Below are 57,671 nucleotides of genomic sequence, written 5' to 3' on the forward strand. Positions count from 1 at the left end.
CAGTTCCATCCGGAGTTTACATCGACACCAAGAGATGGACATCCGTTGTTTGGTGGATTTGTAAAAGCTGCTGGTGAATTTCAGAAAAGAAATCTAAACTAGCTTGCGTGATTCGCGGTTGTGGCCTGGTGTCGCAGCCGCTTTTTCGTTTTAGGTCATACATTTTTTACTTCAAAGAGGGAAACCTTATGTCCAAAATCGTAAAAATCATCGGTCGTGAAATCATTGACTCACGTGGAAATCCAACTGTAGAAGCAGAAGTTCACCTGGAAGGTGGCTTTGTTGGTATGGCGGCTGCGCCATCTGGTGCTTCTACCGGTTCTCGTGAAGCTCTGGAACTGCGTGACGGTGACAAGAGTCGTTTTCTGGGTAAGGGTGTTTTAAAAGCAGTTGCTGCGGTTAACGGTCCAATCGCACAAGCTCTGCTGGGTAAAGATGCCAAAGAGCAGGCTGCAATCGACCAGATCATGATCGATCTGGACGGAACTGAAAACAAGTCTCAGTTCGGTGCAAATGCGATCCTGGCTGTGTCTCTGGCGAACGCTAAGGCGGCTGCGGCAGCTAAAGGTATGCCTCTTTATGAGCATATCGCTGAGCTGAATGGGACTGCAGGTCAGTTCTCTATGCCTCTGCCGATGATGAACATCATCAACGGTGGTGAGCACGCGGATAACAACGTTGATATCCAGGAGTTCATGATCCAGCCTGTTGGCGCTAAGACTCTGAAAGAAGCGGTTCGCATCGGTTCTGAAGTGTTCCACAACCTGGCTAAGGTTCTTAAGGGCAAGGGTCTGAGCACTGCTGTTGGTGATGAGGGTGGTTTCGCTCCTAACCTGGAGTCTAACGCTATGGCTCTGGCGACCATCAAGGAAGCTGTTGAGCAAGCGGGCTATGTTCTGGGTAAAGACGTGACTCTGGCTCTGGACTGTGCTGCTTCTGAGTTCTATGACAAGGACGCAGGCATCTACAACATGAAGGGCGAAGGCAAGACCTTCACTTCTGAAGAGTTCAACCATTACCTGAAGGGTCTGGCTGAGACTTACCCAATCGTTTCTATCGAAGACGGCCTGGACGAGTCTGACTGGACTGGCTTCAAGCACCAGACCGAGCTGCTGGGCGACAAGCTGCAACTGGTAGGTGATGACCTGTTCGTAACCAACACCAAGATCCTTAAAGAAGGTATCGACAAGGGTGTTGCTAACTCTATCCTGATCAAGTTCAACCAGATCGGTTCTCTGACCGAGACTCTGGCGGCGATCAAGATGGCTAAAGACGCGGGCTACACTGCAGTTATCTCTCACCGCTCTGGTGAAACCGAAGATGCAACTATCGCTGATCTGGCGGTAGGTACTGCTGCAGGCCAGATCAAGACCGGTTCTATGAGCCGCTCTGACCGCGTTGCTAAGTACAACCAGCTGATCCGTATCGAAGAAGCTCTGGGTTCCAAGGCTCCTTTCAACGGTCTGAAAGAGGTTAAAGGTCAGGCGTAATCCCGCCTCACTTTTCTTCTGAGAAAGCCCTCCGCATAGCGGGGGGCTTTTTTATGGGGCCTTCAACAAAGAGATCGGCTTATTGCTGTCAAAGATCTGCTGCAGGGCGCCATTTTCCTTGAGCTGTTGCAGGCCATGGTTGAAGTCTTCAATGATTTTGCGGGCATCTTGCGCTTTTTTCGAGATCACTAGGTGTTGGGGAGAGACACTCACCGCAGGTGTCATAGATTCAAATAGTTCGGCTTGCAGAGGATGCTGGGTTTTTAACAGGTACTCACCCTGAAGTTTATCGATGAGTGCCAGCTGAATCTTTCCGGCGACCAGCGCATCGATGAGCTCAGGATCACTATGAAAAACCTGCTTGTCGATGTTGGCTTCTTTGAACTCCCAGGGGTAGCTGTATCCCAGGACCGAGCCGATTGAGTAGGGCTTTAGATCTTTGAAGCTACTGAACTTCACCTTTAGTCCTCTCATCTTGAAAAAAACCAGAATATTTGATGGAGGAAGTGGATCCGAGTAATAGAACCATTTTTTCCGCTCTTCGGTTTCCCACAGGGTAAACATCCCATCGGCCATGCCATTTTGCGCGACTCTGAAGGCGCGCCTCCAGGGATAAAGCTCCAGGCGTACCTGATATCCCATGACCTTAAATGCTGCCTTCACCTGCTGGGTGATGAAGCCCTGCTGCGGCAGCTTCTTGCTGAAATAAGGCGGGTAATCGGCTGAGGTCAGATAGATCTCCCGGGCAAGGCTGACACCGGGCAGGGCGATCAGCAGGGAGCACAGAAGCAGAATAAGCTGTTTTAGTCGCATATCCATTGAGTGATCAGTCTCCGATTGAGCTTGTTGTGAGTATAGACCCGTGGATCGTGATGGATGTTATTTCAGCTGACAGAGCCCGGCGGACTCTAATCTGCTTTTTTTCTGAGATGGCTTTGGGCAAGATAGAGAAAATCTTGATCAACAGGGAACAGCCCATGCAACAACTCGCCATCAGCGCCTTTGGTGAACCAGAAACTCTTCAGCTACAGGAGGCGGATCGCCCTGATCCCGGGCAGGGGCAGTGTCTGGTTCGGGTGCACTTTGCCGGGGTGAATCCGGTGGATTGTAAAACCCGGGCGGGCCTTGGCTGGGCAGCAAAGCAGCTTAAAGACGCTCTTCCCTGGGTTCCCGGCTATGATATGGCAGGTGAGATCGTAAGCTGTGGGCCCGGAGTCACGGGGTTTGAGGTTGGGCAAAGGGTGTTCGGCCTGGTGGGCTTTCCGCACCAGGGAGGCTGTTATAGCCAGTACCTGGTGGCGGATGCAAGTGAGCTGTGCCCGGCTCCCGATGAACTGGTTCTGAGTAAGGCTGCGGCCCTGCCGGTGGTAGGGCTGACCGCCTGGCAGGGATTGTTTGAGCATGGCAGATTGCAAGCCGGTGAGCGGGTATTGATCCTGGGAGCTGGCGGTGCCGTGGGTCAGTTGGCGGTGCAGCTGGCGGCAGATTGCGGTGCCGAGGTGAGTGCAGTCGCCCGGGTCAACTACAAGATGCCGCTGATGATGCTCGGGGCGCAAGAGATCTATCAGGTGGCTCGGTTGCCGGATGGGATCGAAGTGGATCTGGTATTGGATCTCATCGGAGGTGATACCGCCTGTGAGATCCTTGGGAAGCTCGGGGCCTTTAAGCGAGTCGTCACCATCCCAAGCGTCAGTGTTGAACAGGTGACGGAGTGTGCAAGGACACGGGGGGCAGAGGCTTGCGGGATGATGCTGCACCCGGATGCAGATCAGCTGGCTGAGCTTGCCGACAAGTTGGCGTCTGAGCGAGTTAAGCTTGCGATCTCAGATATCTATCTCCTGAGTCAGGGAGTGAGAGCTCATCAACGGCTGGAGCGTGGCGGTGTGGGTGGCAAGCTATTGTTAAGGATGTTTGATGAGTGCTGAGGCCACTGAGGTGGGCCGTTCGACTCCTAAGCTGACAGATAGCCACTGTCACCTCGATTTTGAGTGCTTTGACGCTGATCGGGATACCTTGATCAGGGAGAGCAAACAGCTGCTGTCGGCGATCATTATTCCCGGCGTCGCATCGAGCAACTGGCGGAGGGTTCAGGCCCTTTGTGCCTCTGAGGGGGCTATCTGTATGCCGCTTATGGTATTCATCCCTTGTGGCTTGCCGGGGAGGGATTAAGCGCCTGTCAGGCCCTGGCACAGTTTCTTAAGCTGGGGGGAGAGGAATTAGTGGCTGTGGGTGAGTGTGGCTTGGATCCGAAGGCGCACGCCTCGGCTGAGCTGCAAACAGAGTCTCTGCTGACTCAGCTCAAACTGGCTGAGGATTTTTGTCTGCCGCTGATCTTGCATGGGCGGCGTCCGGTTCACGATGAAACTCTTAAGTTGCTGCGCCGGGTAAGGCCCTCCAGAGGCGGGGTGATCCATGGTTTTTCCGGCTCGCTGCAGCAGGCCCGTCACTATATTGAGCTTGGATTTAAGCTCGGGGTCGGCGGGGTCATTACCTATCCCAGAGCCAACAAGACCCGAACGGTTTTTCGCGAGCTGGAGCTGGAGCACCTGTTGCTGGAGACCGACTCTCCGGATATGCCGCTGGCGGGCTATCAGGGGCAACGTAACGAACCACTGAGAGTGGTTGAGGTGTTCGCTGAACTGTGTCGGATTCGGGGAGAAACTCAGCAAACAGTTGGCGGGCAGCTTGAGCAAAACGTGCAGGATCTGTTCGGGATCTAGGTAATTTTTAGTTACAGAGGGCAAACACTTTGTTGATCCAGGTTCAGATCCATTATCAATTCTCTTCCTAAACTTCGATCTATCTCCCACTCTTTCATATTTGGCTTTACCTTTGGTTTTTCTTCAAATAGAGTCCATTTTCCGAAAGAATTAGCCTTAAATTTAATCCGCAAAGGACCCTGTTTTTCGGGCTACACTGGTAGGGCTGCTCAGAGGATAAAAAAAATACAGCCTAAAAAAACAGCGGTTTACGTGTATTTTATGTAAGCTAATTTTTCCATTGTTGTTAAACTTGAAGCAGGATTAGCCGAAAAGTGTGAGCCCTGGCCGATTTTGAAAGCAAGGAGGCAAAATGAGCCAGGCTAGAGTGCGTAAAAGCTCTTTATTTGGGCTATTACTGTATGGAAGGTTAACCGAGAGGAAATAAAAACTATGAGTCTAATCATGGGCATCGTGGGTGCTCTCTTTCTTATCGGAGTGGCGATACTATTTTCCGATAATAGACGAGCGATCCGCTTTCGAACCGTATTTGGAGCGTTTGTAATCCAGGCGTGTATTGGAGCCTTTGTCCTCTACATCCCTATCGGCAAGGATATTCTGAAAGCGATCTCAGACGCTGTATCCCAGGTGGTGAACTACGCACAGGATGGTATCAACTTCCTGTTTGGCGGCCTGGTCAGTGGCAAGATGTTTGAGGTATTTGGCGGAGGCGGCTTTGTATTCGCTTTGCGGGTCCTGCCGGTCATCGTCTTCTTCTCCTCATTGATCGCGGTGCTCTATTACCTGGGGATCATGCAGTGGGTGATCAAGCTTCTTGGTGGCGCCCTGCAAAAAATTCTGGGAACCTCTCGTACCGAATCCCTTTCCGCAACGGCGAATATCTTCGTCGGGCAAACAGAAGCTCCGCTGGTGGTGCGCCCTTATATCAATCGCATGACTCAATCTGAGCTGTTTGCGGTGATGTGTGGTGGTCTGGCTTCGATTGCCGGTTCCGTTCTGGCGGGCTACGCGGCGATGGGGGTCAAGATGGAGTATCTGGTGGCGGCATCCTTCATGGCTGCGCCCGGGGGACTCTTGTTTGCTAAGCTCCTCAAGCCCGAGACCGAGACCCCGGACTATGACGAGTCGGCGGCTGAGCCTGAGGTAGATGATAAACCTGCCAATGTCATTGATGCTGCGGCTGCGGGTGCCTCCTCAGGGATGCACCTGGCGCTCAACGTTGGCGCTATGTTGCTGGCCTTTATCGGTCTGATTGCCTTGTGTAACGGCATCATAGGTGGTGTTGCTGGTTGGTTTGATTATGGAAGTGGTGCGATTGATGCCGCTTATCAGCACCTTGAAACCCTGGCCGCTGCTGCGACTCTGTCTCCCGAACTACATGGGTTGATGCAGGTGCTCGCTAAGTCGGTTGGTGATATGGCACGACCGGAGATCGCAGCGACAGCTAAGCAGATTGCTGCCTCGGCAAGCTCCGATGATATTAAGAATGCAGCCATGTCTCTGGCGAAGGCGACCGATATCAAGCTTGGCCTGGAGACCATCCTCGGCTGGATCTTTGCTCCGGTTGCCTTCCTGATCGGGGTGCCCTGGGGTGAAGCGACAACGGCAGGCTCCTTCATCGGGCAAAAGGTCATCCTGAATGAATTTGTTGCCTATGCCAACTTTGTCCCTTACCTGCATGGTAGTGAGATAGTGGCAACCACTCAGCAGGTGATGAGTGAGCATACCAAGGCGATCATCTCCTTCGCTCTGTGTGGATTCGCAAACCTTGCATCTGTAGCCATCCTGTTGGGTGGTCTGGGTGGAATGGCTCCGAGTCGCCGTGGTGAGATCGCTAAATTTGGTCTCAAGGCGGTGTTGGCCGGAACCTTGTCTAACCTGATGTCTGCTTCCATTGCCGGGTTCTTCCTGGCCCTTGGCTAAAGCGTTAGTATGTGACGAAAGGGAGCGCCAGGCGCTCCCTTTTTTATTGCCGACTCTCACCCTGGCTACTCTTGCGGCTTGCTGATTTAGCCATCGGGATAGCCCCTTCAAGGGGGTTATTTACTGGTCTGAAGAGCTCAAAATAACTCTGTAATTTGTGAGCTGCCTCTAAAAAAATATCAAATGATCGGTTTGGCCTTGCATCTTGTGGGCAAAGCGGGTTGAATAGTCGCTCGTAGGATTTTGCGTAGACAGACCAACCGGATTTGTCTCCGATGTCGGTTTTCAGCAACGGATGCTGAGGGACACGGAACCAGGCAATGGTTGAATGAACTGTTTACTTCACTAACACTCCAAAGAGTGTTGGCGGTCAAAAGGATTTGAGTTGGGAGCCCAGGCTATTGCCCTGGTGTTTTCAAACCTTCACGGAACTAAGTCCGCAATGTTTCTAGTGGATATCTGCCTGTGGGAAACAGGGTAGATCCCTATTGGGAATTATTGCTGGGCTCTTGTCTGAACTAGTCGAGTTATATCCCAGATTTTTATTTCCTTTGGCCCGAAGTGGTGATGAGTGCCGTTTGTGTACTTAATGAACCTTTGGTAGGGTCAATGGCGCGTATTTTTCAATTTTTGACTTGGAGATAGCTATGACCGATCTGAAAAAAACAGCACAACTGGCGCTGAATTTGATGGATCTGACGACTTTGAATGATGACGATACGGATGCCAAGGTCATTGACCTGTGTCATAAGGCCAAATCTCCAGCGGGCAAGACTGCTGCGGTCTGTATCTATCCTCGTTTTATCCCGATTGCACGCAAGACGCTGCGTGAGATGGGTGCTGAAGATGTAAAAATCGCGACCGTCACCAACTTCCCTCACGGCAATGATGATGTTGAGATCGCTGTGGCTGAAACCCGTGCGGCCGTCGCCTATGGCGCCGATGAGGTGGATGTTGTCTTCCCGTTCCGCGCCCTGATGGCTGGCAACGAGCAGGTTGGTTTTGAGCTGGTTAAGGCTTGTAAAGAGGCCTGTGGTGATGTTCTGCTGAAGGTAATCATCGAGTCAGGTGTCCTCGAGACTCCGGCGCTGATCCGCAAGGCTTCCGAGATCTCGATTGCGGCGGGAGCTGATTTCATCAAGACCTCTACCGGTAAGGTGCCTGTGAATGCTACGCCTGAGGCTGCTCAAATCATGCTGGAAGTGATCAAAGAGAAGAACCCTAAGGTTGGCTTTAAGGCAGCTGGCGGCGTAAAAAATGCTGAACAGGCAGCTGTATACTTTGAATTAGCAGAGGGGCTGCTGGGCAGTGACTGGATCGCGCCGGATACCTTCCGCTTTGGCGCATCCAGCCTGCTGAACAACCTGTTGCACACCCTGGGGTGTGGCGACAAGCCAGCGGATAGTGCCGGCTACTAATCGAATACTATAAAAATAAAAAAACCAAAGGGGGGGAACACTCCCCCAGCTACGGAAAACCAAAGAACACACGGACCCTACAACTCGGTGGAGAAGAACTAAGATGTATTTGCCTCAGGAAGTGATTCGCAGAAAAAGAGATGGCCAGAAGCTGACTGCCCAAGAGATCCGTTTTTTCATTAACGGCGTTGCAGACAACAGCATCGGAGAGGGGCAGATTGCTGCCTTTGCGATGGCGGTCTATTTTCAGGGAATGTCGATGGATGAGAGCACTGCATTGGTGATGGCGATGCGGGATTCTGGCATGGTGCTAGACTGGAAGCCGCTGGGACTGGATGGTCCGATCGTCGATAAACACTCCACCGGTGGGGTTGGTGATGTTGTATCACTCATGCTGGGACCAATGGTTGCAGCGTGTGGGGGTATGTCCCGATGATCTCTGGCCGCGGCCTGGGTCATACGGGAGGGACTCTGGATAAGCTGGATGCGATTCCTGGTTACCAGACGGCTCCGGATGAAGAGCTGTTCCGAAAGGTGGTAAAAGAAGTGGGGGTTGCCATCATCGGACAAACCGGAAATCTGGCGCCTGCTGATAAGCGGATCTATGCAACGCGGGATATAACCGCGACCGTGGATTCTATCAGCATGATCACAGGGTCCATTTTATCTAAAAAACTGGCTGCGGGACTTGATGCCCTGGCTATGGATGTTAAGGTCGGTTCTGGAGCCTTTATGCCGAGCTATGATGCCTCCGAAGAGTTGGCGCGTAGTATTGTTGGTGTGGCGAACGGAGCTGGCTGTAAGACAACGGCACTTCTGACCGATATGAATCAGGTGCTGGCATCCAGTGCAGGGAATGCCGTTGAGGTTCGTGAGGCAGTGCGCTATCTGACAGGGGAGTATCGTAATCCTCGCCTGCATGCGATCACCATGGCTCTGGCAACAGAGATGTTGATTGCGGGCGGATTGGCGCAAGATGGTTTACAGGCACAGCAAAAACTGGAAGCGGTTCTGGCCAATGGCCAGGCAGCGGAAGTTTTTGGGCGAATGGTACATGGCCTGGGGGGCCTGTCGATTTCGTTGAAAAATACGATGGCTATCTGCCAAAAGCAGATCTGATCCAGCCAGTGTATGCGGATCTATCCGGTTATGTGACCGCGATGGATACCCGTGAACTGGGGATGGCTGTGGTCAGTATGGGAGGTGGCCGTCGTTGTGCCTCTGATTTAATTGATTACCGCGTGGGGCTGACCGATATTATCCGTCTAGGAGCATCGGTTGATCCGCAAACACCGCTGGCATATGTGCATGTCAATGATGAACAGACGTTTGCTGAGGCTGAGCGTGCGGTTCGGGCCGCTATCAGTATCACTGATGAGAAGCCTCAGGAAACGCCAGACGTCTACGCATGCATCCGCGCCGATGATGTGAAGTGACCGGAGACAATATCATGAAACGCGTATTTATTTTGATGATGGATTCTTTCGGCATTGGTGCCAGTGCCGATGCAGACAAGTTCGGTGATGTCGGTGCCAACACCATGGGACATATTGCTGAGCGGTGTGCTGCCGGAAAAGCCGACGAGCAGGGCCGTCAGGGGCCACTGACACTGCCAAATCTGAATAAGCTGGGCATGGGCCATGCTTGTGAACTGAGTTCGGGCTACTTCCCCGAAGGGCTGGATCAGGCACTGCAGCCTGTTGGTGCCTATGGCTACGCCAAGGAGCTTTCCAGCGGTAAGGATACGCCGAGCGGTCACTGGGAGCTGGCTGGGGCACCTGTCTTGTTTGACTGGGGCTATTTCACCGACAAACAGAACAGCTTCCCGCAGGAGCTGCTGGATGAGCTGGTTGAGCAGGGAGACCTGCCGGGATATCTTGGAAACTGCCACTCCTCCGGGACCGTGGTACTGGATGAGCTGGGCGAGGAGCATATGAAGACGGGTAAGCCTATCTTCTACACCTCGGCAGACTCTGTATTCCAGATCGCCTGTCACGAAGAGACCTTTGGTCTGGAGCGTCTCTACGACCTGTGTAAGCTGGCGCGTAAGCTGCTGGATAAGTACAACATCGGCCGGGTGATCGCCCGTCCCTTTATCGGCACTAAGCCCGGCGAGTTCCGCCGTACCGGTAACCGTCACGACTATTCGGTACCACCTCACATGCCGACCCTGCTGGATCGCATGGTTGAAGCGGGTGGTGAAGTGGTCTCAGTGGGTAAGATTGCCGATATTTATGCTCATCGCGGCATCACCCAGAAGTACAAGGGAACCGGCCTGGAGCAGCTGTGGGATGTGACCCTTGAGCAACAGCAAAAGGCACCGGATAACAGCATCGTATTCACTAACTTTGTGGATTTCGACTCTGAATATGGCCACCGCCGCAATGTCGCGGGCTATGCAAAGGGCCTTGAGTATTTCGATGCCCGTCTTGCGGAGTTTATTGAGAATATGCAGCCGGGCGACCTGGTTGTACTAACTGCGGATCATGGTTGTGATCCAACCTGGTCCGGTACCGACCACACTCGTGAGCATGTTCCTGTTCTCTTCTATGGCAGTGAAGTAAAGGCGGGCGCGGTTGGTGAGCGTGACACTTTTGCCGATATCGGGCAAAGTATAGCGTCGTACCTGAATTTACCGGCTCTGGAATATGGAAAGAGCTTTCTTTAACGGTTTACAAGATAGAACTGAAAGAGGAATTTTAAATGGCAACTCCACATATTAATGCCAAAGAAGGTGCATTTGCTGATGTAGTTCTGATGCCGGGTGATCCACTGCGCGCTAAGTATATCGCGGAGACTTTCCTGCAGGATATCGAGCAGGTGAATGACGTGCGTGGCATGCTGGGCTTTACCGGTACTTACAAGGGCCGTCGCATCTCTGTTATGGGTCATGGTATGGGGATCCCATCGTGCTCTATCTATGCGAAAGAGCTGATCACCGAGTATGGCGTGAAGAAGCTGATCCGTGTGGGTAGCTGTGGCGCGGTTCGCGAAGATATCAAGGTTCGCGACGTAGTGATCGGTATGGGTGCTTCTACCGATTCCAAGGTAAACCGTATCCGTTTCAAGGATCATGATTTCTCTGCAATTGCAGATTACGATCTGGTTCACAACGCGGTTGAGGCTGCCAAAGCCAAGAAGATCGACGTTCGCGTGGGCAACATCTTCTCTGCGGATCTGTTCTACTCTCCGGATCCAGAGATGTTCGACGTGATGGAGAAGTACGGCATCCTGGGTGTTGAGATGGAAGCTGCCGGCATCTATGGTGTTGCTGCAGAGTTTGGCGCGAAGGCCCTGACCATCTGTACCGTTTCTGATCATATCCGTACCGGTGAGCAGGTTTCTGCTGCAGACCGTCAGACCACCTTCAACGAGATGATCGAGATCGCGCTGGAGTCTGTACTGCTGGGTGATGCGAAGTAACCTCTGAGCCGAACTCTAAGTTCACTCGATGATTGAAATCCGGAGCCTTAGGGCTCCGGATTTTTTTTGCCTTCAGCACAGGCTTCAAGGTCCGTTCAGCTTGTTAGCCAATTGGTTTCACCTTGGTAATCGATTGTGGTGCCGGATGTTCGTAGCTGGTAGGTTTTTTATCTCAGATTGGTAAATGATAACCATTTCCTTTGTGTGTTTATTACGAATGTTTGATAATTCATTGTCAAGATGACACTTTTCCTACGTGAAGCCACAGATCTAGACTGGTTTTGAAAGTTTTCCGTGGTAAAATTACGCGATTTTGGCAGGGGAACAGCTTGTTACGCTTTCGACAAGTTGCTTGCTAGCGCATATTTTTTAACTGGTTGAAGCCGATGAAAACAGTAAATAACGAAAACCCCGTAGATTGCCTGAGCCCTGAGGCGATCGCCGCCCTGGCCGAGGAAACAACGATCGCTAAGGCGACGAAGCCGATTGGTAAGTCATTTATGCTGGCGATTACCGCCGGGGTCTTTATCTCGATCGCCTTTGTGTTTTATGTCACGGTGACCACAGGTTCAGCTGGTATGCCCTGGGGAATGTCTCACTTTGTCGGTGCATTGGCGTTCTCCCTGGGACTTATTCTGGTGGTGCTTTTGGGCGCAGAGCTCTTTACCTCCTCAACTCTGACTATCCTGGCGAGAGCTTCAAACCGGATCACGACCAGACAGGTGTTGGGGAACTGGGTTCTGGTGTACCTGGGGAATTTTGTCGGTGCCATGGTGATGGTGGCGCTGATCTTCTTCTCGGCGCAGTTTATGGCGGATAAGGGGCAATGGGGATTGACGGCGCTTAAGCTTGCTCAGCATAAGATCCATCACACCTTTGTGCAGGCGGTGTGCCTTGGGATCCTGTGTAACCTGTTGGTTTGCCTGGCGGTATGGATGGCGTTTGGTGCCCGTAGTGCCACTGATAAGGTGATGGTGCTGATACTCCCCGTGGCCATGTTTGTCGCCTCTGGTTTTGAACACAGCATTGCCAATATGTTTATGATACCGACCGGCATCATCATCCATGCCTTTGCCGGGCCTGAGTTCTGGCAGGCGATCGGCCACTCACCGAGTGATTTTGCCGATCTCACTGTGCATAACTTTGTGCTGAAGAACCTGATTCCTGTGACCCTGGGGAATATCATCGGGGGTGGGGTGATGGTTGGCCTGGTTTACTGGGGGATCTTCCGTCGTAAGTACGCTCAGTGAGTTAGTGCAGCGAAGCGCTATTATCTATACCACTTCTCTGTGTATTATGATTTGCAGCTGCGCTGCAAGTGCCGGTGCTGACCGGCGGCAGGCAAGGCCGTTCTCAGGCATCCTGCCCTTCACGGCATTGATATATCCCTATATGGCAAAGGTGCTCCGCGCTTCTGATACACAGGGAAGTGTGAATGTCGCGTTAAACATGGATGTTGTTAGCGGCATGCATCTCCCGGGGCGCCCCGAACCTCACTTCCTCCTGGGCTCATCTAAGAGTTAAGGCATCACTTAGACATCACATCCATGTGGTGACTAAGCTCTCGCGATATCCCTATCGCTCAGCCTCAATACTTAACGGTTCGCCTCGGCGTTCGCTCACGGGGAGTTAGTCCCCGTCTATTTGCGCCGAAAGTTTCAAATAGGAAGCAGAGGGTGAGCGGCATGGACACCGCGAAAGGGCAACCAGTACATGGACGTACTGTTGGCCTGATCTGATATGCTATCCCTCTTCGGTGACCTTGACTTCGTAACTGTAGGTCTGTCCATTAGCCAAAATTAGCGGGTAGATAGCGGTTTGTCCAAGTTTGAGATTTAGCGTACCAAGATCGAGGTTGAGCATAGGGGAAGGTGCCATTGCACTTGATGTGGGTAGAGCAAGCTGGCTAGCGAGCTTAATGTGTGATATGTCCAGAGGTTTAACCAATACATCCAGCTTCAATTTATTATCGAGTAACATTTTAGCATTTATATTTTGCTTCACGATGATCGTGGGCTGAGCGTAAGCTGCACCGTTATACAGAATACGGGCTTTAACCTGGTAGTTGGGGTGGGCCATAACTGAGGTTGTGGCTGTGATTAAGCTCAGCCCTAAAACCAATAGGCTTTTCATGTGCAATCCTTATTAGTTTGCTGCGATTTATTATACGTTCAATAGATCGCAGTGTGTGGCCCCTTCTCGCTGAGCCGGCCTAATTGCTTTGAACGACTGAGTTTGAGCAGTGTAGCTTTGTTGAGTGTCCACTATTTCTGGTTCAGATCACAGCTCTATTACTACTTCACAGGGAAAATGATCGATTAAACTTCCTTTATTTTCCCTTTAGAGAAGCTCAGAAAGCTCTGAGCGAGGAACCTTAAGCGTGATACTTCTGGGCTTTCTGGGGATCCGCTTAAGTAAGGCTTTTTTCTGGCTCTGTTGCAAAAATTTAGATGAGCACAACTTTATTAATTTCTTTGACATCAATTTCTACAGAATTCCAATCTTTATCAATGTCACCTTTAATTTCGACCTTATCATAAGGCGTAACCACCTGTCCTTTCCAGTGTTTGCGATCAATATCTACGTTAATGCTACCTGTACTATCTCGAAAAATATATTCATCATTACCTACTTGCTTTTCGATATGGCCCTGGAGGGTTACCCAGGTGTCATCACTTTGCTCTTTTGCTTTTTCGACTGTGGTCAGTTCGTTTTTTGAGCCGACAAAGCCACCGGATGCGGCTGCTTCTATTTTAGATGACCCGTTAAAATCAGCGAAGGCGGCAGTACTGCTTAGAGCAAGCGAAGCAGCAATGATCGTCATTTTCTTCATGTGTACCCCTGATTAGATGAGATGTGCTCGAAATTGCAAGTCTATTAAATCATCAAAACCTTAAGAGATTATTAACAGGCGTTAAAAATAAAGCTATTCATCAAGCAAACTGCTCATGGATAACCGAGTAGGAGGCATGATTGCTCCTGCCGTCCTCTCACACCACCGGGCATACTGATCCGTACCACGGCGGTTCTCTCTTGGCCGACGACATTACAGGTGCGTGGATTGAAACAAGTTTCACTTTTTCGCTTGACCTCAAATGATTGAGTTATTGTTCAGCGCTCGCTGACGGGGTGGCAACCCCTCACGAGACAGGGCCAGTCATAGACTGGCCCTGTCTGTATCCGGCGGCCGGGGCAGACCCGGCCTGTGGGCAAGGATTACTCAGGGTTAGCCATCCACAGTATTTTTGATCACTCGCAGATCGAGCTCTTCGAGCTCAGCAACCAGGGAGTCGAGATCAATGTCGGCCGGGGTCATCAGATCAAAGTCTCCTTTAAAAACGCTTTGTCCAATCTCTGCGACGGCAAAGCGGTGACATTCTAAGTTAGTCACACTGACATCATAGCCATCAAAGATATTTGAGATATCTTTGATGAGCCCGGGTCTGTCCCTGGACTCAATGGTCAGCTGAAGCTCTTTGCTCTGTGAAGGGGCTGAATCCTCTGCCACGGGGTAGACAACCTGTAACCCCGCAACCGCCTTTAGCTCCTGCTGTAAGGCTTCAACTTGCTGTTCATCCGTTTCAATTTTTATGATCCCCGCGCACTGACCCTCGAGGTGACTGATTTTGCTTTTTAGCCAAATGCCCTGACGGGCATGGGTTTTTTCGGCAAGGATCCGCATTAATCCCGGAGTTTCTGGTCCCATGAGAGTCATTATGAATTGTTTTTTCATCGTCTATATCCTGCTATCGAGCCCGGGGTGCACAAGAGACCCCGGGCTTGGTGAGTTAACGAAATGCAGCAACGAGTGCGGGGATCCCCGGTAGCATCCCGACCACAGCCATCGCGATAAAGCAGATACAAAAAGAAAGCCCTGGAATTACTACTTTATCCACAAAACTGAGTGTTTTGGAGCGCTCTTTATCGCCGATTAATCCATTGTTATCCAATAGCATGGTTAATGACCAGCCAAAGACGGGATTAACTACCGCAGAGGCAAAGATGCAGATCCCGGCGGACTGAGTGTCTTTTGCTGATTTAACCATCAGCATACCCGCTTCCAGCAAGGGTAAAAATACCCCGACCAGCAGAGCGATACTCATCACAGGCCGCCACACCGTAATATCCATGGGATAGCCTATCAGTGCAACCAGCGCACAGAGCACCCCAAGTAAGATAGCGCCTCCGGGGATAGGACGTTTGGCGATCGCCGCCGGTATCATGTAGGTTCCCCAGGATGAGGTGATGTTACCTCCTCCAAGAAAGCCCCAATAATTTGACGGACCGAGCAGGCTGTCATGGTGTCGTCCACATCCATCAAAACTTTTTTGGCTTTTTTCGGGTAGTTCAGCTCCTGGAAAACCCTGTGTCCCAGGAAGTCGGGAGACCACATGGCGACGGCAAGAATGGCAAAAGGCAAAGATGCGATAAAGTGCTGCATCGTTGGCAAGCCTAGCTTCCAACCGGTTTCTGTGGATCCCCACCAATACACGGGGTTCAGGTTTGGTAAGCCGGGTTCGGTTTTAAATTCAAAGGGTGCCCCAAGCCCTAAGGCGATCACTACTGCGATCACTGAGCATAAGGGGATCGAGAGCCAGCGCTTGCCGATGCGAGCCAGGTAGGCATAAACCACAACATTGACCAGTAGCACAATGAAGGCGATATAGCTGAGATCCATTTCTCCGGCCCACTCGACCAGTGAGCCGATCTGAGAGATGGTTCCGGTGAGGCCCAGATAAGCAAGTAACCCTCCGGCAACGCCTTCACCGGTCAGTTTTACCAGCCTGGAGCCGCCCTTGGTAATACTCAGAATCAAACCAAAGACCCCGAGCATGATGGCCAGCGCCAGAGGGTGTCCCCCCGCGAGAGCTATCATGCCGATCAGTGGGATCATAGGTCCATGGGTTCCCGCCAAATTGGCCCGGGGGTTGAAAAGTCCTGAGGTCAGGATCACAAACAGTGAGGCGGATACCAGCATCTCAGCCCGGACATTCTCAATCACAAAGTCATCACTCAGGCCATAACTTGCTGCATAGGATGACATGATCGCTGAAAACATCACCGTAATACCGATAGTTCCTGCAATGGCGGGAACCAGATCCTCCCACTCAATACGAAAGTCTCTGCCGGGAAGGTTTAGCCGCCAGCGGCGGGGCTTCATTATGATGAGTTCATGATCAAGGTAATCTGAGCGCTTGGCAAACTCACTGCTTGGACGGTGCAATTCACGATAACTCTTTTCTTGATCAAGATCCTTGTTACTCGTATCCGTTTCGTGGGAATTATTGTTTTGCATAATTGCGTACCTTCTCAATAGCAGCTGCTATCTTTGCGATTGTTAGGGTCCCGGAGTAGGGTTTCACCCAGGGCCGGCAGTTGATCTTCGGGTTCATGAGCTTCAATGGGTGGGGTGCTACCCTCAGCGGTTGCAGGCGGAACTCATCTTGTATGTGCATCCGTGCCACCGAGCTGCCAAAAGTCCCTGTTCATCGCCTCATCTCTTGTGGATGACCAGCTCTCTTTTCTGGTTCTGTTCAGGCTTAAACAGGACTCATGAATGTCCGTGCTTTCTATTAACGTAGCTGCCGATAGGCGATTTTCAAGTGAAGGGAGGAATCGGTAGTCCATCCGGGAGTGGCTTGGATGGCAACATGGGAACGGTGGTGCTTCAGCTAAAATCGAGTCTTCTTAAGGAGCTTTAAAGGGGGGAGGTCAGGCCAGGAGGCTGGCCTTATTTGGATTAGGGGGCCGGAGAGTAGACCCTTGGCTGGCTGCGCTGGGGCAGGTGAAGCAGGTTTAAGCCATGTTTACGCGCCAGCTCGACCGCCAGGGTGGTCGGGGAGGCCATGGTCACCAGACACTCCAGGCCGCTACGAATCGATTTTTGCACCAACTCGATGCTGCAGCGGCTGGTCATCAGGACCACACCGGCACGGGTGTCGATCTGTTGTTGTTGCAATTGACCGATCAGCTTATCCAGGGCGTTATGACGGCCAACATCTTCTGAGCAGAACAAGAGCTCACCGGCACTGTCCATATAGAGGGCTGCATGCATGGCACCGCCCTGACTCTGGAAATCACGTACCCGGTCGCGAAGACCTTCGAACAGCTTGGGTTGTGGCAGGCGGGCAGGCTCCAGCTCGGGAAGATCGGGAAAGGCGGCACTCAGTGAATCTATGCCACACAGGCCGCAGCCGGTGCGTCCAGCCAGGGCGCGGCGATGAGCGCGAACCCGATAGTCTGCCCTATGGCTCAGGGTGATATCTGCGACTATGGCTCCTCCCTCCCACTGCCACTCGATATCCTGGACTTCGAGGCGGTTTTTGACGATTCCCTCGCTGATAATGAAACCCAGCAGGAAGGGCTCAATTTCGGTGGGAGAGATCATCATCACGGCATGGTTTACCCCATTGAGGCTGATGGCGATGGGCACCTCATTGACCAGTTCAACCGGCTGAGCCTTGTCGTCCTCCAAGGATGTATAGTTCATGGCAAGGTGGTTGAGCTCACAAGGCTCGGTGCTGGAGCGACACGACATAGAGAGTCCTTTTCTTAAGCATGGATTTTAATGATGGGCAAGTGTATCAAAAGATCAGGAATTCTCATGCTACAATTGGTCTGCTCTTTGTGATTTATCCTGAGTGACTTGGGGGAGAGCCTGGGGAATTTATGTGATAAAATGATTTGCATCAATAAATTTACCCTCTGTTTCCCTTAGTATTCAGGGCGATTATGGAATGAGATAGGGTCTGGTGGCCCTCTCGGTCTTCAAAACCGATGTGAGCTGTATCGGCTTAGGCAGGTTCGATTCCTGCCTCTTCCGCCACTTCCAGGATGCTTTTTCGCCTCTTTCAGTTTAAAATTCCGCTGAAATTCTGCTCGATCTCTGAATCGTGTCATAAAGATGTCTGAAATCAGTTCAAGGAATGTTGCCGTGTCCGCCAAAACAGCAGTCAATTACCGTCTTCCCCAGGTTGAGCAGCTTCTGCAGCACAACATACTAGTTCCTTATATCCGGATCCTCAGTCGACCCGTAGTGACCGAGATTATTCGCGCCCAGTTTGCCAAGATCCGTCAATCGCCGCTGTTTAAGGAGAAGGGAGTCGATGGAATTGATGTGCTGCAGCTTTTGGTGAAAGCCTGCGAGGAGCAACAACTGCGCCGTCAGACCCGGGTGATCAATGCTACCGGCATCGCGGTTCATACCAATCTTGGACGCTCTCCTCTATGTCCTGAGCTGTGGGACAGTGTGCGTCATATCAATACCGGCTATAGCAACCTGGAGCTAGAACTGAGCAGTGGTAAGCGTGGTGGACGCAACGGGCTGCTTTCTACTCTGGTCAATGCCTGGCTGGGCGCCGAAGATTGTGTACTGGTCAATAATAATGCCGCTTCTATGTACCTCATCCTGCATGCACTGGCTGCGGGCAAAGAGGTGATCGTTTCCCGGGGTGAGCAGATCCAGATTGGTGGCGGTTTTCGGATCCCGGATATTTTAGCTCTGTCCGGCTGTAAGCTGGTGGAGGTGGGGACGACCAATATCACCACCAGTGATGATTACATCGATGCGATCACCGAAAATACCGCCATGGTGTTGATGGTCCATCAATCCAACTTTTCGATTCAGGGGTTCACCGAATCACCCGATATCCAGGATGTGGCGCGTCGCCTGCCGGAGCATGTTCAGCTGGTGGTGGATCAGGGATCGGGACTGTCAACGGAGCAGTATGCGGACAGTGAAACCTCACTGGCGCGTTATCTGCAAATGGGGGCCGATCTGGTGTGTTTCTCCGGTGATAAGATCATCGGGGGCCCTCAGGCAGGATTTATCGCAGGGCGCAGTGAGCTCACCAAGATCCTGGCTAAAAATCCTATGATGCGCGCCTTCAGGCCGGGACGAATTGTGCTGTCACTGCTTGAGGAGCTGCTGGTTCGTAAGCTCAACCAGCTGGATTCAGGGGAGGGGGTTGCCCAGCACGCCCTGAATCGTGCACAGCAGACCCGGGAGCTTGCCGATGAGCTGGCTGCTCGCTGGCCTGGCTACGCCCAGGCAACACCGATGCAGATGCAGGTGGGCGGCGGCTCGATTCCCAGTGAAACCTATGACTGTTTTGGGCTCACTCTATCTTTGCCGGGTAAGGCGCAGCAGCACCTGGATGCCCTACGGGCTCTTGCGACCCCGATTATCGGCTATCTTCAGTCAGAGCGGGTACTCCTGAACCTGGCAACCTTGCTCCCTGAGGATATGGCACTGTTCCTGTCTCAGCTTGATTCCTATTTTGAGGCCCTTGGCGCACAGGCTTAATCAGATGATCTATCAGAATAACTCAGAGTCGGCCTATCAGGCTGTTGTTGGTTTGGCCGGACATGTTGATCATGGTAAGACGGCGCTGATTGAGGCGCTGACCGGCATGATGACGGCTCGCCCTCATGAGCAGGCGCTGGGGATGACCCAGGATCTGGGGTTTGCCCATTTTGCGGATGATGCAGGTAATACCATAGGGGTGGTTGATGTACCGGGCCATGAGCGCTACCTGCGTAACATGGTAGCCGGAGTCTGGCATCTCAATGCGTTGATACTGGTGATCGCCGCCGATGAGGGATGGATGCCTATGACCACCTCCCACCTGCAGGTGGCTCATGCGATGGGGATCAGCAATATCATCGTCTGTATCAACAAGAGTGATAAGGTTTCCTCCGAAGAGCTGGCCGAGGTTGAGGAGCAGGCTCTGGAGCATGTGATGGATATGTCCGGTCTGGTGCCTGAGCTCGTGAGTGTCTCGGCACTGAGCGGCGATAATATCCCTGAGCTTAGGGAGCTAATCATTGAGACCCTGACCCAAGATCTTTGTGTGCCTTGTGTAGATTCTGATCAGCCAAAGATAGAGGCTGAGCCTTTACTCTATGTGGATCGGGCATTTGTGGTTAATGGGATTGGGACCGTGGTTACAGGCACCCTGGCCCAGGGAATACTCTCTATTGGTGATAAGGTGCGCTGTTACCCATCAGGCCTTTTGGGAACTGTGCGCTCACTGCAGGCCTATCACCGCCAGCTTGAAAGCGTCTCCGGAACCTGCCGGGTCGCAGTGAATATCAAGGGGCTGACCCGTAAAGAGGTTGAGCGGGGTCACCTGGTGACCGGGCGTGAGCAGAAGATAGCTCAGTGTGAACAGTGCCTGGTACGACTCAATCCCTCGGAGGATGAGCCATCGGCGAAACGACAGCGGGAGGTTGAGGTTGCGATTGGTACCTGGCATGGCTTTGCAAAGCTCTGCTATATCCCCAACACCAACCTGGCGCGGTTGATATTTAAAAAGCCGGTCTCGCTGCAGTTTGCCCAACGGCTGGCGATGATTCAAAAAGGCGGGAGCCGCCTGTTGCACGGTGCTCAGGTGGTATGGACCGACTTTATTCCCTCCTATCAGAAGCGCCGTATCTACACAGCTCTTAATGAATTGCCAGAGAGCCTGACGGCGGAAGCTCTGCCACAGCTGCTGCTTAGCCTGCAAGGATATTTTGATGTCGAGCAGATCGCAGGAGATAGCGACTGTCAGGGCGTGACCCTTGGTCCTTATCTGTTTGAATCTGACTGGCTAGCCAGGGCTCAGGAAAATATTTTGCAGCGCCTTGATAAGGGGTTGTCGCTCAGTAGCGTCGAGCTCAGCGATCAGCTGGAGATCGAAGAGCCGGTGTTGAATGTCATCATGCAGGAGCTCAAGCAGCGGCAGATCGTACACCTCAGTTATGGCAAATGGCGTCATGGGGAGGGGGATAATGAGGATGAACTTCCCACAGAGGCGCTAACCCTGTTGCAGCAAACCCGCGATTGCGGCAAGGCGGGGCTTGAGCTTTCCAAGATAAAACTGGCTCCGGGCTCCAAGAAGTGGCTGCGCCAGCTATGCCACCAGAAATATATTACCGCACTGGATGAAAGCATCTATTACGACATGGGGATCTACCGGGAGATGATCCAGGCGGTGGTCGCCGATCACCAGAGTCAGGATCGGATCTCGATGGGGGATATCAAGGATCGCACCGGGCTGAGCCGTAAGTATGCGATCCCCCTGGCCAACCGGATGGAAAAAGATGGCTGGGTGCGGCGGGATGGGGATGAGCGAATCATCCTGAAATCCTGGGAAGAGGTTTCGTCTTAACCTGCGGTTGGCTGGTTTGTGCCTGCGGCACACTAATGCCGCTGCCGAGCGGCAGCGGGAAGAGGGTATTGCTTGTCCAATACCCTCTTCACTCCCAAGGACACCCCGGAATTTGCTTCATCCCCATGCTCCATCAGATTCACTAACGGACAGACAGAACGTCCCTGTTCTGACTGTCCTTCAATCACATCCATGTGATTGATACGTTCATCAACAATGAAGCATTCGGCGCAAATAAACGGGGCCCAACATCCCAGTCAGTTAGCTCGGTGGTGATATCTAAATTTTTTCTCTGTTCTGGTTTCAGCGCTGAAACAAAAAACTCCAGGAGAAACTGAAAGTACCTCGGATATCAAATCGAAGAGAGGAAGTTATATCCCTGATCTCGCTTACCCCTCGAAGAGCCTGAGGAAAAAAGTTCCGATCAGACAGTAATCCCTATATTGACTGCTCTCTCGAAACATCCTGTTTCTCGACTTTAAGCCTCCACGGCTCTCCTCGGAGCTTGCTCATGGGGAGCAAACTTAATATTCACTTCGATTATTATTTTCAGTGAGGTGATTGCTACAAAAACAATATCATCAATTCCTAGTAGGAATTAACAGTTATGATGCTCTTTAGATGGTAACTTTCGAAAATCAGTGATTATTTAATATTTATTCTGTGTATCTTTTCCTGTTTGAAAAAGACTGCGGCGACGCTTTGATTCAGTGTGGATCGGTCTGATAATGTACTGATATGAAGAGCTATTGAAACCCTGCTTTTCCATTGCTTTCAAACAGTTTTCTTCACCTAGCTCAGCGACGACAGCCTCTAAAACTTTTATGGCATCTTTTCTCGCTGTTTGCTCAGTCCTCCATTTTCCTGTTTACACCTTCTGCTGGATTATTTCGTCTAACACTGAGGGTAAATGATTTTTACCACGGAATGACATTGAGGGAGCTCCTTTGTTTCAAAAGGGCCATATTGCTCCTTTGAAAACTGGATTTCAATAAGACTAGCCATTGTTGGGGTATTTCGACATCTCTTGTAGCGAAGTCACTAATCCTATCTGCAGGATCGACAGGGATTCATTAAACTTACTTTTAGATCCCCTGGTGAGACCGTCCATGTGATACGACTCGGGTCAGCTGGCTTCATACTACTACTCTCCATGACCTTTGTCGGAGGTTGCTACTCGGTGCGCTCGGTAGCCAGCACAGCTGAAGCGACGATGACGGTAGCTGTTTCCCATTGGCCTCCACGAAAAATGACCACGAAAGATGGCAAGGTCTCTGGTATTGACGTCGACATTATGCGCGAGCTTGCCCGGCGCATGCAGATGCGGGTGATCTTCTATACCTGCACCTGGATCCGCTGCCAGACCATGGTTCGCTTAGGCTCTGCCGACTTTATCACCAGTGCATCCCGTACCCCGGATCGTGAGCCTTACTTTCACTTCATCGAGCCCAGCTATGCACCGAATGGGGGCTATGCCTTTTATGTTCGTGCCGACTCCGGGGTGCGGATCGAAAAATATGACGATCTTCATAAGCACATCATAGGGACCACCATGGGAGCCAAATATATGGAGGTTGGGGCTGATCCAAAGATCTACTGGGTGAGAACCACGGGAACCAGGGAGCTACTGCGTAAACTCAAGAGCAAGGAGCTGGATGTCATCATCGATTCTGCGGAGCTGATGGACTATTTTCTGAAAAATAATCCAGATGAGAAATTAGCCATTGCCAAGTCTCCCTATGTCTATATCACTCCTCAGAGGGCATATATGGCGCTTTCCAGGAGATCCGAGCTGGTTCACCTGATCCCCCGGTTTTCTACAGTGTTGCAACAGATGCTTGATGAGGGAAAAATTGAAGCGATTCTTGAAAACTACAGATAAAGATTCACATCTGATTAATTCTTATCACTGGCTCTTATCGGTATTTACTTCAAATCTTTCATCCGCAAAACAATCAATCACTCCATCCCCTTTGTCGAGACTCATTCAGGCATTCGACACTAGTGTCGAAAGATGTGATTAATGACACAGTTTTCCTATGGAAAATACCTGAGCGCTGATGTCTGGTATTTGTAACTATAGGAAATATAAGCGTTAATTTGAAGTTCAATTTCTGGCACGGTAATTGCTAATAAAGCGGTTTTTGCAATTGACTAGGAATGCCATGAAAAGCTTTGTAATTGCAGATCCTCAAAAGTGTATCGGTTGTACCACCTGCATGGCAGCGTGTTCAGACGTACACAAGAAGGAAGGTCTGCAAAGTCATCCCCGGCTTACGGTGGTAAGGCATAAGGATGCAACAGCACCCGTCATGTGTCGTCATTGTGAAGATGCTCCCTGTGCCACGGTTTGCCCGGTTGCGGCCATTACCAAGCATGAGGATCGGATCTCTCTCAATGAAACTCAGTGCGTAGGTTGTACGCTCTGTTCAGTTGCCTGCCCATTCGGTGCGATCGCCTTTGATGGGAGTCGTCCGGTTGCCATGGCGAACAGCTACGACACCTATATTCCATCGACGCCTCGTTCCAGCAACCCGTCAACCTCAAATCCTGTGGTCTTTGGCCAGGATATCCTGGCCTGGGAGCCAGGAGTGAAGAGTATCGCGGTCAAGTGTGACCTGTGTAACTTCCGGGAGCAGGGGCCCGCTTGTGTAGAGATGTGTCCTACCCAGGCGATTATGCTGGTGGATGAAGAGAAGGCCGCTCGCTCGCGCCAAAACAAGCGCGAAGACGCCGCGAGTGTCTCTCAGAATATAAGCATGGAGCAGTAGTCTAATGAATCCCATTTTATTATTAGCCTTCTCCGTTGGGTGTTACCTGCTGGCCAGCCTGATCTCCCTGTGTGGCAGCTCGTGGGAAAAGCCTGCGGTTAACCTCTCGGGCTGGATTGCAGCCATAGGCGCAGTCCTGGGGGTCATCTCTTCGGGTGCAGTGATCCTGACCGGAAAGGTGATTAGCACCTCTTTGCCGAGTCCCTTCTATTTTGCTGATTTCACCATCAACATGGATCTGCTTGCAGCCCTGATGGTACTGGTGATCTCACTGATAGTGCTGGCGGCGTCTATCTACTCTTTGCTTTATATGACAGAGTATGAAGGAAAGGGCGGCTGGGCCATCAGCTTCTTCCTGAACCTGTTTGTGGCCTCCATGGTTGCCCTGGTGGTTTCAGACAACGCTTTTTACTTCATCGTCTTCTTCGAGATGATGTCTCTGGCTTCCTACTTCCTGGTGCTGGCTGAGCAGAGTGACAAGAGTGTTCGCGCGGGGATGCAGTATTTCTTCATCGCTCACGCCGGCTCGGTGCTGATCATGATAGCGTTTTTCATGCTATATCGTGCTTCGGGCTCCCTGAACTTCTCCTCATTCAGCCACCTGAATCTTCCCGCCTGGGAGTCTTCGGTCATCTTCCTGCTGGCATTCTTTGGCTTTGGCGCCAAGGCGGGGATGATCCTGCTGCACGGCTGGTTGCCTCAGGCTCACCCGGCGGCCCCTTCTCACGGTTCGGCACTGATGTCGGGCGTGATGGTGAAGATTGGTATCTTCGGGATCATCAAGGTTGGCCTGGTATTCCTGGGTGCGACCCAGGCCTGGTGGGGCTACCTGGTGCTGGCATTCGGCGCCGTATCTGCAGTGCTCGGGGTTCTGTATGCCCTGGCTGAAAATGACATGAAGCGCCTGCTGGCCTACTCGACGGTAGAAAACGTTGGGATCATCCTGATGGGTGTTGGTGTTGGCATGATCGGAGTGGCGAACAACCATCCGGTACTGGCAGCCCTGGGTATGCTGGGTGCTCTGTATCACCTGCTTAACCATGCGGTCTTCAAGGGACTGGCGTTCCTTGGGGCTGGATCTGTAATTTTCCGCCTGCACACCAAGGATATGGATAAGATGGGCGGCCTGGGTAAGCGGATGCCATTCACTGCATTTGCCTTCCTGATCGCGGTTTTGTCCCTTGCAGCACTGCCTCCTCTCAACGGTTTTGTCAGTGAGTGGTTTATCTATCAGTCGCTGTTCTCCATGAGCAAACATGGTACGACCATCACTATGATCACTGGTCCGATTGCCATGGTGATGCTAGCGATTACCGGTGCTCTGGCTTGTCTGTGTTTTGTGAAGGTTTATGGTTTGTGCTTTGGTGGTGCTCCTAAATCTGAGGCGGCGGCAAATGCCAAAGAGGTGGGCTGGCCCATGGTGGTTTCCATGCTGTTTCTGGCGGCGCTGTGTCTGGTGCTGGGAATCGGCTCTCCCTGGATTGCGCCATTCATTGCGAGCATCGCCAGCACCCTGACCCAGACGGCTTCAATCCAGGTCGCTACCGGCATGTCTCTGCATCCCGTGAGTGCTTCCCAGGCGATTTTGTCGACGCCGGTCATCACCATCAGCCTGCTGGTTCTGCTGGTTGTTCCTGCTGCTATTTTCTCGGCTTTCCGTGGACACAAGCTGCAGCGACGTCATCAGGGCGATCCATGGGCCTGTGGTTACGCTTACGAGCAGCGTATGACAGTAAACTCTTCTGGCCTGGTACAGCCGGTTCGTCTGATGTTTGCACCTCTGTATCGTCTGCGTGAGCAGCTTGATCCAAGTGGCTGGATGAGCAAGGTTCTGGCGGGTAGCACTGCGGGAGCGGCATGGGTTGAGCCTATGTTTGACCGTTACCTGGTTCAGCCGGTCTGTCGGGCTGCACTGGGGGTTAGCCGGGGAATCAGCTGGTTACAGGCGGGGGATTTTCGGATCTACAGCCTGTACATAGTGATCGCTCTGCTGTTTTTGCTTTTCCTTCCTTTCTTATCAGGAGTTAGCTAATGCACGCACTTGAAATGCCGAGCGCCGGATGGATTGCATTAGCGATTATCCAGGCTCTGTTGATGTTACTGCTGGCGCCCCTGGCGACCGGCTTCTCGCGGGTGATCCGCGCTAAGATGCACTCCCGGAAAGGACCTGGTGTCCTGCAGGATTACCGGGACATCATCAAGCTGTTACGCCGCCAGTCGGTCGCTCCGGCAAATGCCGGGATGATCTTCTGGATCACCCCCTGGGTGCTGGTGGTGACCATGCTGCTGATCGGAATGGCACTGCCAACCATCACGCAAACCTCACCTTTCCCGATTGCCGGTGATGTGATCACCGACATCTATCTGCTGGCGATCTTCCGCTTCTTCTTCTCGCTGTCGGGGATCGACTCCAACAGCATGTTTGGTGGAATCGGTAGTGGTCGTGAGCTGACCCTGGGTGTTCTGGTTGAGCCTATCTTCCTGCTCTCTATCTTCGTGATGGCGATTGTCGTTGGCTCGACGGATCTGGGTTACATCAGTGAAGGTATGGTGACTCACTTCTTCCAGTGGCCGGTTGTGACTCTGCTGGCGGGTATCGCCTGTGGATTCGCCGTGTTTGTCGAGATGGGCCGACTGCCTTTCGATAGCGCCGAAGCCGAGCAGGAGCTGCAGGAAGGTCCTATCACTGAGTACTCTGGTTCTGGTCTTGCGATGATGGAGCTGGGCCTGGGGCTGAAGAAACTGATTGTGGCACAGCTGTTCCTGGCGATCTTTATTCCCTGGGGTAAGGCAACTGAGCTGAGCCTGGGAAGTTTGGCTCTGGCGGCGGTGATCCTGTTTATCAAAATGGTGGTAGTGCTGCTGCTGTGCGGTTGGGTTGAAAACAGTATGGCCCGTGTGCGCTTCTTGAAAGTCCATCGCCTGACCTGGTCTGCATTTGCTTTTGCAATCCTGGCACTGGCGTTCTTTGTAATTGGCTCATAGGGGCAAAAGAATATGGAAATGATTGGGTTATTTACCATATTGGTGCCTTTTATTGGTGCCCTCATCACCATTGCGGTCCCGAAACAGTCCGCGAAATGGGTTTGTCAGCTGTTTGCTGCATTGGCTACTCTGGGTACCTTTGCACTGGCCTACAGCTTCTTCCAGCAGGGTGGGGTTGCGACCTCGATTCCACTGCTGTCGATCGGTAAGGTTCTGATCTTCGGTCTGACCATAGATAAGGTCAGCACCCTGATCGCCCTGGCGGTTGTCGCCCTGGGACTTATCGTCACACTCTACTCCCTGGGCTATATGAGCATGGGGAACAAGGAGCACCCGGGAGAAGGGGCGCCACGTTATTATGCGTTCCTGCTGATCTTTATCGGTGCGATGGCGGGCCTGGTGCTCTCATCCACCATCCTGGGTCAACTGCTGTTCTTCGAGATCACTGGTGCCTGTTCCTGGTCGCTGATCAGCTACTACCAGAAGCCGATCGCCTTCCGCTCGGCTCTGAAGGCTCTGATCGTGACGCACATCGCTTCACTGGGTCTGTTCCTGGCGGCGGCTGTGCTGTTTACCCAGACCGGAACCTTCGAACTGACCGCGATTGCCGGCCTCTCTCCTGTATTCAAGATGATCGTGATCTTCGGCATCATGTTTGCGGCCTGGGGTAAGTCGGCTCAGCTACCTATGCATATGTGGCTGCCGGATGCGATGAATGCACCGACTCCTGTCAGTGCCTACCTGCACGCGGCATCCATGGTTAAAGTGGGTGTGTATATCTTTGCCCGGGCCCTGCTGTCCGGTGGTCAGATCCCTGAGATCGTGGGGGTTGTCGGCATCATAGGTGCCATGGTTACCATGATCTATGGCTTCATGATGTACCTGCCACAAAAAGATATGAAGCGTCTGCTGGCTTACTCGACCATTGCTCAGCTGGCCTATATCTTCCTGGCGCTGTCTCTGTCGGTGTTCCATACGGATAGTTCTGATCTGGCGCTTAAGAGTGGTATCTACTACATCTTTAACCACGCCTTTGCCAAGAGCCTGTTCTTCCTGGTTGCCGGTACCCTGAGCTATACCTGTGGTACCCGGATGCTGCCTCAGCTCAAGGGATTATCCGCAAGTCACCTCTGCTGGGGGTTGGCTTCTGTGTGGCCGCGATGGCTATTTCAGGTGTACCACCGTTCAACGGTTTCTTCAGTAAGTTCCCGCTGTTTGTCGCAGGTTTTGATATCTCATCTGCGCATCACTGGCTGACACCACTGCTGATCCTGGCTCTGGTTGAGTCTGTAGCCAGCTTCGCCTGGTTGCTGTACTGGTTCGGTAAGACTGTGGTGGGCGAGCCATCTGAAGAGGTACGTAACGCTTCACCGGTTCCTATGTCGATGAAGCTGGTACTGATTGTACTGATCGTGATGTCCCTGTTCTCAAGTGTCATCGCTTCTGCGTGGCTCAACTAAGGAAGCTGAACGATGGATTTACTGATAAACAACCTGGCAGGTTTGCTGATCGTCACCTCATTTTTTGTGATAGTGGCGCGCAAGGCGAAAACCGCAGCCTGCCTTTATTCGCTTCAGTCACTGGTGTTGATTGGAGTGTTTTGTGCCATCGCCTACCGCTATGGCGCCGAGTCTCTGTATGAGTGGTCTATTACCGCCTTTATCACCAAGGTGGTCGTATTGCCGGCGATTCTCTACTGGCAGTTTGGCAAGATGCAGGATCCTGCGGCGGAGAAGCCTCTGCTACCGGTGGCCGTGATCGCACTGATTACCGCGGTGATCGTGGTGGTATGTCTGCATGCGGTGCAGGCAGTGAAGCTGCCTATGGTTGCCGATCTTAAGCCGGTACTGGCGGTCTCGCTTGGCCACTTCTTCATGGGGCTTTTGTGCATCGTTTGCCAGCGCAACATCCTCAAGCAGGTATTTGGTTACTGCCTGATGGAGAATGGTTCTTCGCTGATGCTGGGGCTGCTGGCTCACAAGGCGCCACACCTGATGGAGATCGGAATCACTGTGGATGCGATTTTCGCGGTGATCGTGATGATTATTTTGGCCCGTTTGATCTTCTCCAAGCTTAACACCCTGGATGTCAAACAACTCAAAATGTTGAAAGGTTAAGAGGCATGATGTCATTTAGTACGTTATATCCCTATTTGCTCGGCGTGCCTTTTGTCGCAGCATTGATTGGGTTGGCTTGTTCAGCTCAAAAAGGCAACAATGGCCATCGCTTCGCTATCACGGCTCATACCATCAGTATTGTGGTGGTGTTTGTTCTGTCGATGATGCTGGCGCTGAGTGTATTCAAGCATGGTGCTCTCTACTCCCCCGGGAAGTGGCTGATGCTCGATAGCCTGTCGGCCCTGTTTATGGCGGTACTCAGTATCGTTGCCCTGATGACGGGGATCCACTCCCTGGGCTATATCGGGCATGAGCATAAACATGGTGAGATGAGCAGCCGTCAGGTTAGCTTGTTCTATGGGCTGTTTAACCTGTTCCTGACCACCATGCTGGTATCCGTGGTGTCTAACAACCTGATCCTGATGTGGGTGGCGATCGAAGCTACCACCATCAGCTCTGTGTTCCTGGTTGGCCTCTACTGTCAGCGCTCCTCTCTGGAAGGGGCCTGGAAGTACATCATGCTGTGTAGCATCGGGGTGGCATTCGGCCTGTTCGGCACTGTGCTGACCTATGCGAATGCGGCGGCGGTATTCAACGACCCATCCCAGGCTCTGTTGTGGAGTGTGGTGCGGGATCATGCCAAGCTGCTGGATCCGGCACTGATGCAGATCGCTTTTGTATTCATAGTGATCGGCTTTGGGACCAAGGTCGGCCTGTTCCCTATGCACACCTGGCTGCCAGATGCACACTCTGAGGCGCCAAGCCCTGTGAGTGCACTGCTGTCGGCCGGTCTTCTGAACTGTGCCCTGCTGGTGATCCTGCGCCATTTCATTATCGACTCTGAGGTGTTGGGCAGTGAGTTTACCCGCAACATCCTGCTTGGCTTCGGTCTGCTGTCGGTAGCTGTTGCTGCCTTCTTTATCCTGGTTCAGCGGGATGTGAAGCGCCTGCTGGCTTACTCCAGTGTGGAGAACATGGGTCTGATTACCTTTGCGGTTGCCCTGGGGCCACTTGGGATCTTTGCGGCGATGCTGCATGTGATCAACCACAGTCTGGGCAAGACCCTGATGTTCTGTGGTGCCGGTAACGTGATGCTCAAGTACGGGACCCGGGATATCAGCATCATCAAGGGTGTGGTTCGGGTTGCTCCCTGGACCGGGATCATGTTCGGTGCCGGAGCCCTGGCGCTGGGTGGTGTTCCGCCGTTTAACCTGTTCATCAGTGAGTTTTTGATTGTGTGTTCAGGTATTTTCACTCATCATCCGGTGCTGACAATTGTATTGCTGCTGGTACTGACCGTGGTATTGGCCGGTTTGGCGCGCCTGGTTGCCAGCTGTGTGCTGGGTAAGGCGCCTGAGCATGTAGAGAAGGGTGAAGTGAACGTCCTGACCGTGGTGCCTCTGGTGGTGCTGATCCTGCTGATGCTGGTCATGGGAACTCATATCCCTGAGGTCGTGCTGCATGGTCTGGATAGTGCAGCCCAGGTGGTGACCAATAATCCGGGTCACAGTGTGCTTGAGAGCCTGAATCTGCCATGGCAGACGGCTTCAACAGCTGCAAATATTACTCCCCTAACGCATTGATAGAGAGAATGTTGAATGGAAACGTTTGAACAAAATTCCCAACAACGACCAGGTAAGAACTACGTTGAGGGGATTCGCCATTACTTCCCATCCGCCATTCTTGATGAGGAGTGGCAGGCTGATAACCAGGTGACAGTCACAGTTAAAATGACCTCCCTGATGGAGGTGATGTGCTGGTTGTATCACGACCAGGGCGGTTGGCTGACCGTCTCTTTTGCCAACGATGAGCGTAGTCTCAACGGCTATTATGGGGTGTATCACGCCCTGTCGATGGAAGGCCAGGCGCAAAAGTGCTTTGTCACCATCAAGGTGCTGGTAGATGCGAACAGCCTTGAGTTTGTCTCTGTCACGCCTAAGATCCCGGCTGCGGTCTGGGGTGAGCGTGAGATTCGCGACATGTATGGCTTGCGTCCTGTTGGCTTGCCCGATGAGCGTCGACTGGTACTGCCCGATGACTGGCCCGAAGATCTGCATCCACTGCGTAAGGATGCGATGGATTACCGTCAGCGTCCTGCACCCACCACAGAGACCGAAACATACGAGTTTGATAACCAGCTCGGTGATGATAGCAACAGTATTGTTCCTGTCGGCCCTCTGCATATCACCTCAGATGAGCCGGGTCACTTCCGGCTGTTTGTCGATGGTGAAGATATTGTGGATGCGGACTACCGGATGTTCTATGTCCACCGTGGCATGGAGAAGCTGGCTGAAACCCGTATGGGTTATAACGAGGTCACCTTCCTGACCGACCGTATTTGCGGCATCTGTGGCTTTACTCACAGCGTTGGCTACAGCAACAGTGTTGAGACCGCACTGCAGGTTCAGGTTCCTGAGCGTGCCAAGATGATCCGGACCATACTGCTTGAGGTTGAGCGCCTGCACAGCCACATGCTGAACATTGGCCTGTCGAGTCACTTTATCGGCTTTGACTCAGGCTTTATGCAGTTCTTCCGGGTTCGTGAAAAGACCATGGAGCTGGCAGAGATCCTGACCGGTGCCCGTAAAACTTACGGCATGAACCTCATTGGTGGGGTGCGTCGCGATATCCTTAAGGAGCAGCGACTCAAGGGGATCGCCGTGGTGCGTGAGGTTCGCCAGGCCTACAGCGAGTTGGTAGAGATGTTGCTGGCGACTCCTAACCTCGAAAGCCGTATCGCTGGTGTCGGGATCCTGGCTCAGGATGTTGCCCGTGACTATAGCCCGGTTGGTCCTGTGGTTCGCGCCAGCGGATTCCAGCGCGATGTTCGTACCAACTATGCGTCCAGCTTCGAGTCTTATGGCGAAGTTCCGATGGAGCTGCAATATGAGAACTCAGGTGATGTGAAAGGGCGAGTGCTGGTTCGGGTTCGTGAGACCTATGATTCTCTGAACATCGTTGAGCATGGTCTGACTAATCTTCCGGAAGGTCCGATCCTTACCGAAGACTTTGAATATGTGCCGAACAAATATGCCCTGGGCTATACCGAGGCACCGCGTGGTGAAAACATGCACTGGAGCATGCTGGGAGATAACCAGAAGCTGTATCGCTGGCGTGCCCGCGCCGCGACCTATGCGAACTGGCCTCCACTGCGTTACATGCTGCGTGGCAACCAGGTTGCCGACGCACCATTGATCATCGGCAGCCTGGATCCATGTTACTCCTGTACCGACCGGGTCACCATTGTCGATACCAAGAAGAAGCGCAGCAAAACCATCCCTTACAAGGCGATTGAGCAGTACAGTGTTAACCGCAAGAACTCACCACTGAAGCTATAAGGGGGATGTGTGTTTAAGCTTTTAAAAACCGTTATCAAAACCGGAGCCTGTACTGAAAAGTATCCTTTTGCTCCGATCGAGATCGCCCCGGACTTTCGTGGTAAGCCTGAGCTGGAAGCCTCTCAGTGTATCTCCTGTGCGGCCTGTGCCCGGGCTTGCCCGGCCAACGCACTGGTGATGGAGACCGATGCCAAGGCCGGGACTCGTCGCTGGGAGCTGTCGACGGCGCGCTGCATCTATTGTGGTCGCTGTGAAGAGGTATGCCCAACCAAGGCGATTAAGTTGTCGCCGAACTTTGAGCTGGCCGTGACCAACAAGGCGGACCTCTACGAGGAAGCCGTGTTTAAGCTGGCTGACTGCGTCAACTGTGGTACGCCGTTTGTTGCCCAAAAACTGCTGGATTATGTGCTGGATACCCTCAAGCATGCAGGTCTGTCAGAGGATCAGCTGGAGATGAGTCTCCAGCAGCTGCAAACCTGTCCAGCCTGCCGCAGGGCTGACAACATGCTCGACGGCGAGAATATCTGTCATCAGCGTCATCTTGAGGAGGATATGTGAAAGGAATAAAACAGCTGGTAGGTTCCGATCATACCCAGACCGAACCCCTAGTCCTGGATCCTAATAGCGCCAAGCTGAAAGGGACCCTGCTCAAGGAGATCAAGCGCTCGGCCTATGTTTACCGGGTTGACTGTGGTGGCTGTAACGCCTGTGAGATCGAGATCTTTGCGGCAACCACCCCCATTTTTGACACCGAGCGATTCGGCATCAAGGTGGTCGCTTCTCCACGCCATGCGGACATTCTGCTGTTTACCGGTGCGGTGACCCGTGCGATGCGAGCTCCGGCGCTGCGTGCCTATGAGGCGGCGCCCGATCCTAAGATCGTGGTTTCCTATGGCGCCTGTGGTTGTGATGGCGGGATCTTCCACGACCTCTACTGCGTATGGAGTGGCACCGACAAGATTGTTCCTGTGGATGTGTATATTCCGGGTTGTCCTCCAACCCCGGCTGCTACCATTTATGGCTTTGCGGTGGCTCTGGGTCTTCTGGATCAGAAGCTCAAGGCTAAGGACCACGAGCCAGAGGCTGAGCGTGCGAGTCTCAAGCACACCGGGATCCCTCAGGATATCAAGGTGATGATTGAGACCGAGGCTCGTTTGCTGGCTGGTTATCGTCAGGGTCAGGATATTGCGGATGAGCTGATGGAGGTCCTGGCTGACAGCACCTCAGAGACTGTAGATCAAAAGGTGGGTGAGTATCTGAAGGCGAAGGATGATCCGCGCCTGAGCGAGATAGTTCACCTGTTGCTTGGTAAAACCATGACCGCTTTAACCGGTCAGAGTGGAGCTCCCTGTAATGGCTGCAAGTGATTCCAGACACCTTGCCGGTAAAGTCTATTTTTATAGCCTGAGCCGCAAGTTTGTTGATGAAAACTATGATGTACCCGATGAAGCCAAGCAGATCATGTATTACAGCCTGGCGATCGGTCATCACCTGGGGATTGTCGACTGTCTGAATTCTGTGCTTGAGTGTCAGGGCCAGGAGTACCTTGAGTGGATCGAGGGGCTGGATAAAGAGAGTGAGGCCTATCGTAAGATGCATGGCTTCCTGATGTTTGGTGAGATCACCATCTATCCCGAGCATATCCATATGCTTGCCTGTGCCTTTGATGCGATCCCACAGGACTCCCAGAGTGAGATCTCCAGGCAGCTCACTAAGGGTTTTATCGATGCGCTGGGAGCGATTCATCGTGAACCCACCATGTATCTGATGATCCGGGGTGGCAAATGAGCAAGCAGATTGTTCTCACTGTGGGCAACAGCATGATGGGGGATGATGGTGCTGGCCCCCTGCTGGCCAAGATGATGAAAGAGCAGCCTGTCGAAGGATGGGAAGTGATGGAGGGAGGGGCGATGCCCGAAGACTGCCTGCATCTCATCCGGGCTGAGCAGCCACAGCGAGTGTTGGTGGTGGATGCGGCAGATATAGGTGAGAAGGCCGGAGAGATCCGGATCATCGATCCCGAGACCATTGCCGATATGTATGTGGTGTCGACCCATAGTCTGCCGCTTAACTTTCTCATTGATGAGCTCAAGACCTTCGTTCCCGAGGTGATCTTTGTCGGGATCCAGCCCGCGATCGTTGCTTTCTCTGCTCCATTGACCGAGATGGTACAGAGCGCCGTCGAGACCCTGTATAGCCGTTTACCCGGCTGGCAGGGGGGTGGAGGCTTTGAGCACTGCTAGTGCCAGGCTAAGTGACGACCGACGGCGCTTAGTCTGCCGACACTTTTGACGAAAGATGTCGAAGCGCGCTGTCAGGGGAATCAACAGACCCGGTGAAAGCCGGGTTTTTTCTCATTTAGTCTTAAAATTCAATACATTGCTTTCATATATCGTCACTGGTAATAGTTGGCATGATATATGCTTGTTAATCTGTCGAAGTCGCAGTCATGGGCTTCGATGTATCGACATGAACAAGGGATACACCATGAACCGGTTTGTTTTTGCAGATCCAAATTTGTGTATTGGGTGTCGAACCTGTGAAGTCACTTGTGTGATCTCACACCAGGAAGACAGCTCACTGGCTGGCTTAGATCCATCAGATTTTTCACCACGCTTGTCGCTGGTGCAAAATGCTCAGACGACAACACCTATCATGTGTCGCCAGTGTGATGATGCTCCCTGTGCTCAGGTTTGCCCTAATAACGCTATCATCCATGAGGATAATCAGGTTAAAGTGATTCAGTCACGCTGTATTGGCTGTAAGACCTGTGTCATTGCCTGTCCTTATGGTGCGATGAATGTTGTGACTAAAATGGTTGAGGACGAGAAGGCGACAGGGCTGTTTAAGCGCCGTGTTCCTGTGTCTCAGGCATTGAAATGTGATTTGTGTAATCACCGTGCAGAGGGACCCGCTTGTATGCAGGTTTGTCCGACTAGCGCGATCAAGATCATTGAACCAGAAACCTTGAATGAAACCAGCAGACAGAAGCGAGAAGCGGCGGCACTGAGTGCTTCGCTGATCCCATCTCTCTGATTTAACAACTATTCGACAGATTGCTATGAAAAAAATCACAACTGTTTGCCCCTATTGTGGAACGGGGTGCAAACTGAAGTTGGTTGTCGAGAATGACAAGGTGGTGGCTGCGGAGCCTGCGAATGGCCGCACCAATGAAAGCCAGCTTTGTCTTAAAGGCTATTATGGCTGGGACTTTCTCAACGATACCAACTTACTGACTCCACGCCTAAAACAGCCGATGATTCGTCGCACCAAGGATTCCGCTCTTGAAGCTGTCTCCTGGGATGAAGCATTGGACTTCACCGCGAATAAACTGAAGGCGATCAAAGATAAGCATGGTCCGGACGCCATTATCACCACAGGCTCTGCCCGTGGACCCGGTAATGAAGCCAACTATGTGATGCAAAAACTCACGAGGGCGGTCTTCGGGACCAATAACGTCGATCACTGCGCTAGGGTGTGACACGCTCCCTCAGTCTCCGGTCTGGAGACAACAGTAGGTAATGGTGCCATGAGTAACGCCATTCCCGAAATTCAAGATACGAAATGCTTACTCATATTCGGTTACAACGCGGCTGACTCTCACCCGGTTGTAGCAAGACACATTCTGAAAGCACGCGCTAAGGGTGCCAAAGTTATTGTTTGTGACCCACGTAAGATTGAAACTGCGCGGGTTGCGGATCAGTGGCTGGCCCTGAAAAACGGCTCTAACATGGCCGTGGTTAATGCGCTGGCGAATGTCCTGATCGAAGAGAACCTCTACGACAAGGCGTATGTACAACAAAATGTGGAAGGCTTTGAAGAGTTCCGCAAGGTTGTAGAAAAGTATACTCCTGAGTCGGTTGAGGAGATCACCGGACTGAAGGCCGATGAGATCCGTCAGGCTGCCCGTACCTATGCCGAGGCATCTGAAGCGATGATCCTGTGGGGCATGGGTGTGACCCAGTATGGTCAGGCGGTTGACGTGGTGCGTGGCTTGGCGGGTCTTGCCCTGCTGACCGGTAACTTTGGCCGTCGTGGCGTGGGTTGTGGTCCGGTTCGTGGCCAGAACAACGTTCAGGGTACCTGTGACATGGGTATGCTGCCTAATGTCTATCCTGGCTACCAGTCGGTTGAGGATGATGCGGTTCGCGAGAAGTTTGAAAAAGCCTGGGGCGTTAAACTTTCTGCGAAGCCGGGCTACAAGCTGACCGAGATCACTCACAAGGTGGAAGAGGGTAAGTGTAAGGCCTTCTACATCTTTGGTGAGGATCCGGCTCAGACAGAAGCCGATCTGAACGAGCTGCGTGAAACCCTGCGTAAGATGGAGCTGGTAATTGTTCAGGATATCTTCATGACTCAGACTGCTGAGTTTGCGGATGTAATCTTCCCGGCGACCAGCTGGGGTGAACATGAAGGCGTTTACAGCTCTGCGGACCGTGGTTTCCAGCGCTTTAGCAAGGCGGTGACTCCACCACCGAATGTGAAGCCTGACTGGGAGATCTTCTGCCTGCTGGCTCAGAAACTGGGTTACCAGATGTCCTACAACAACACCCAGGAGATCTGGGATGAGTTGCGGGGTCTGTGTCCTAAGTATGCAGGTGCGTCCTACGAGAAGATGGAAGGCTTGAAATCGGTTCAGTGGCCATGCCCAACCGACGATCATCCGGGAACCTCCTTCCTGTTTGAAGGAAACAAGTTCACCACTCCATCGGGTAAGGGACAGCTGATCGCCGCCGACTGGCGTCCACCGCATGAGCAGCCGGATGAGGAGTATCCTCTGGTGCTGTCTACCGTGCGTGAAGTGGGTCACTACTCCTGCCGCTCGATGACGGGTAACTGTGCCGCGCTACAGACTCTGGCCGATGAGCCGGGTTATGTGCAGATCCATCCTGATGATGGTAAGGCTCTGGGTGTTGAGGATCAGCAGTTGGTCTGGATCTCCTCGCGCCGCGGTAAGGTTATCACGCGTGCGAACTTTAATGACCGGGTGAACAAGGGTGTGGTTTACATGACCTATCAATGGTGGATCGGTGCTTGTAACGAGCTGACCATTGAGCATGTGGATCCTATCTCTAAGACCCCTGAGTATAAGTTCTGTGCGGTGAAAATCGAGCAGATTGAAGATCAGGCTTCGGCTGAAAATTACGTACAGACAGAGTACAGTGATATGAAACGTCGCCTGAAGAATCATGTAGCGAACGCATAACATTTAAGGCTTCCCCTGCTCAGGGGAAGCCTTCTTTCCTTCCTGTAGCTTCCTATGTCCCACTCTTTCCCAAAGAGTTTTTCACACTGATACTGAATCCACCACCTGCAAACCCGATTTATTTCTCGCTGTTTCTTGTTATGTTTTTGCATTTATCTATGCATCATAGATGTTCGACCGGATAAAGCTCAGAGTTATCTGTGTTCTTATATCCAACGGCGAGCAATATCAATACATCATGCTACCCTAAGGTCATTTAATTGACAGGTGATTTATAAATTTATTGCTTAGTCATTAATATATGCATTTGTTTTATATTAACTTTATCTTTAAAGTTAATTAACCTGCGTAAGGATAATTACTTTATATTCTTCATGTTTATGATGAAGTATTTCGATTTTTAATCCAGTATGACTAAATATTTTATATGTTACATCGGTAACAATTAATATTTTGTTTCTGTGTTGATTCATTTTAAATGTCTGTGTTATAAATCTGCCCCGTTGAATTATTAGTAATAATGCGCCGGCGTTGTCTTTTCATATGTCAGTTCATGTTTTAGAAAGTAAGTTTATCGCTATTGAATTGTAATAAAACTATCGAAACAGCGCGTGGGATAAACTTATCTTAGCTAATTTATATATTTTTATTAATCTATAGGGGAACATCAAGTGAAAAACAGGTGGCTTTTAGCCTTTTGCGCAGTGGGTATTCATATTTCAATTGGCTCTATCTATGCCTGGAGCCAAATTGCAGTTGCGATAAAAAATCAACCTCAGTGCAACTGGGGATTAGGGGATATAACTGTAACCTTCTCCATTGCGATCTGCTGCCTTGGATTAGCTGCGGCATTCATGGGACGGATCGTTGAGAGCAGGGGACCAAAGTTCACGGGTCTGTTATCTGCAATCTTGTTCGGAATCGGTCTGATAGGTGCCGGGTTTGCACTCAGATCTCATAATCTGTGGGCTCTGTACCTGACCTATGGGGTGATTGGTGGAGCGGGGATCGGTCTGGGATATATCACCCCGGTTTCGACCCTGCTGAAGTGGTTTCCGGACAAGCGCGGGCTGGCAATGGGCCTGACGGTGATGGGTTTTGGATTCGGTGCCGTCATTGAGATTTTTGTATTGCGCAGCGTCCTGCCTGCCTTCGGGATCACCGATATCGCCAGCCAGCTGATGTGGCTTGGGGTCATCTATTTTGTGCTGATCTTTATCTCTTCGCGCTTTTTAGCGGCTCCACCGAAAGAGTGGACTGTGCCATGCAAGGCCGGTGGTAAATCAAAATCGATCAAGCCAGATCTGGAAAATATCAAGGCGATCGATGCGCTCAGACGTCCGCGTTTTTACTACCTGTGGCTGATGCTGTTCATCAATGTTTGTTGTGGGATTGCCTTGATCTCGGTTGCTAAGTTTATGGGGCGGGATGTCATAGGGCTCTCCATGGGGGCCGCCGCCGCCATGGTAATGATCATGAGCATCTTCAACGGGGTAGGGCGTTTCTTCTGGGCATCTGTCTCTGACTATCTGAGCAGACCATGGGTCTATTCACTGTTTTTTGTGATCCAGCTGGTCTGTTTCTATACCCTGACCAAGACCCATAATCCCTGGGTGTTCCAGCTTGCGGTATTTATTGTTCTGTCCTGCTATGGTGGTGGATTCTCGCTGGTTCCGGCCTATATAGGTGATATTTTCGGTACCCGCCAGGCGGGGGTGATTCATGGTTATATCCTGACCGCCTGGGCCGCGGCTGGTCTGGTGGGGCCTATTCTGATCGCCTATACCCGCCAGTTCACCGGAAGCTACTATGATGCACTCTATGCCTTCATGGGGCTGCTGGTTATCGCGTTCCTGATCTCGCTGCGGATGCGCCACAGCATGAAAAAGTCCCGTGCCAGTCTTGCGGGAAGCAGCTCCCGGTTGACCCAAAGCTAGTGGAGCGCCAGCGCTAGCGAGTCTGATTTTTCCGTAGCGATCGAACCGATCGTTACGGAACTTCCCATTTATGACGGAAGTTACACCCCCTGGTGATCCGGGTTGAGCCTTTGGATTTGCCCTGTTATCAATTTTTGATTCAACTTGTGTCGGCCCCACCCCCTGGGGTAACATGTTGCGCCTTAGGCTAAAGTTTGAGCTGCACAGGCCTGTTCTGTGTGAGATTGTTCACAGATATTAAACGAGCCTATCGTTTTTTGTTGTTTTTTTGTATTTAACTCCGAAGAGATGCCTCGACTATGGAACGCTTTGAAAGTGATTTGATGAGTTTTTCAAAAGCACTGCTATCGATTAATGATATCTCTGGTCTGATGACTTTTCTAAATGATGATAACCTCTCTTTTATTCAGGTAGATAGAGTTAACATTATTTTGAAAAGTGATCTCAACACTTTTCCAACCCTCTATCATTTGGATGAAAATAAACAACTACAGCGTTATGAATATAATGCCGATGGAATGCCTCTGCATAGTGTTGCGAATGATGATTACACCCATAAAATAGAGGGTGAGGCTCTCTACCTGAGTTACCCTCAATTAATAAATCATCCTGCTTATATCGATGTGAACAGTTATTATAAGGTTCCATTGACGACCGCAAATCAACAACTCGGCGCCATAGAATTCATCAATATTCAACAGAGTAGTGAGGGGATTCAGGAGAAAAAACTTAAGCTATTCAATAACATGATAGCAACCATGGTGGAGCATATCATTGAGCATGAGCTGGCTTCAAATGCAGCCCAGCAATTGAATAATGAGCGTAAGAATTTTCAGGTGTTGGTTGATGTTACTAATGCAGTGATCAGTAAAAGTACCAAGAAAGATCTGATTACATCTTTGTTGAAATTTATCTATCAGCACTTTGGGATGAGAGACCTGTCCATCATTCAGGTTCATGAAGGACATTATAATCAGCACTCCTGTAGTTATAGCGGTGGTAATATCGATTATCACAGTCACTTTTTTACCAATGCTCAATCGATCAAGCAGGTGATTGAAAATAAAAAGCCGCTGTTTTTGGATGAAGACTCAATTCGTGGGTTAAGCTTTGAAACCAACGCTCCCTTCTTTCCTTCTGAGGTAAAGAGTGCCTGTGTTGTGCCTATGGTTTTTCGTAGTGGAACCGTCGGCTATATCTGTTATATGCAGCGCCAGGAGCGCACATTTTTGCCCGATGATGTGGTGCTGTTCGGCCAGATTGCTGCCAGGGTCGCGCTGGCGATGCATAGCCTCAAGGTGCATGAAGCCAGATCTAAAACCAGAGCGGGTGGTAAGTATATCAGTATTGAAGATAGCTATATGGAGCATGCTATTTTTGATGACATCATCAGCCAGAGTGAGGCGATGAACCAGGTTCTGGATCAGGTGACTATGGTCGCTGACTGTGACAGCACAGTGCTGATCCTCGGTGAGTCGGGTACGGGTAAGGAGCTGATTGCCCAGGCGATTCACAAGATGAGTCGGCGCAGTGGTACCCGGATGGTCAAGATGAACTGTGCAGCGGTTCCAGCGGGACTCTTTGAAAGTGAGCTGTTTGGCCATGAGCGCGGTGCTTTTACCGGAGCGATCAGTAAGCGGGTGGGGCGCTTTGAAGAGGCCCATAAGGGGACTTTGTTTCTCGATGAGATTGGCGATATGCCCCTTGAGCTGCAGCCTAAGCTGCTCAGGGCTTTGCAGGAAAATGAGATTGAGCGGGTGGGTAAGAATCAGCAGATCTCGGTTGATGTACGGATCGTGGTGGCAACCAATGCTGATTTGGACTCTATGGTTGAGTCCAAAGCTTTTCGCAGCGATCTCTATTACCGCTTAAATGTGTTCCCTATCCTGATCCCCCCCCTGCGGGAGCGCCCCGAGGATATCCCTCTGCTGGTGAAGCATTTTACCCGGGTGATCTCCAAAAAGATGGGGAAGAATATTACCGATATCACGGTTGAGGCGATGGATGTGCTGAGCCGCTGTGCCTGGCCGGGGAATGTCCGTCAGCTGCGTAACTTCATCGAGCGTTCAGTGATCCTGACCCGGGGTCAGGTGCTCAATGTTCCTGTCGCTGAACTTCAGGGCCAGGGGACGCGGCCAACCCGCCAGACGGCTGAGCCGATATTTGAGGTCGAGCCTGCTCCCAAGCCGGTGGCGACCGATAACGGCTTTGATCGTGACGCTATTATCGATGCGCTGCGCCGCAGTAACGGGATCATCTCGGGACCGCGGGGCGCCGCAACCAAGCTCGGGCTCAAGCGTACCACTCTTTTATCCCGGATGCAGAAGATGGGGATCAAGAGCCAGGACTACCTTGAGGAGGCCGACGAAGAGAACTTCGCCTGATTTTCCGCCGGAGGCTCACTAAGCCTCCGGCTTTCCTTTACCAGTAGCTGACTTTTCATTGTGCTTCGCACGGCTAAATTGCAGCTGCGCAGCATGATTGTCGGGGTGCCGGCAGCACATTACTTTTGTACCGCCAAAAGTAATCAAAAGCTCCCTTCGCGCTGCGAGTCCCTCCGCAGCTCGATGATGACCATCCTTGGTCATCTATCCCAGTTCAGCTTCCTGCTTCTCGTTCCATTACCCTTGGGGTAATTTCACCCTATCTCACGTTACGTTGCTCTGGGAGCAACTTCCCCCCTCCGAAGAGCTGAGGGGTGTACTCGCAGCATCCATGCTGCTCCACTTCAAATCACTTTATGATTTTTCGGCACGAATCAAAGGGGGCTCTAAAACTACCTCTTCGATTTAGTTTTGGTGACTTTTTCGAGCAAAGCAGGAAGCTTCAAGCTGTAATACCGAATCAAATCGAAGAGAGGAAGTTAACCCCCGTGAGCGAGCGCCGAGGCGAGCCGTAGAAGATTCAGGTCGAATCACATGGATGTGATGAGAGCTTAGCCGCTACAGGGATGTTGCGTCTAAGCGGTGCCTTAATGCTCAGGTGAGCCGAGGGTTAAGCGAGATCCGGGGCGCGAGGGGATTGCAAAGGGGAAAGGCGTTTGCCCCTTTGCTCGCTGTCGGGCGATCCCGACAATTACTGCAAATCTGCCATCCGCAGGATAAAGATCGACGTAGTTTGACCTGCGGTCAGCTGATTTGTGCCACAGGCACAAAACAGCTGGCTTTTAGTCGCAATTTTTGAGCAATGCTGTTGACTCCCGGGCTATTTTTCGCTGGAAATAGATCATCTGAAAGATAGACTGGAGTCATACGGGCATGGGGAAAATTGTATCGATTGAATTGAGTGAGATTCACCAGGCATTAATTCAGCGAGCGGCAGAGTTAGCGGGAATGGAGCTTGAAGAGTATGTCCATTATGTCAGTGTTGAGGCTTCCAAAAAAGTGTTGGGACTGTGTGGTGGTGAACCCGAAGAGCTCGGTTGAGGCAATTTGAGAGCGATAACAAGACAAAGGTGCTTTTTAAAAAGTGCGAGCTGGCAGGGATCCTTTCCCGTTCCTTGTTCTGTGAGACCTGACTAAACAACCAGCTGCCGACCCATACTAAGCGAGAGATGGGCTCACACAAAATGATTTTCCGCCTGTGCTTCATTTGTAGGGGGATCCCCTTGGCCACTCTTGAGATCACCATTAGGTTGGCAGGGAGCAGCTTCGCTCCTGCCTGAAATGGCTGCTTTTCACCCTCTGGGTGTATTCACTGGCATTTACTTCTCTGGGGGATAACACTCATGATGAATAATGCTATGCGGCCTGTCACATACAAACCGGTACTTTTTATTTCACCATTTATTTGTGTATGTATTGAAAATGGTATCTATGATGAGCATTAAATTATCCAGGTTGGCATCTTTTCCTATTTTGTTTGCGATAGCAGTTTTGGCAGCGCCGGTTCAGGGGGAGCATCCTGGAAAATATCCGGGTAATCAATTATCCGCTACCTCTGCAGGATTAAATTTCTTAACCTATGTAGATGATGCAAGATACTCTCTTTTTGATGGAGATAAGCATGCTGCTAAGTCCTATATAGATGCGGCGATGGAGATTATCAATGATGATAGTATCAGCTGGCATTATATGAGTGATGGACAACTAAATGGTTATGTTGTGATAGAGAGAACTCATGAGTCCGTGGATGACTTTAAGGTTAAAGAAAAGAAGCCGCCATATAGGAGTGAGGGTGAGCAGATAAAAGAGACCGGCCATGAGCAGATCAATGACACTGTCTTACTTCCTCTGTCAAAGGTGAAGAGGCTGATTGCTAAGTCTAAAGGGACATTTGAGCGTCGGGATTACTATAAAACAATGATGCTGCTTAAGGAGATAGAGGGGAGCGTTATCTCAAAAATTACAAAACACGGGAATAGCAAAGATGCATGATTCTATGAGAGCTGCACCTTGTTAGTGGCCTTGGTTATATTTCAAACCACTGCTGTTCTTTGCTTCGATATGGAAATAGTAATCGAATGGTATCACTCTTGAGCTCCACCACTGGACTTTCTTTGCTGAAAAACATAGCTCAGTGATGCTAAGGTGGTGACTTGGTTAGTAAATCATCAAGGAGACAAGATGAAAAAAACACTGGGGTTATTGATCTCATTATTAATGCTATCTGGCGTCAGCTTTGTTAGTTGGGCCGGGACTGGCATTGAGTATCAGTATGGGACCATCTCTGAGTTACTGGCTGGAAACTATAGCCAGAAAGTTGATGTGAAACAGGTGATTAAAGATGGAAACTCGATTGGTGTTGGAGCCGGGGTTGGTCTTGGTGAGGTGATTGTTCTCAACAAAAAGGCTTATCTTGCCGATCCAGAGGGCAGGGTGAAGCAGCTTGGTGCAAGTGATGGACTATCTTACCTGACGGCAGCAGCTTTCAATGCCGATCCTTCACTCAGGATCCAGATTAATCAGCCGATGCAACTAAGCAAACTACAGGCTGTTATTTTAGATAAGGTAAAAAATAATCAGCAGGGCTATGCGATTAAGATCTCGGGTGAATTTAGCAGGCTGCTTGCGCGTAGTGAAAAGTTTACCACAGCTCATGGTGTCCCTCTGGTACAGTGGATGAAGAACAATGAAAATCGCTACACCCTGACCGATATTCGTGGAACCCTGATCTCTTTTTATTCACCGCCCTATGTCAAAGGATTTGGGGTGCCCGGGTTCCATAGTCACTTTATCAGCAGCGATCATAAGGTCGCTGGGCATGTTTTGAGTGGTTCGGTGAAGCGGGTGGTTATCGAGGTTGAGCCTTTGTTGGGTTTTAATCTCAGGCCCGGCAACACTTTCAACCGGGATAAGGAGGTGTCGCTGGCGGGGTTACATAAGCTCGAAAATGCCCATTAGCCTTCTTCTGTTTTGCCCAGGTAATAGGATTCAGGGGCGTTTTAATTGTATAAAAATTCGGTCATTACCCCAGGCTTTCACTATGGTATGTGCATAGGCAGGAGCGAGTCGTTGTCTCACTTGCTTCGGTAAATGGATTTATTTCTGTCTGGAGACTGTCATGGTTATCTTTCCTCTGGTATTAGCAGCTGCTGGTTTTGTTGTCACCTTTGGCTCCGTGATCCTTTATTTTCGGACCATTCCCAGGGGGAAGGTTCCTGAAAAGGTAGGTGGCTTTGCTTTTTCACTCATCCTGGGAATGCTTCTGGCATTTATCGCGATAGCGATCGCCTTGCGGGATCAGATCTTTGGTGAGCCGCTTATCTATATCCTGGGTGTGTTAACGCTTTTTTTCGGCGGCTTTATCCTTTGGGTTCTGAGTCAGCGAAAAATTCAGATGGACGATCTCAAGGTCAGGGTGGGTGAGCCTCTATTGCCCTTTACTGCACTAACCTCTGAGGGAGATGCTTTTGACAGTGATTCTCTTGCCGGGAAAAGAGTACTCTTTAAATTTTTCCGTGGGGGCTGGTGTCCCTACTGTTCGGCCGAGTTGGTGAGTTTTAACAGATTAGGGGAGCAGCTTAAAGCCCATGGGGTTGAGGTGATGGCTCTCAGTAAAGACACAATCGAGAATGCCTCAATTCACAAGGCCCGGGATGAGCTGGACTTTACCCTGCTTTGCGATCCTGAGCTCAGGGTGATCAGACAGTATGGTGTTGAGCACCGCAAAGCATTAGGACAGAGTGAGGGCAGCAAGACCACCAAGAGCCTGGTGGGCGGGATCCCGCTGGGGATGACTCCATTTAGTTTTCAGGCGATGGCGATCCCGACAACCTTGCTCATTGATGAGCAGGGGGTGATCCAATGGATCGATCAGACCGATGACTACCGGCTACGCAGCAACGAAAAACGGGTGATGGATGCGGTAAAATCAGCCTTTGAGAACTAACCGGGCTTCTGGCGGCTAATTTAAGGCGTTACCGGATATGAAACTGGAGATGGTGGCCCCTGCTGGACTTGAACCAGCGACCAATCGATTATGAGTCGACTGCTCTAACCAACTGAGCTAAGGGGCCGTGACTGCAATTCTTACACTCCTTGCGCCGATCGCAAAGCGAAATTTGCATAATTAAGGTTTTCACCCGAGAAAGGCGATCTTTTACTCAAAAATATACTTTTTTATCTTTTTGCTTTGTGAGAGGTTCGCGCTGGCTTATCGTGATGGCGTGCGTCTGGTCTGTTAGTGTCTGAAAAGGTTACAGGGAACGGACAGGGACCCGTGCCAGTACGCACTCCTTATTTTATGATTCAGCCTTCTCAAGCCCTTTGTTGCAGGCTGGTGATGCTCAGCTCGGTTCTAAATGAGCTGAATGCTGAAGGTAGATGTTACGGCATTCACTTTTCAGAAATACGGCCTGAGGGCCACAACGGATGCACCAGGCAGCGCCAAGCAGGTGGCCTTTCTCGTCAGTGTTTCCGGATGTTCTGAAGACGTATCCACATTCGGGACAGGCGACTTTAATCGATTTTTGCATAAGACCTCCAAAAATGGATCAGGATGAGTGCTCAAGAACCGACATGATTCTTTGGAGTTCCGGATAGGGCGGCAGGCGGTTGTGGGTCAGATATCCCCTGAGTCGAGCCGGGTCACAGTGACTATCTTTCGCAAGCTGCTCCAGGGTCAGATTTTTTTGCCGCATCTGCTGTTTGATGGCATCTGTGTATAGCATAACTGGCACTCTCCCATAACAAGATGAACTACCTTATCCCTGAACCGGGACTCTTCTGTTCGGAGTTACTCTTTCAACCGATGAGATGATTATTGGCGAAGTGGTTGAGCCTGACTATAAGGGATTGACCCTAGATAGAGGTGAGGGAGATCGCAATCAGCTGTTTCAGAGCAAAGGTATACCGCTCCAACCCGTGGGTGGGTTCCGGGGTTGATGAGAGCGGTGTGGAGGAAGCCTTAGCGGTTTTGGCTTGCATTCCCTGATGACTGAGGCGAAGATCGGGCACTTGAGCGAGAGAGCTCAGAAAAATGCTCGATCATGTCATGCAGGATGTCAGGGTTTACACCATCGATCTTTGTGGTATCGATGCCGAGTTGATCGAGCTTTTTTAGCAGTTCATCGTAGCTCGGCCGGTTGATAACGTAGCCCATGGCACACTCCATGTGTTCATGTGAAGCTCTAATAAGAACAATAATCTGATCGAAAATCAATGAGTTCAAAGGGGCAATTGTGGGATCTATGTTGGAGATTTGTAGAAAAAAATCTAACATTGTTAACCCGATACCATATCATGGCCAGTAATGTTCTGATTGTTTTAAGCGGCGCAGATCGCGATTTTACCCAAGGATGATCGATGAAAGTACATGTGAAGAAGATACATGCTCCACAGGAAACCACTGAGTGTTTTGGGGATGATTGGGTGGAGATCGTGGTGAATGCTTCAGCGCTTCTGCCTCTGACAACCAACCTGACCTCCTGGCTGAAGAGTAATGACTCGAGAAAAGTGGAGTTTACCCATAAGGGATTGACGATTAAGGTCGATGAGTCAGAGCAGATTCCGGGGATTTTTGATCAGATCAAACGCTTAGATGAATAGGGCTGAGTCGGGAATCTCTCTCGGGAAGCTACTGAGGAGCGTAAGATTGTCGCTGTAAGATGGCTTTTGCGGGTCATACCAAAGATTTTTCTACCTTCAGCACTATAAAAGCATAAATTCAGATCTGCTCAGAGGCGCAGCACCTGGGCTGGAAGTGGTCTTGCTTGTTAAATTGACCACTTATTCAGTGTGGGAACCTTTTGTCCGTGATAAAATGCCGCTCCGAGGCCACCCCTGTTATTACTGTATCCGGATGCGTCCCCTTTCATTAAGGCTCATCATTGTACTGCGGTTATCACTCTTTTTATCCCTGGTGGTCTCATGACTCTCAATTGATGAGCATCACTGGCCGCGTACTCGAATGCCTCTGTTGCTGAGGCTACATCGAATGATTAGCCACGATGTTAGGCTTGTTTTGGGAATTTAATGATTACAGGAGTAAATGATGAGTCGATTTATCGTCACAGACCCAAACCGCTGTATCGCTTGCCGCACCTGTGAGGTTGCCTGTGTGGTCGCTCATACCGAAGGTGAAGATATCTCGATTCTGAGCCCGGAGTATTTTGCTCCGCGTATCCATGTGATCCAGACCGAGGAGATCAGTACCGCGATCACTTGCCGGCAATGTGAGGATGCTCCTTGTGCCAGGGTCTGCCCTAACCAGGCGATCAAGCGAATCAACGGGGTGGTCCAGGTGCAGCAGGAGCTGTGTATTGGTACCAAGACCTGTGAGGTCGCCTGTCCTTATGGGGTGATTGAGGTAAGACCTGTGCCGGTGATTAAAGAGGTCGACGGACAAAATACAGTGGTTGGAAGCCGAATAGAGGCACTGATGTGCGATCTGTGTGTTGATCGAAGCGATGGTCCGGCCTGCCTCAAGGCGTGTCCGACCAAGGCGATCCATTGCATGGATCAGCAGCAGCTGCAGGAGTTTATTCGAAAGCGCAAACAGGCGAGTCAGTAGGTGCTCTGGAGCCTGTTTTTGTGGCTTCGAGCATTTGCAGATGACAGCTTCCGGATGAATGAACAGGTGTGCGTCGAGGGCTGTGCGTTCGGGAGAGTGAAGTTGCAGTTTCCCCTCTGAAAGAAGGAATGGAGTGATGAAGAAGATAACAACTGTCTGCCCCTATTGTGGAACAGGGTGCAAGATGAAGCTGGTGGTGAATGATCGCAATAAGATTGTTCGTGCCGAGGCTGCAGATGGTGTTACCAATGAGGGGGAGCTCTGCCTCAAGGGCTATTATGGCTGGGATTTCTTGAATGATACCAAGCTTTTGACGCCTCGACTGACTCAGCCGATGATCCGCCGTCAAAAGGGTGGAAAGTTTGAAGCCGTTTCCTGGGATGAGGCGATCGGATACTGCGCATCCCGGCTTAAAGCGATCAAAGAAAAGCATGGGGCGAGCGCCATCATGCATACCGGCTCCTCCAGAGGCACCGGCAATGAAAGTAATTATGTGATGCAAAAATTTGCCCGGGCGGTAATCGGAACCAATAACATAGATTGCTGTGCCCGGGTTTGCCATGGACCCTCCATGCTGGGGTTAAGTGAGACCCTGGGGCATGGGACTATGAGTAATTCCATCCGAGATCTTGAGCACTCTAAATGCCTGCTGATTTTTGGCTATAACTACGCGGACTCACACCCGGTGATTGCAAACCGTATCCTGGATGCCAGGGAGCAGGGGAGCAAGGTGATCGTCTGTGATCCGCGCAGGATTGAGTCGGCGCGGATCGCCGATCAGCATCTGCAGCTCAAAAATGGCTCCAACATGGCTTTGGTGAACGCCTTTGGCCATGTGCTGATTGAAGAGGAACTCTACGACAAGGAGTATGTGGCGAGCTTCACCGAAGGCTTTGATAGCTACCGAAAGCAGGTGGCCAAGTATACCCCTGAATATGTGGAGTCGATTACCGGACTTGGGGCGGAGGATATTCGCCAGGCGATGCGCACTTATGCGGCGGCACCTTCGGCCACTATCTTGTGGGGAATGGGGGTCACCCAGTTTACCCAGGCGGTCGATGTGGTGAAGGGACTAGCGGCTCTGGCTCTGTTGACCGGGAATCTGGGGCGTCCCCATGTCGGGGTGGCTCCGGTGCGCGGGCAGAATAATGTACAGGGAGCCTGTGATATGGGCTCCTTGCCTGAGCTTTTCCCGGGTTATCAAAAAGTCACAGATGATGAGGCCCGGCGTAAATTTGCCAAAGCCTGGGGCGTCGACTTTGCGAAGATGGATGCGAAGCCGGGCTTTGGTATCACGGATGTGCCGAAGCGGGCACTCAGTGGGGATCTCAGGGCTTACTACATCATGGGAGAGGATCCTCTGCAAAGCGAGGCCGATCTCAGCCTGGTCCGTCAGGGGTTTGATGCCCTTGAGTTTATGATTGTCCAGGATATCTTCATGACCAAGACAGCTGAGATAGCCGATGTGATCCTGCCTGCGACCTCCTGGGGAGAGCATGGCGGGGTCTTTACCTGTGCCGATCGTGGTTTTCAGCGTTTCATGAAGGCGGTTGAGCCCAGGGGTAATATCAAGCGGGACTGGAAGATCATCTGTGAGCTGGCAACGGCGATGGGTTATCCGATGGATTATCCGGATGAGCAGGCGATCTGGGATGAGATGCGTGAGTTGTGCCCTGAGTTTTATGGGGCAACCTATGAGAAGATCGGAGAGATGGGACACCTGGCCTGGCCATGCCGTACTCTGGATGCTCCCGGGACCGACTTTCAGTATGCAGGGAACCGGTTTGCCACCCCTTCGGGTAAAGGGCAGCTGGTTGCTGCCGATTGGCATCCGCCGGCAGAGACGCCGGATAGTGATTACCCCCTGATCTTGTCGACCGTCCGTGAGGTGGGGCACTACTCCTGCCGCTCGATGACAGGGAACTGCAATGCCTTACAAATCCTTGCCGATGAGCCGGGTTTTGTACAGATCCACCCTCAAGATGCCAAGGCACTAGGGATCAAGGAGCAGCAGTTAGTGTGGGTTTGCTCTCGTCGTGGTAAAGTAATCACCCGCGCAAACCTGAATGATCGATTGGCACCGGGCGCCGTTTATATGACCTATCAGTGGTGGGTTGGGGCCTGTAATGAATTGACCCAGAAAAAGCTGGATCCGATGGCCAAGGCGCCTGAAACCAAATACTGTGCGGTCAGGGTTGAGGGGATCGCCGATCAGAAGTGGGCTGAGGAGCATGTGCAGCAGGAGTATCATGCCATGAAGTCACGGCTGAGCTCCCATGTCGAAGGCGTTGAAACTATTCACGGATAGAGTGGGTGAATCGTACGATCTTTAAAAAGCGCACCGTATTCGTTTGTACCGACTTGTTATGACTGAACGCATTCAAGATTAATTACAGGGTATCTCATTGTGATCTCTTTTAATGAGGCGAAAAGCCTTTTGTTACAGCAGGTGAATTCTCTCGGCTCTGAGACCGTGCCGCTGGCGCTTTCCCATGGCCGGGTACTGGCGCGAGATGTGTGTTCTGCCATTGCCCTGCCGCCTTTTACCAGTAGTGCCATGGATGGATATGCCTGTGCGTGTGATGGACCGGCTCCCGTTGAGTTGCGCTGTATCGGTACCATAGCAGCCGGTGATCCTCTTCCTGAGCAACCCCTGGGGCAGGGAGAGTGCTGGGAGATCATGACGGGCGCTGCGGTGCCAACCGATTGTGACAGAGTTGTTCCGGTTGAAAATACCGATGCCCAGGGAGACATGATCAGGATCCATGAGCTCTCAAAGCAGTTTTCCAATATTCGTAACCAGGGTGAGGAGCTTCCCAGGGGAGCTGTGCTACTCAAGGCGGGCCGTTGCCTGAGCGCGACCGATATTGGTCTTTTGGCCGGAGCCGGGCTGCACCAGGTAGAGGTAACGCGCAAGGTCAAGGTGGTGCTATTAACCACAGGAAGTGAGCTCCTGTGTGACCTTGAGCAGCCATTGGCTCCGGGACAGATCTATAACTCAAACTCTTTTTATCTTCAGGCCTGTCTCAGGGAGCTTGGGTGTGAACTGTTGATGGCGGATTCGATCCAGGATGAACCTGTCGCGGCGCGGGAGATTTTAGACAGAGCCCTGGCGATGGAGCCTGATCTGTTACTGACCACGGGAGCTGTCTCGGCGGGACGCTTTGACTTTGTTCCGGCACTTCTCAAAGAGTTGCAGGCCGAAGTGCTGTTCCACAAGGTGGCGGTTCGTCCCGGTAAGCCGATTTTGGTGGCCAAGGCTCCGAGAGGAAGCTGGGTCGTCAGCCTGCCGGGTAACCCGGTGGCAGCCATGACCGGACTTCGTTTTATCGGAGGCACCCTGCTCCGATCCCTGATGGGTCTGCCGGAAGAGAAAGCGGTGCGGGTTCCTCTGCTCAATCGCGCAGATAGCAAAGAGGGCATGGTCAGCTTTAAGAAGGCTCGTCTTGAGATCAATGATCAGGGACAGGCACGAGTGGTTATTCTGCCGGGGCAGTCCCCGGCACAGTTGAGCCCGCTGCGTGAGGCCAATGGCTGGGCGATGGTGGAAGCCGATGATGCCAAGCTACAGGCGGGGCAACTGGTTTCTTTTTATCCCAGGGTGTGGAGCGATTGCCAGGGAGAGAGTCGTTTTGTTCCCTGAGGCAGTCACCCGGATCGATGGGGTTATCCTGGCCGGAGGAAAATCCAGCCGGATGGGCCAGGACAAGGCCAGTCTGCTGCTGGATGGCAGGAGCCTGTTGCAGCAGCTTCATGAACAGCTGCAAAGCCATTGTGAGCGGCTGTATGTCAGTGGTGATTATGCGGGGTTTGATTCGATCCCGGATCGCATGACAGAGCAGGGGCCACTGGGTGGGATTGCGAGCGTGCTGGAGCAGCTTGAAGATGACCGTTGGTTACTATTCTGGCCGGTGGACGTCCCGTTTGAGGGCGCAGTTGTAAAGATGTTTACCCGTTACCTCGGGCAGCAAATTTCTTGGGATCTGCTACGGCTGAATCGCTCTCCCTTACCCTTGATGGTGCATAACTGTGAGCGGGTGCGGGAGGCTCTGAGGCTTTATCTTGAGTCGGGACAACGTCGGGTGAGGGGCTGGGCCGAGCAACTGAGCTGCCATACCCTGGTGCTGCCGCAGGAGCTGGAGAATATTAATACTCCGGATGACTGGCAACGCTACCGGATGAAACAAAGGAGTTAATTCAATCATGAAACTTATCTATTCTGCGCAGCAGCTGCGTATCAGGCTCAGTGAGCAGGAGTATTCCGGACTCGAACAGGGGCAGCCGGTTGAGCTGACGGTTTCTTCGGGTGAGCTATTACTGCAAAACTGCAGGGTTGAGCTGGATCGTGCGGCTCAGGGGTATACTGTGGCGAGCCAGAACCCGGGATTACTGCTTAAATTAACTCCGGAGCTGGTGGCGCAGATCCCTCATGATTCCAAGCATGGCTTGTGTCTTGAGACCGAGTCTTGCCAAATTTCAGTGGCGATTGATCTAAAGCGATAGAGTGGGTGTTTACTCATAATTGCAAGGTGGAGTGATGGTTTTGCGATGATTCGCTCTGAACTCTTTTACTTTAGGTCATAGGCTGTGGTTTCTTGGAAAATATTAATAGATTTAGGGTCGCGGCTTTGCGAGTTTTCGAACAGGTTTGCACCCACATTCTCATCAAGATAGTCTATGCGTGATCAATCTAGTAATCAGGTGTTTTGTTGTGGCGAGGAGAGGATAGATGCCCATTGAAGAGAGTCGGATCTTTACCAAAGACAGCCGACAGCCTGACGGGGAGCAATCGATACCTTTTCGCCAGTTGCAGGATGTGGAGCCTTTAGCAGACAGCTTTTCGCGCAAGTTTAGCTACTTGCGGCTTTCTTTGACCGATGTCTGTAATTTTCGTTGCCGTTACTGCCTGCCGGATGGTTATCAGTCCTCGGGGCGGCAACATTTCCTGCAACGTCATGAAGTCGGGCATCTGCTTAGTGCTTTTTCCGTTTTGGGGACCCGTAAGGTTCGTTTGACGGGAGGGGAGCCCTCTTTGCGTCGTGATCTGACCTCGATTATTGAAACCACGGCAGCGACGCCGGGGATTGAGTCGGTCGCGATCACCACCAATGGCTACCGGCTGCAGAAGCTGGCGGCCCAGTGGCAGCAGGCCGGGTTGAATGCGGTGAATGTCAGCCTGGATAGCCTGGATCCGCGGATGTTTCATGCGATCACCGGCGACTCACGGTTTGCCTTGGTGATGGATGGCATTGAGGAGGCTTTGAGCCTGGGTTATCAGGCGGTGAAGGTGAATGCGGTACTACTCAAAGGACTCAATGATGTACAGCTCGATAGCTATCTTGAGTGGATCCGTAGTCGTCCCATTCAGCTGCGTTTTATTGAGCTGATGGAAACCGGCGAGATGAGTGAGCTGTTTGATAAGCATCATGTGAGCGGTACAGTGATCGAGCGCCAGTTACTCAGCAATGGCTGGCAATTGAAGCCTCGCGGTAAGCATGCCGGGCCGGCTCAGGTGTATAGCCACCCCGACTACCTTGGTGAGATTGGGCTTATCATGCCCTATGCCAAGGATTTTTGTCAGAGTTGTAATCGTCTCAGGGTGTCTGCGGTTGGTGCTCTTCATCTGTGCCTGTTCGGGGATGAGGGGATCGGGATCCGCGATTATCTGCAGTCGGCGGATGATCAGGAGGCGCTCATCGGTTACCTGCGCGAGTCTTTAAGCCAGAAAAAACTATCTCACCAACTGGGTGAAGGGAATACCGGAGTGACGCCGAATCTGGCGTTTCTTGGCGGTTAACGAATCAATGGGGGCTGCTGCTGGTGGCCCTGTTAGTGAAGAGGAAAGATTATGGGGCATGCAGTTGCCGAGTTCCGGCCACTCAATATTGCGATTTTGACGATTTCGGATACCCGGGATGAGAGCAGCGATCGCTCCGGGGCTTACCTGGTGGAATCTCTGCAGCAAGAGGGACACCTGCTGGCGGATAAGAAGATTGTTCAGGATGATATCTACCAGATCCGTGCCCAGGTCTCTCAGTGGATTGCGGATCCTGAAGTACAGGCCGTGATCATGACCGGAGGCACAGGGCTCACCGGGCGTGATCGTACTCCCGAGGCAGTTTCTGTGTTGTTTGATCAGACCATCGAAGGCTTTGGTGAGCTGTTTAGGGCGATCTCATTTGAGGAGATCGGCTGCTCCACCATCCAGAGCCGTGCCATTGGCGGGTTTGCCAACAAGACACTGCTGTTCTGTCTGCCAGGCTCCCAGGGGGCGTGTCGAACCGGTTGGACCCGGATCCTCAGGGATCAGCTGGATGCCAGGCATAAGCCTTGTAACTTCGTTCCCTTTGTCTGCTCGGAGGTCTGATGGAGCTTACCCACCTGAACCAGCGGGGTGAAGCCCGGATGGTTGATGTCAGTGGCAAGGAGCAGACCGCACGGATGGCCCGGGCCCAGGCCGTGGTCAGCATGGCCCCTGAGACCCTGGCTTTGGTTGTATCCGGGGAGCATAAGAAAGGTGATGTATTGGCCTGTGCCCGCATCGCCGGGATCATGGCCGCCAAGAAGACTTCAGATCTGATCCCTCTGTGCCATCCACTGATGCTCAGCAAGGTTGAGGTCGAGTTTGAGGTCGATGAGGCGAATTCTCAGCTGCGTATCGAATCCAGCTGCCGGTTGAGTGGCCAGACCGGTGTCGAGATGGAGGCGTTGACCGCGGCCTCTGTCGCCGCCCTGACCATCTATGACATGTGTAAGGCGGTACAGAAAGATATCCGGATTGGTGAGATCTGCCTTTTGGAAAAAGCGGGTGGCAAATCGGGGCATTTTCGGAGTAAAGATGATTAAGGTACTGTTTTTTGCTCAGATTCGTGAGCTACTCAATGTTGGCGAGCTCACCCTGGAGCTCGGTTCACTTTCGACTGTGGATGAGGTGCGCCAGGCCCTTTCTGAGAGAGGTGAGAAATGGGATTTTGCCCTGGAGTCGGATCGTCTGCTGGCTTCGGTGAATCAAACCATCTGCTCCCTGGATAGCCGGGTTCAACCGGGTGATGAGATCGCTTTTTTTCCTCCGGTGACGGGAGGTTAAATGATCTCGGTTCAGACAGAGTGTTTTGATGTGAGTGCCGAACATGCCCGGCTGGCGGCGACGCCTCAATCGGGAGCCGTGGTGACCTTTTGTGGCCTGGTGCGTGATTTTAACCGCAGCGAAGGGGTGTCGGCCCTGACCCTGGAGCACTATCCGGGGATGACCGAGAAGTGCCTGCAGGAGATTGAGGCCCAGGCTCGGGAGCGTTGGCCGGTTAATGATTGCACCCTGATCCACAGGGTGGGGCGACTGGAGGCCAATGAGCCGATCGTGTTTGTCGGAGTGAGCTCAGCTCATCGCAAGGCGGCTTTCGAGGCCTGTGAGTTCATGATGGACTACCTCAAGACCCGGGCACCCTTCTGGAAGAAGGAGCAGAGTGATTCCGGGGAGCACTGGGTTGAAGCCAAAGATAGCGATCAGCAGGCGGCTGAACGCTGGCAGCAGGGCGAGTGAGCTCAAGAGTTGAACCAGTGTTTCATCTCGGCTGTCGATGATAAAAGCCACCTTATCAAAGGTGGCTTTTTTGTTTCTTTCAAGAAGCCGCCGTTACCTATCCGTCGTGATCTTTTTGAGATCATATTCGTCTGGTGAAGAACGATAATAATCGATAAATTGGTGTTTGATAAAACATAACACAGCATTCGAAATATATTAATATCTCAATATTTAAATCTATATTATAGTTACACAGATAATCAGATAAAATAAAGCTCTGACTTAGAATTATTTATAAGAGTATATTATCATGCTATATCATTATTAATTAAAAAATAACAAGTGTTGATTCTTAGATGTTTTACTAAATGTCTTTTTAACTAATGTGCAGGTTTATAATAAATGACTAGTCTAAATGTACTGCAAGTAACAATCATTAGCTTTATTTCATTATTGCTTATCAGTTGTGGTGGCGAGGATAGTGAATCTCGTGATGACTTAGAGTTTTCAAACCATACCGGTTACGCTATAAGTGGCTCTGCGTTTGGAGACTCGTTAGAGTCAATAGACAATAGTAATATGATAGATTTTGATGAGTTAGTGGTATTTGATGAAAAAAATAAAGATGGCTCCAGAGAAACCCCAAGGTTTGGTATTGTTAAGCGTCGTGACAATATAGCGACAATTGAACCTATAGAACAATTATATGTGTCCTGGATTGAGGGTGAGCCCAGAGGCAATGATCTCGAAGCGATATGCAGGCTTAGTGACAGCTATTATCTTGCCATTGAGAGCAGTTACTATAAAGGGCTGTACGGGCGGATGTTTCTGCTTGAGCGTGATCTGGCTCCGGGAGGACTAAGCTCAGGTTTACAACTTAAGGCTATCTATAGAATACCTGCTGTGACTGATGCTTCTTTCGAAGGTTTGGCCTGCGCTAAGTCAAGTGATGATGATGGGACATATAATATATTGTTAGGCGAAAGAGAGTCGGGTGATCTTTACTGGGGGAAAATTGATCCTATTCATAGTGATTCAACTTTCCCTAAAGATTATAAAAATATTAGCTATGAAAAAGTTGGTAAAATAGATATTAAATCATCATGGAGTAGTAATCGAAAGGTGTCAGATCTTTTTTTCGATCCATATTTTAACCAGCTGTACGGTACATCATCTTATGATCCTGACGGAAAACCGGGAGCCTCTGCGCACTCTACACTTTATCAGAGTCGTAGTTCTTTTCATCTTGGCTCAGATGTATTTATGAAAAATCTTGCTAATACTTATGCTGACAAAGGTGAGGGAGATATCGCTACAGAACAAGTTTTGCAATTCCCAACACATAAAGTTGAAGCAATCACCGGATTCTACCAAAGTGGCATGTTCTATGGTTCTGATGATGATAATGAAAACAATATTGTAGGTATGGTCAGAATTCATTAGTGAGGAACGAAAAGGAGGGACATAATGTTTTATGTTAATCAATTTTTTCCTGAGGCAGCCGAACGCTGGCAGCAGGGCGAGTGAACTCAGGAGCTGAACCAGAGTTTCATCTCCGCTGTCGATGATAAAAGCCACCTTGTTAAAGGTGGCTTTTTTGTGGCTTTGCCACAACTCTAGCCCGCAAGGCTTCCACTCCCGATGTGAGAGCGAATTAAGAATCAGTCTCAACTCATTTTCAAAATCTTGTATCCAAGTTGCTTTTGTTAAAGCTT

General features: G+C 51.3%; 50 protein-coding genes, 2 tRNA genes and 3 pseudogenes (1 of these 55 running past the window's edge). 46 read left to right on the plus strand and 9 right to left on the minus strand.

Annotated elements, in window-relative coordinates:
- Both DB847_RS03290 and eno read left to right on the plus strand, forming a co-directional pair.
- Nucleotides 1–102, plus strand: partial view of a CTP synthase gene (locus DB847_RS03290; protein WP_108649432.1) — the end only. 1,536 nt of this gene lie to the left of the window's left edge; the window shows 102 of its 1,638 coding nt (coding positions 1,537–1,638); its start codon lies beyond the left edge, outside the window; it ends in the stop codon at nucleotides 100–102.
- An 86-nt stretch (nucleotides 103–188) separates the two neighbouring features.
- The gene (gene eno / locus DB847_RS03295; RefSeq protein WP_108649433.1) at nucleotides 189–1,490 is read left to right on the plus strand and encodes a phosphopyruvate hydratase; all 1,302 of its coding nucleotides are present in this window, start codon (nucleotides 189–191) and stop codon (nucleotides 1,488–1,490) included.
- 51 nt (nucleotides 1,491–1,541) lie between these two features.
- Here eno and DB847_RS03300 read toward each other — a convergent pair whose 3' ends face one another.
- The gene (locus DB847_RS03300) at nucleotides 1,542–2,309 is read right to left on the minus strand and encodes a substrate-binding periplasmic protein (protein ID WP_108649434.1); all 768 of its coding nucleotides are present in this window, start codon (nucleotides 2,307–2,309) and stop codon (nucleotides 1,542–1,544) included.
- Nucleotides 2,310–2,467: 158 nt separating this feature from the next.
- On the opposite strand from DB847_RS03300, the gene DB847_RS03305 reads away from it, so the two are divergent.
- The 9 genes and pseudogenes from DB847_RS03305 to focA all read left to right on the plus strand — a co-directional run bounded on the left by DB847_RS03305 (nucleotide 2,468) and on the right by focA (nucleotide 12,224).
- Entirely contained in the window at nucleotides 2,468–3,415 is a 948-nt protein-coding gene (locus DB847_RS03305; protein ID WP_159084362.1) for an NADP-dependent oxidoreductase, read from the plus strand.
- The gene (locus tag DB847_RS26270) at nucleotides 3,405–3,659 is read left to right on the plus strand and encodes a TatD family hydrolase (protein ID WP_108649436.1); all 255 of its coding nucleotides are present in this window, start codon (nucleotides 3,405–3,407) and stop codon (nucleotides 3,657–3,659) included. Before DB847_RS03305 ends, DB847_RS26270 begins: the two co-directional genes overlap by 11 nt.
- Nucleotides 3,635–4,210: a TatD family hydrolase gene (locus DB847_RS03315; protein WP_159084363.1), complete on the plus strand. Its 576-nt coding sequence runs from the start codon at nucleotides 3,635–3,637 to the stop codon at nucleotides 4,208–4,210. Before DB847_RS26270 ends, DB847_RS03315 begins: the two co-directional genes overlap by 25 nt.
- Nucleotides 4,211–4,642: 432 nt before the next feature.
- The gene (locus tag DB847_RS03320) at nucleotides 4,643–6,133 is read left to right on the plus strand and encodes a NupC/NupG family nucleoside CNT transporter (RefSeq protein ID WP_108649438.1); all 1,491 of its coding nucleotides are present in this window, start codon (nucleotides 4,643–4,645) and stop codon (nucleotides 6,131–6,133) included.
- A gap of 647 nt (nucleotides 6,134–6,780) precedes the next feature.
- Nucleotides 6,781–7,551 (plus strand): deoxyribose-phosphate aldolase, encoded by a 771-nt coding sequence (gene deoC, locus DB847_RS03325; RefSeq protein WP_108649439.1) that lies wholly within the window; start codon nucleotides 6,781–6,783, stop codon nucleotides 7,549–7,551.
- 103 nt (nucleotides 7,552–7,654) lie between these two features.
- Nucleotides 7,655–8,987 (plus strand): annotated as a pseudogene (gene deoA / locus DB847_RS03330) (thymidine phosphorylase).
- 14 nt (nucleotides 8,988–9,001) lie between these two features.
- Nucleotides 9,002–10,219 (plus strand): phosphopentomutase, encoded by a 1,218-nt coding sequence (locus DB847_RS03335; protein WP_108649440.1) that lies wholly within the window; start codon nucleotides 9,002–9,004, stop codon nucleotides 10,217–10,219.
- A gap of 35 nt (nucleotides 10,220–10,254) precedes the next feature.
- Complete coding sequence (gene deoD / locus DB847_RS03340; protein WP_108649441.1) at nucleotides 10,255–10,974, plus strand: purine-nucleoside phosphorylase; 720 nt, start codon at nucleotides 10,255–10,257, stop codon at nucleotides 10,972–10,974.
- A gap of 386 nt (nucleotides 10,975–11,360) precedes the next feature.
- Nucleotides 11,361–12,224 (plus strand): formate transporter FocA, encoded by an 864-nt coding sequence (gene focA / locus DB847_RS03345; protein WP_108649442.1) that lies wholly within the window; start codon nucleotides 11,361–11,363, stop codon nucleotides 12,222–12,224.
- A 493-nt stretch (nucleotides 12,225–12,717) separates the two neighbouring features.
- On the opposite strand, the gene DB847_RS03350 is transcribed toward focA, so the two are convergent.
- From DB847_RS03350 to fdhD, 5 genes and pseudogenes are all read right to left on the minus strand, one after another.
- The gene (locus DB847_RS03350; RefSeq protein WP_108649443.1) at nucleotides 12,718–13,107 is read right to left on the minus strand and encodes a hypothetical protein; all 390 of its coding nucleotides are present in this window, start codon (nucleotides 13,105–13,107) and stop codon (nucleotides 12,718–12,720) included.
- A 313-nt stretch (nucleotides 13,108–13,420) separates the two neighbouring features.
- Complete coding sequence (locus tag DB847_RS03355; protein WP_108649444.1) at nucleotides 13,421–13,807, minus strand: YgiW/YdeI family stress tolerance OB fold protein; 387 nt, start codon at nucleotides 13,805–13,807, stop codon at nucleotides 13,421–13,423.
- Nucleotides 13,808–14,200: 393 nt separating this feature from the next.
- Nucleotides 14,201–14,707, minus strand: a complete 507-nt coding sequence (locus tag DB847_RS03360; protein WP_108649445.1) for a glycine cleavage system protein R — start codon at nucleotides 14,705–14,707, stop codon at nucleotides 14,201–14,203.
- Between the two features lie 55 nt (nucleotides 14,708–14,762).
- A pseudogene (locus DB847_RS25345) lies at nucleotides 14,763–16,270 on the minus strand (DUF3360 family protein).
- A gap of 444 nt (nucleotides 16,271–16,714) precedes the next feature.
- Complete coding sequence (gene fdhD, locus DB847_RS03370) at nucleotides 16,715–17,512, minus strand: formate dehydrogenase accessory sulfurtransferase FdhD (protein ID WP_108649446.1); 798 nt, start codon at nucleotides 17,510–17,512, stop codon at nucleotides 16,715–16,717.
- A 196-nt stretch (nucleotides 17,513–17,708) separates the two neighbouring features.
- Here fdhD and DB847_RS24180 point away from each other — a divergent pair.
- The 23 genes and pseudogenes from DB847_RS24180 (at nucleotide 17,709) to DB847_RS03480 (ending at nucleotide 45,812) form a co-directional block, all read left to right on the plus strand.
- Nucleotides 17,709–17,800 (plus strand) — tRNA-Sec (locus DB847_RS24180).
- A 108-nt stretch (nucleotides 17,801–17,908) separates the two neighbouring features.
- Nucleotides 17,909–19,279 carry an L-seryl-tRNA(Sec) selenium transferase gene (gene selA / locus DB847_RS03375; RefSeq protein ID WP_234418504.1) on the plus strand — a complete coding sequence of 457 codons (1,371 nt, stop codon included), beginning with the start codon at nucleotides 17,909–17,911 and terminating at the stop codon, nucleotides 19,277–19,279.
- A gap of 4 nt (nucleotides 19,280–19,283) precedes the next feature.
- Nucleotides 19,284–21,128, plus strand: coding sequence for a selenocysteine-specific translation elongation factor (gene selB, locus DB847_RS03380; RefSeq protein ID WP_108649447.1), 1,845 nt, complete (start codon nucleotides 19,284–19,286; stop codon nucleotides 21,126–21,128).
- A 1,111-nt stretch (nucleotides 21,129–22,239) separates the two neighbouring features.
- Nucleotides 22,240–23,010, plus strand: a complete 771-nt coding sequence (locus tag DB847_RS03385; protein WP_159084364.1) for a substrate-binding periplasmic protein — start codon at nucleotides 22,240–22,242, stop codon at nucleotides 23,008–23,010.
- Nucleotides 23,011–23,293: 283 nt separating this feature from the next.
- Nucleotides 23,294–23,899: a 4Fe-4S dicluster domain-containing protein gene (locus DB847_RS03390; RefSeq protein WP_108649449.1), complete on the plus strand. Its 606-nt coding sequence runs from the start codon at nucleotides 23,294–23,296 to the stop codon at nucleotides 23,897–23,899.
- A 4-nt stretch (nucleotides 23,900–23,903) separates the two neighbouring features.
- Nucleotides 23,904–25,931 (plus strand): hydrogenase 4 subunit B, encoded by a 2,028-nt coding sequence (gene hyfB, locus DB847_RS03395; RefSeq protein ID WP_108649450.1) that lies wholly within the window; start codon nucleotides 23,904–23,906, stop codon nucleotides 25,929–25,931.
- The gene (locus DB847_RS03400; RefSeq protein ID WP_108649451.1) at nucleotides 25,931–26,884 is read left to right on the plus strand and encodes a respiratory chain complex I subunit 1 family protein; all 954 of its coding nucleotides are present in this window, start codon (nucleotides 25,931–25,933) and stop codon (nucleotides 26,882–26,884) included. Before hyfB ends, DB847_RS03400 begins: the two co-directional genes overlap by 1 nt.
- An 18-nt stretch (nucleotides 26,885–26,902) precedes the next feature.
- A pseudogene (locus DB847_RS03405) lies at nucleotides 26,903–28,344 on the plus strand (hydrogenase 4 subunit D).
- A 12-nt stretch (nucleotides 28,345–28,356) separates the two neighbouring features.
- Nucleotides 28,357–29,001 carry a hydrogenase 4 membrane subunit gene (gene hyfE / locus DB847_RS03410; protein ID WP_108649452.1) on the plus strand — a complete coding sequence of 215 codons (645 nt, stop codon included), beginning with the start codon at nucleotides 28,357–28,359 and terminating at the stop codon, nucleotides 28,999–29,001.
- A gap of 8 nt (nucleotides 29,002–29,009) precedes the next feature.
- The gene (locus tag DB847_RS03415) at nucleotides 29,010–30,584 is read left to right on the plus strand and encodes a hydrogenase 4 subunit F (protein ID WP_108649453.1); all 1,575 of its coding nucleotides are present in this window, start codon (nucleotides 29,010–29,012) and stop codon (nucleotides 30,582–30,584) included.
- Nucleotides 30,585–30,599: 15 nt separating this feature from the next.
- Entirely contained in the window at nucleotides 30,600–32,339 is a 1,740-nt protein-coding gene (locus tag DB847_RS03420) for a hydrogenase large subunit (RefSeq protein WP_108649454.1), read from the plus strand.
- 9 nt (nucleotides 32,340–32,348) lie between these two features.
- Entirely contained in the window at nucleotides 32,349–32,897 is a 549-nt protein-coding gene (locus DB847_RS03425) for a formate hydrogenlyase complex iron-sulfur subunit (RefSeq protein WP_108649455.1), read from the plus strand.
- Nucleotides 32,894–33,706 (plus strand): NADH-quinone oxidoreductase subunit B family protein, encoded by an 813-nt coding sequence (locus DB847_RS03430; RefSeq protein ID WP_108649456.1) that lies wholly within the window; start codon nucleotides 32,894–32,896, stop codon nucleotides 33,704–33,706. The genes DB847_RS03425 and DB847_RS03430 overlap by 4 nt, the downstream gene beginning before the upstream one ends.
- A complete protein-coding gene (locus DB847_RS03435; protein WP_108649457.1) occupies nucleotides 33,693–34,127 on the plus strand; it encodes a formate hydrogenlyase maturation HycH family protein in 435 nt (144 codons plus the stop codon). Before DB847_RS03430 ends, DB847_RS03435 begins: the two co-directional genes overlap by 14 nt.
- On the plus strand, nucleotides 34,124–34,582 hold the full coding sequence (hycI, locus tag DB847_RS03440) for a hydrogenase maturation peptidase HycI (protein ID WP_108649458.1): 459 nt from the start codon (nucleotides 34,124–34,126) through the stop codon (nucleotides 34,580–34,582). Before DB847_RS03435 ends, hycI begins: the two co-directional genes overlap by 4 nt.
- Before the next feature lie 244 nt (nucleotides 34,583–34,826).
- Entirely contained in the window at nucleotides 34,827–35,375 is a 549-nt protein-coding gene (locus DB847_RS03445) for a 4Fe-4S dicluster domain-containing protein (RefSeq protein WP_108649459.1), read from the plus strand.
- A gap of 25 nt (nucleotides 35,376–35,400) precedes the next feature.
- Nucleotides 35,401–37,545 (plus strand): formate dehydrogenase subunit alpha, encoded by a 2,145-nt coding sequence (gene fdhF, locus DB847_RS03450; protein WP_108649460.1) that lies wholly within the window; start codon nucleotides 35,401–35,403, stop codon nucleotides 37,543–37,545.
- A gap of 671 nt (nucleotides 37,546–38,216) precedes the next feature.
- Nucleotides 38,217–39,482, plus strand: coding sequence for an L-lactate MFS transporter (locus tag DB847_RS03455; protein ID WP_199911700.1), 1,266 nt, complete (start codon nucleotides 38,217–38,219; stop codon nucleotides 39,480–39,482).
- A 323-nt stretch (nucleotides 39,483–39,805) separates the two neighbouring features.
- Nucleotides 39,806–41,866: a sigma 54-interacting transcriptional regulator gene (locus DB847_RS03460; RefSeq protein ID WP_199911701.1), complete on the plus strand. Its 2,061-nt coding sequence runs from the start codon at nucleotides 39,806–39,808 to the stop codon at nucleotides 41,864–41,866.
- 873 nt (nucleotides 41,867–42,739) lie between these two features.
- Nucleotides 42,740–42,907, plus strand: a complete 168-nt coding sequence (locus DB847_RS24185; protein ID WP_159084365.1) for a hypothetical protein — start codon at nucleotides 42,740–42,742, stop codon at nucleotides 42,905–42,907.
- 393 nt (nucleotides 42,908–43,300) lie between these two features.
- Complete coding sequence (locus DB847_RS03470) at nucleotides 43,301–43,858, plus strand: YfdX family protein (RefSeq protein ID WP_159084366.1); 558 nt, start codon at nucleotides 43,301–43,303, stop codon at nucleotides 43,856–43,858.
- 189 nt (nucleotides 43,859–44,047) lie between these two features.
- Nucleotides 44,048–44,824 (plus strand): acetolactate decarboxylase, encoded by a 777-nt coding sequence (locus DB847_RS03475; protein WP_108649465.1) that lies wholly within the window; start codon nucleotides 44,048–44,050, stop codon nucleotides 44,822–44,824.
- Nucleotides 44,825–44,984: 160 nt separating this feature from the next.
- Complete coding sequence (locus tag DB847_RS03480) at nucleotides 44,985–45,812, plus strand: peroxiredoxin family protein (protein WP_108649466.1); 828 nt, start codon at nucleotides 44,985–44,987, stop codon at nucleotides 45,810–45,812.
- 50 nt (nucleotides 45,813–45,862) lie between these two features.
- On the opposite strand, the gene DB847_RS03485 is transcribed toward DB847_RS03480, so the two are convergent.
- The 3 genes from DB847_RS03485 to DB847_RS03495 all read right to left on the minus strand — a co-directional run bounded on the left by DB847_RS03485 (nucleotide 45,863) and on the right by DB847_RS03495 (nucleotide 47,024).
- A tRNA-Ile gene (locus tag DB847_RS03485) sits at nucleotides 45,863–45,939 on the minus strand.
- Between the two features lie 477 nt (nucleotides 45,940–46,416).
- Nucleotides 46,417–46,593 (minus strand): helix-turn-helix domain-containing protein, encoded by a 177-nt coding sequence (locus tag DB847_RS24190; RefSeq protein WP_159084367.1) that lies wholly within the window; start codon nucleotides 46,591–46,593, stop codon nucleotides 46,417–46,419.
- Between the two features lie 236 nt (nucleotides 46,594–46,829).
- The gene (locus DB847_RS03495) at nucleotides 46,830–47,024 is read right to left on the minus strand and encodes a hypothetical protein (protein WP_108649468.1); all 195 of its coding nucleotides are present in this window, start codon (nucleotides 47,022–47,024) and stop codon (nucleotides 46,830–46,832) included.
- Between the two features lie 203 nt (nucleotides 47,025–47,227).
- Between DB847_RS03495 and DB847_RS03500 the strand changes: the two genes are divergently transcribed.
- From DB847_RS03500 to DB847_RS03555, 12 genes are all read left to right on the plus strand, one after another.
- On the plus strand, nucleotides 47,228–47,470 hold the full coding sequence (locus DB847_RS03500; RefSeq protein ID WP_108649469.1) for a hypothetical protein: 243 nt from the start codon (nucleotides 47,228–47,230) through the stop codon (nucleotides 47,468–47,470).
- A 445-nt stretch (nucleotides 47,471–47,915) separates the two neighbouring features.
- Nucleotides 47,916–48,434 (plus strand): 4Fe-4S dicluster domain-containing protein, encoded by a 519-nt coding sequence (locus DB847_RS03505; RefSeq protein ID WP_108649470.1) that lies wholly within the window; start codon nucleotides 47,916–47,918, stop codon nucleotides 48,432–48,434.
- Between the two features lie 136 nt (nucleotides 48,435–48,570).
- Nucleotides 48,571–50,742, plus strand: a complete 2,172-nt coding sequence (gene fdhF, locus DB847_RS03510; RefSeq protein WP_108649471.1) for a formate dehydrogenase subunit alpha — start codon at nucleotides 48,571–48,573, stop codon at nucleotides 50,740–50,742.
- Nucleotides 50,743–50,841: 99 nt separating this feature from the next.
- Nucleotides 50,842–52,077, plus strand: a complete 1,236-nt coding sequence (locus DB847_RS03515; protein WP_108649472.1) for a molybdopterin molybdotransferase MoeA — start codon at nucleotides 50,842–50,844, stop codon at nucleotides 52,075–52,077.
- Complete coding sequence (gene mobA / locus DB847_RS03520) at nucleotides 52,067–52,630, plus strand: molybdenum cofactor guanylyltransferase (protein ID WP_159084368.1); 564 nt, start codon at nucleotides 52,067–52,069, stop codon at nucleotides 52,628–52,630. Before DB847_RS03515 ends, mobA begins: the two co-directional genes overlap by 11 nt.
- Nucleotides 52,631–52,637: 7 nt before the next feature.
- On the plus strand, nucleotides 52,638–52,937 hold the full coding sequence (locus DB847_RS03525; RefSeq protein ID WP_108649474.1) for a hypothetical protein: 300 nt from the start codon (nucleotides 52,638–52,640) through the stop codon (nucleotides 52,935–52,937).
- Nucleotides 52,938–53,163: 226 nt separating this feature from the next.
- Nucleotides 53,164–54,231, plus strand: a complete 1,068-nt coding sequence (gene moaA, locus DB847_RS03530) for a GTP 3',8-cyclase MoaA (protein WP_407644432.1) — start codon at nucleotides 53,164–53,166, stop codon at nucleotides 54,229–54,231.
- 51 nt (nucleotides 54,232–54,282) lie between these two features.
- Nucleotides 54,283–54,801, plus strand: a complete 519-nt coding sequence (gene moaB / locus DB847_RS03535) for a molybdenum cofactor biosynthesis protein B (protein WP_108649475.1) — start codon at nucleotides 54,283–54,285, stop codon at nucleotides 54,799–54,801.
- Nucleotides 54,801–55,280, plus strand: a complete 480-nt coding sequence (gene moaC / locus DB847_RS03540) for a cyclic pyranopterin monophosphate synthase MoaC (protein ID WP_325049141.1) — start codon at nucleotides 54,801–54,803, stop codon at nucleotides 55,278–55,280. The genes moaB and moaC overlap by 1 nt, the downstream gene beginning before the upstream one ends.
- Nucleotides 55,273–55,521: a molybdopterin synthase sulfur carrier subunit gene (gene moaD / locus DB847_RS03545; RefSeq protein ID WP_108649477.1), complete on the plus strand. Its 249-nt coding sequence runs from the start codon at nucleotides 55,273–55,275 to the stop codon at nucleotides 55,519–55,521. Before moaC ends, moaD begins: the two co-directional genes overlap by 8 nt.
- Nucleotides 55,522–55,974, plus strand: a complete 453-nt coding sequence (gene moaE, locus DB847_RS03550) for a molybdopterin synthase catalytic subunit MoaE (protein ID WP_108649478.1) — start codon at nucleotides 55,522–55,524, stop codon at nucleotides 55,972–55,974.
- 384 nt (nucleotides 55,975–56,358) lie between these two features.
- Nucleotides 56,359–57,399, plus strand: a complete 1,041-nt coding sequence (locus DB847_RS03555; RefSeq protein WP_159084369.1) for a hypothetical protein — start codon at nucleotides 56,359–56,361, stop codon at nucleotides 57,397–57,399.
- Nucleotides 57,400–57,671 lie beyond the last annotated feature (272 nt).

This window comes from Dongshaea marina (genome assembly GCF_003072645.1).
Classification (GTDB): domain Bacteria; phylum Pseudomonadota; class Gammaproteobacteria; order Enterobacterales; family Aeromonadaceae; genus Dongshaea; species Dongshaea marina.

Coding starts and splice junctions, on each gene's coding strand:
- eno (WP_108649433.1), top strand. CDS start 189: ATGTCCAAAATCGTAAAAATCATCGGTCGTGAAATCATTGACTCACGT.
- DB847_RS03300 (WP_108649434.1), bottom strand. CDS start 2,309: ATGGATATGCGACTAAAACAGCTTATTCTGCTTCTGTGCTCCCTGCTG.
- DB847_RS03305 (WP_159084362.1), top strand. CDS start 2,468: ATGCAACAACTCGCCATCAGCGCCTTTGGTGAACCAGAAACTCTTCAG.
- DB847_RS26270 (WP_108649436.1), top strand. CDS start 3,405: ATGAGTGCTGAGGCCACTGAGGTGGGCCGTTCGACTCCTAAGCTGACA.
- DB847_RS03320 (WP_108649438.1), top strand. CDS start 4,643: ATGAGTCTAATCATGGGCATCGTGGGTGCTCTCTTTCTTATCGGAGTG.
- deoC (WP_108649439.1), top strand. CDS start 6,781: ATGACCGATCTGAAAAAAACAGCACAACTGGCGCTGAATTTGATGGAT.
- DB847_RS03335 (WP_108649440.1), top strand. CDS start 9,002: ATGAAACGCGTATTTATTTTGATGATGGATTCTTTCGGCATTGGTGCC.
- deoD (WP_108649441.1), top strand. CDS start 10,255: ATGGCAACTCCACATATTAATGCCAAAGAAGGTGCATTTGCTGATGTA.
- focA (WP_108649442.1), top strand. CDS start 11,361: ATGAAAACAGTAAATAACGAAAACCCCGTAGATTGCCTGAGCCCTGAG.
- DB847_RS03350 (WP_108649443.1), bottom strand. CDS start 13,107: ATGAAAAGCCTATTGGTTTTAGGGCTGAGCTTAATCACAGCCACAACC.
- DB847_RS03355 (WP_108649444.1), bottom strand. CDS start 13,807: ATGAAGAAAATGACGATCATTGCTGCTTCGCTTGCTCTAAGCAGTACT.
- DB847_RS03360 (WP_108649445.1), bottom strand. CDS start 14,707: ATGAAAAAACAATTCATAATGACTCTCATGGGACCAGAAACTCCGGGA.
- fdhD (WP_108649446.1), bottom strand. CDS start 17,512: ATGTCGTGTCGCTCCAGCACCGAGCCTTGTGAGCTCAACCACCTTGCC.
- selB (WP_108649447.1), top strand. CDS start 19,284: ATGATCTATCAGAATAACTCAGAGTCGGCCTATCAGGCTGTTGTTGGT.
- DB847_RS03390 (WP_108649449.1), top strand. CDS start 23,294: ATGAAAAGCTTTGTAATTGCAGATCCTCAAAAGTGTATCGGTTGTACC.
- hyfB (WP_108649450.1), top strand. CDS start 23,904: ATGAATCCCATTTTATTATTAGCCTTCTCCGTTGGGTGTTACCTGCTG.
- DB847_RS03400 (WP_108649451.1), top strand. CDS start 25,931: ATGCACGCACTTGAAATGCCGAGCGCCGGATGGATTGCATTAGCGATT.
- hyfE (WP_108649452.1), top strand. CDS start 28,357: ATGGATTTACTGATAAACAACCTGGCAGGTTTGCTGATCGTCACCTCA.
- DB847_RS03415 (WP_108649453.1), top strand. CDS start 29,010: ATGTCATTTAGTACGTTATATCCCTATTTGCTCGGCGTGCCTTTTGTC.
- DB847_RS03420 (WP_108649454.1), top strand. CDS start 30,600: ATGGAAACGTTTGAACAAAATTCCCAACAACGACCAGGTAAGAACTAC.
- DB847_RS03435 (WP_108649457.1), top strand. CDS start 33,693: ATGGCTGCAAGTGATTCCAGACACCTTGCCGGTAAAGTCTATTTTTAT.
- hycI (WP_108649458.1), top strand. CDS start 34,124: ATGAGCAAGCAGATTGTTCTCACTGTGGGCAACAGCATGATGGGGGAT.
- DB847_RS03445 (WP_108649459.1), top strand. CDS start 34,827: ATGAACCGGTTTGTTTTTGCAGATCCAAATTTGTGTATTGGGTGTCGA.
- DB847_RS03460 (WP_199911701.1), top strand. CDS start 39,806: ATGAGTTTTTCAAAAGCACTGCTATCGATTAATGATATCTCTGGTCTG.
- DB847_RS24185 (WP_159084365.1), top strand. CDS start 42,740: ATGGGGAAAATTGTATCGATTGAATTGAGTGAGATTCACCAGGCATTA.
- DB847_RS03470 (WP_159084366.1), top strand. CDS start 43,301: ATGAGCATTAAATTATCCAGGTTGGCATCTTTTCCTATTTTGTTTGCG.
- DB847_RS03475 (WP_108649465.1), top strand. CDS start 44,048: ATGAAAAAAACACTGGGGTTATTGATCTCATTATTAATGCTATCTGGC.
- DB847_RS03480 (WP_108649466.1), top strand. CDS start 44,985: ATGGTTATCTTTCCTCTGGTATTAGCAGCTGCTGGTTTTGTTGTCACC.
- DB847_RS24190 (WP_159084367.1), bottom strand. CDS start 46,593: ATGCTATACACAGATGCCATCAAACAGCAGATGCGGCAAAAAAATCTG.
- DB847_RS03495 (WP_108649468.1), bottom strand. CDS start 47,024: ATGGGCTACGTTATCAACCGGCCGAGCTACGATGAACTGCTAAAAAAG.
- DB847_RS03500 (WP_108649469.1), top strand. CDS start 47,228: ATGAAAGTACATGTGAAGAAGATACATGCTCCACAGGAAACCACTGAG.
- DB847_RS03505 (WP_108649470.1), top strand. CDS start 47,916: ATGAGTCGATTTATCGTCACAGACCCAAACCGCTGTATCGCTTGCCGC.
- fdhF (WP_108649471.1), top strand. CDS start 48,571: ATGAAGAAGATAACAACTGTCTGCCCCTATTGTGGAACAGGGTGCAAG.
- DB847_RS03525 (WP_108649474.1), top strand. CDS start 52,638: ATGAAACTTATCTATTCTGCGCAGCAGCTGCGTATCAGGCTCAGTGAG.
- moaA (WP_407644432.1), top strand. CDS start 53,164: ATGCCCATTGAAGAGAGTCGGATCTTTACCAAAGACAGCCGACAGCCT.
- moaB (WP_108649475.1), top strand. CDS start 54,283: ATGGGGCATGCAGTTGCCGAGTTCCGGCCACTCAATATTGCGATTTTG.
- moaC (WP_325049141.1), top strand. CDS start 54,801: ATGGAGCTTACCCACCTGAACCAGCGGGGTGAAGCCCGGATGGTTGAT.
- moaD (WP_108649477.1), top strand. CDS start 55,273: ATGATTAAGGTACTGTTTTTTGCTCAGATTCGTGAGCTACTCAATGTT.
- moaE (WP_108649478.1), top strand. CDS start 55,522: ATGATCTCGGTTCAGACAGAGTGTTTTGATGTGAGTGCCGAACATGCC.
- DB847_RS03555 (WP_159084369.1), top strand. CDS start 56,359: ATGACTAGTCTAAATGTACTGCAAGTAACAATCATTAGCTTTATTTCA.